This is a genomic window from Tardiphaga sp. GW822-FHT04G09 (genome assembly GCF_058800725.1).
Genome location: NZ_JBXAMO010000002.1, coordinates 170,176 through 226,491, shown reverse-complemented (window position 1 = coordinate 226,491; position 56,316 = coordinate 170,176). Strand labels below are relative to the sequence as shown.

53 protein-coding genes (1 of these 53 only partly in view) are annotated in these 56,316 nt (G+C 62.8%); 28 read left to right on the top strand and 25 right to left on the bottom strand.

Annotated features, from left to right (window positions below):
* Positions 1-207: 207 nt before the first annotated feature.
* Positions 208-807 (top strand): polyhydroxyalkanoate synthesis repressor PhaR, encoded by a 600-nt coding sequence (gene phaR / locus AC1RLZ_RS04805; RefSeq protein WP_493187688.1) that lies wholly within the window; start codon positions 208-210, stop codon positions 805-807.
* An 87-nt stretch (positions 808-894) separates the two neighbouring features.
* On the top strand, positions 895-1,416 hold the full coding sequence (locus AC1RLZ_RS04800) for a methylated-DNA--[protein]-cysteine S-methyltransferase (RefSeq protein WP_493187687.1): 522 nt from the start codon (positions 895-897) through the stop codon (positions 1,414-1,416).
* Here AC1RLZ_RS04800 and AC1RLZ_RS04795 read toward each other — a convergent pair whose 3' ends face one another.
* Entirely contained in the window at positions 1,417-4,212 is a 2,796-nt protein-coding gene (locus AC1RLZ_RS04795; RefSeq protein ID WP_493187686.1) for a [protein-PII] uridylyltransferase, read from the bottom strand.
* 271 nt (positions 4,213-4,483) lie between these two features.
* Between AC1RLZ_RS04795 and AC1RLZ_RS04790 the strand changes: the two genes are divergently transcribed.
* From AC1RLZ_RS04790 to AC1RLZ_RS04770, 5 genes are all read left to right on the top strand, one after another.
* A complete protein-coding gene (locus tag AC1RLZ_RS04790) occupies positions 4,484-5,458 on the top strand; it encodes an aliphatic sulfonate ABC transporter substrate-binding protein (RefSeq protein ID WP_493187685.1) in 975 nt (324 codons plus the stop codon).
* A gap of 101 nt (positions 5,459-5,559) precedes the next feature.
* On the top strand, positions 5,560-6,402 hold the full coding sequence (locus tag AC1RLZ_RS04785) for an ABC transporter permease (protein WP_493187684.1): 843 nt from the start codon (positions 5,560-5,562) through the stop codon (positions 6,400-6,402).
* Positions 6,402-7,181 carry an ABC transporter ATP-binding protein gene (locus tag AC1RLZ_RS04780; protein ID WP_493187683.1) on the top strand — a complete coding sequence of 260 codons (780 nt, stop codon included), beginning with the start codon at positions 6,402-6,404 and terminating at the stop codon, positions 7,179-7,181. The genes AC1RLZ_RS04785 and AC1RLZ_RS04780 overlap by 1 nt, the downstream gene beginning before the upstream one ends.
* A 57-nt stretch (positions 7,182-7,238) precedes the next feature.
* A complete protein-coding gene (locus tag AC1RLZ_RS04775; RefSeq protein WP_439057072.1) occupies positions 7,239-7,748 on the top strand; it encodes an OsmC family protein in 510 nt (169 codons plus the stop codon).
* Positions 7,749-7,807: 59 nt separating this feature from the next.
* Entirely contained in the window at positions 7,808-8,605 is a 798-nt protein-coding gene (locus AC1RLZ_RS04770; RefSeq protein WP_493187682.1) for a hypothetical protein, read from the top strand.
* Here AC1RLZ_RS04770 and mutS read toward each other — a convergent pair.
* A complete protein-coding gene (gene mutS, locus AC1RLZ_RS04765; protein WP_493187681.1) occupies positions 8,602-11,328 on the bottom strand; it encodes a DNA mismatch repair protein MutS in 2,727 nt (908 codons plus the stop codon). The genes AC1RLZ_RS04770 and mutS overlap by 4 nt on opposite strands.
* Before the next feature lie 234 nt (positions 11,329-11,562).
* Between mutS and pcaF the strand changes: the two genes are divergently transcribed.
* From pcaF to pcaG, 3 genes are read left to right on the top strand one after another with little or no spacing between them, the layout of a single operon-like run.
* The gene (gene pcaF, locus AC1RLZ_RS04760; protein WP_371421949.1) at positions 11,563-12,771 is read left to right on the top strand and encodes a 3-oxoadipyl-CoA thiolase; all 1,209 of its coding nucleotides are present in this window, start codon (positions 11,563-11,565) and stop codon (positions 12,769-12,771) included.
* 60 nt (positions 12,772-12,831) lie between these two features.
* Positions 12,832-13,533: a protocatechuate 3,4-dioxygenase subunit beta gene (gene pcaH / locus AC1RLZ_RS04755; protein WP_493187680.1), complete on the top strand. Its 702-nt coding sequence runs from the start codon at positions 12,832-12,834 to the stop codon at positions 13,531-13,533.
* On the top strand, positions 13,533-14,114 hold the full coding sequence (pcaG, locus tag AC1RLZ_RS04750; RefSeq protein ID WP_493187679.1) for a protocatechuate 3,4-dioxygenase subunit alpha: 582 nt from the start codon (positions 13,533-13,535) through the stop codon (positions 14,112-14,114). The genes pcaH and pcaG overlap by 1 nt, the downstream gene beginning before the upstream one ends.
* 44 nt (positions 14,115-14,158) lie before the next feature.
* Here the strand turns inward: pcaG and AC1RLZ_RS04745 are convergent, their stop codons facing one another.
* From AC1RLZ_RS04745 to AC1RLZ_RS04730, 4 genes are all read right to left on the bottom strand, one after another.
* On the bottom strand, positions 14,159-15,724 hold the full coding sequence (locus AC1RLZ_RS04745) for a DHA2 family efflux MFS transporter permease subunit (protein WP_493187994.1): 1,566 nt from the start codon (positions 15,722-15,724) through the stop codon (positions 14,159-14,161).
* Positions 15,725-15,734: 10 nt separating this feature from the next.
* Positions 15,735-16,889 carry an HlyD family secretion protein gene (locus AC1RLZ_RS04740; RefSeq protein ID WP_493187678.1) on the bottom strand — a complete coding sequence of 385 codons (1,155 nt, stop codon included), beginning with the start codon at positions 16,887-16,889 and terminating at the stop codon, positions 15,735-15,737.
* Positions 16,882-17,361: a MarR family winged helix-turn-helix transcriptional regulator gene (locus tag AC1RLZ_RS04735; RefSeq protein ID WP_371421953.1), complete on the bottom strand. Its 480-nt coding sequence runs from the start codon at positions 17,359-17,361 to the stop codon at positions 16,882-16,884. Before AC1RLZ_RS04735 ends, AC1RLZ_RS04740 begins: the two co-directional genes overlap by 8 nt.
* Before the next feature lie 180 nt (positions 17,362-17,541).
* Entirely contained in the window at positions 17,542-18,387 is an 846-nt protein-coding gene (locus tag AC1RLZ_RS04730) for an outer membrane protein (protein WP_493187677.1), read from the bottom strand.
* Between the two features lie 487 nt (positions 18,388-18,874).
* On the opposite strand from AC1RLZ_RS04730, the gene AC1RLZ_RS04725 reads away from it, so the two are divergent.
* The 4 genes from AC1RLZ_RS04725 to ispG all read left to right on the top strand — a co-directional run bounded on the left by AC1RLZ_RS04725 (position 18,875) and on the right by ispG (position 22,571).
* Complete coding sequence (locus AC1RLZ_RS04725; RefSeq protein ID WP_493187676.1) at positions 18,875-19,639, top strand: AraC family transcriptional regulator; 765 nt, start codon at positions 18,875-18,877, stop codon at positions 19,637-19,639.
* Positions 19,640-19,796: 157 nt separating this feature from the next.
* Positions 19,797-20,282, top strand: a complete 486-nt coding sequence (locus AC1RLZ_RS04720) for a Fur family transcriptional regulator (RefSeq protein WP_493187675.1) — start codon at positions 19,797-19,799, stop codon at positions 20,280-20,282.
* Between the two features lie 41 nt (positions 20,283-20,323).
* The gene (locus AC1RLZ_RS04715) at positions 20,324-21,238 is read left to right on the top strand and encodes a DMT family transporter (RefSeq protein ID WP_371421956.1); all 915 of its coding nucleotides are present in this window, start codon (positions 20,324-20,326) and stop codon (positions 21,236-21,238) included.
* 49 nt (positions 21,239-21,287) lie between these two features.
* Positions 21,288-22,571, top strand: a complete 1,284-nt coding sequence (gene ispG / locus AC1RLZ_RS04710) for a flavodoxin-dependent (E)-4-hydroxy-3-methylbut-2-enyl-diphosphate synthase (protein WP_371421957.1) — start codon at positions 21,288-21,290, stop codon at positions 22,569-22,571.
* A 670-nt stretch (positions 22,572-23,241) separates the two neighbouring features.
* On the opposite strand, the gene AC1RLZ_RS04705 is transcribed toward ispG, so the two are convergent.
* The 3 genes from AC1RLZ_RS04705 to AC1RLZ_RS04695 all read right to left on the bottom strand — a co-directional run bounded on the left by AC1RLZ_RS04705 (position 23,242) and on the right by AC1RLZ_RS04695 (position 26,702).
* Positions 23,242-24,846: a Na+/H+ antiporter gene (locus tag AC1RLZ_RS04705; RefSeq protein WP_493187674.1), complete on the bottom strand. Its 1,605-nt coding sequence runs from the start codon at positions 24,844-24,846 to the stop codon at positions 23,242-23,244.
* A 217-nt stretch (positions 24,847-25,063) separates the two neighbouring features.
* Positions 25,064-25,762 carry a DUF1345 domain-containing protein gene (locus AC1RLZ_RS04700; RefSeq protein WP_493187673.1) on the bottom strand — a complete coding sequence of 233 codons (699 nt, stop codon included), beginning with the start codon at positions 25,760-25,762 and terminating at the stop codon, positions 25,064-25,066.
* 13 nt (positions 25,763-25,775) lie between these two features.
* Positions 25,776-26,702, bottom strand: a complete 927-nt coding sequence (locus AC1RLZ_RS04695; RefSeq protein WP_371421960.1) for a polyprenyl synthetase family protein — start codon at positions 26,700-26,702, stop codon at positions 25,776-25,778.
* A gap of 168 nt (positions 26,703-26,870) precedes the next feature.
* Here AC1RLZ_RS04695 and mtgA point away from each other — a divergent pair, with 168 nt between their 5' ends.
* The 3 genes from mtgA (at position 26,871) to AC1RLZ_RS04680 (ending at position 28,937) form a co-directional block, all read left to right on the top strand.
* Positions 26,871-27,533: a monofunctional biosynthetic peptidoglycan transglycosylase gene (gene mtgA, locus AC1RLZ_RS04690; RefSeq protein WP_493187672.1), complete on the top strand. Its 663-nt coding sequence runs from the start codon at positions 26,871-26,873 to the stop codon at positions 27,531-27,533.
* Between the two features lie 287 nt (positions 27,534-27,820).
* Entirely contained in the window at positions 27,821-28,006 is a 186-nt protein-coding gene (gene rpmF, locus AC1RLZ_RS04685) for a 50S ribosomal protein L32 (protein WP_068732923.1), read from the top strand.
* Between the two features lie 274 nt (positions 28,007-28,280).
* Complete coding sequence (locus AC1RLZ_RS04680; RefSeq protein ID WP_493187671.1) at positions 28,281-28,937, top strand: hypothetical protein; 657 nt, start codon at positions 28,281-28,283, stop codon at positions 28,935-28,937.
* Positions 28,938-28,940: 3 nt separating this feature from the next.
* Here AC1RLZ_RS04680 and AC1RLZ_RS04675 read toward each other — a convergent pair whose 3' ends face one another.
* Positions 28,941-29,279: a hypothetical protein gene (locus tag AC1RLZ_RS04675; protein WP_493187670.1), complete on the bottom strand. Its 339-nt coding sequence runs from the start codon at positions 29,277-29,279 to the stop codon at positions 28,941-28,943.
* Positions 29,280-29,473: 194 nt separating this feature from the next.
* Here AC1RLZ_RS04675 and AC1RLZ_RS04670 point away from each other — a divergent pair, with 194 nt between their 5' ends.
* From AC1RLZ_RS04670 to AC1RLZ_RS04655, 4 genes are all read left to right on the top strand, one after another.
* Positions 29,474-31,207, top strand: a complete 1,734-nt coding sequence (locus AC1RLZ_RS04670) for a putative bifunctional diguanylate cyclase/phosphodiesterase (protein ID WP_493187669.1) — start codon at positions 29,474-29,476, stop codon at positions 31,205-31,207.
* 184 nt (positions 31,208-31,391) lie between these two features.
* Positions 31,392-31,757, top strand: a complete 366-nt coding sequence (locus AC1RLZ_RS04665; protein ID WP_493187668.1) for a DUF1304 domain-containing protein — start codon at positions 31,392-31,394, stop codon at positions 31,755-31,757.
* Between the two features lie 414 nt (positions 31,758-32,171).
* Positions 32,172-34,073, top strand: a complete 1,902-nt coding sequence (locus AC1RLZ_RS04660; protein ID WP_493187993.1) for a methyl-accepting chemotaxis protein — start codon at positions 32,172-32,174, stop codon at positions 34,071-34,073.
* A gap of 434 nt (positions 34,074-34,507) precedes the next feature.
* Entirely contained in the window at positions 34,508-35,710 is a 1,203-nt protein-coding gene (locus AC1RLZ_RS04655; protein WP_493187992.1) for an ABC transporter substrate-binding protein, read from the top strand.
* A 141-nt stretch (positions 35,711-35,851) separates the two neighbouring features.
* Here the strand turns inward: AC1RLZ_RS04655 and AC1RLZ_RS04650 are convergent, their stop codons facing one another.
* A complete protein-coding gene (locus tag AC1RLZ_RS04650) occupies positions 35,852-36,214 on the bottom strand; it encodes a hypothetical protein (protein ID WP_493187667.1) in 363 nt (120 codons plus the stop codon).
* A 568-nt stretch (positions 36,215-36,782) separates the two neighbouring features.
* Between AC1RLZ_RS04650 and AC1RLZ_RS04645 the strand changes: the two genes are divergently transcribed.
* Complete coding sequence (locus AC1RLZ_RS04645; protein ID WP_493187666.1) at positions 36,783-39,056, top strand: transglycosylase domain-containing protein; 2,274 nt, start codon at positions 36,783-36,785, stop codon at positions 39,054-39,056.
* A 51-nt stretch (positions 39,057-39,107) separates the two neighbouring features.
* Here AC1RLZ_RS04645 and AC1RLZ_RS04640 read toward each other — a convergent pair whose 3' ends face one another.
* The 4 genes from AC1RLZ_RS04640 to AC1RLZ_RS04625 form a co-directional block, all read right to left on the bottom strand.
* Positions 39,108-39,944 carry a M48 family metallopeptidase gene (locus AC1RLZ_RS04640; protein ID WP_493187665.1) on the bottom strand — a complete coding sequence of 279 codons (837 nt, stop codon included), beginning with the start codon at positions 39,942-39,944 and terminating at the stop codon, positions 39,108-39,110.
* 291 nt (positions 39,945-40,235) lie between these two features.
* Entirely contained in the window at positions 40,236-41,561 is a 1,326-nt protein-coding gene (locus AC1RLZ_RS04635) for a polyhydroxyalkanoate depolymerase (RefSeq protein ID WP_371421969.1), read from the bottom strand.
* 137 nt (positions 41,562-41,698) lie between these two features.
* Positions 41,699-42,517, bottom strand: coding sequence for an ABC transporter permease (locus tag AC1RLZ_RS04630; protein WP_493187664.1), 819 nt, complete (start codon positions 42,515-42,517; stop codon positions 41,699-41,701).
* Entirely contained in the window at positions 42,514-43,308 is a 795-nt protein-coding gene (locus AC1RLZ_RS04625) for an ABC transporter ATP-binding protein (RefSeq protein WP_371421971.1), read from the bottom strand. The genes AC1RLZ_RS04630 and AC1RLZ_RS04625 overlap by 4 nt, the downstream gene beginning before the upstream one ends.
* 109 nt (positions 43,309-43,417) lie before the next feature.
* Between AC1RLZ_RS04625 and AC1RLZ_RS04620 the strand changes: the two genes are divergently transcribed.
* Complete coding sequence (locus tag AC1RLZ_RS04620; RefSeq protein ID WP_493187663.1) at positions 43,418-44,734, top strand: ActS/PrrB/RegB family redox-sensitive histidine kinase; 1,317 nt, start codon at positions 43,418-43,420, stop codon at positions 44,732-44,734.
* Between the two features lie 167 nt (positions 44,735-44,901).
* On the opposite strand, the gene AC1RLZ_RS04615 is transcribed toward AC1RLZ_RS04620, so the two are convergent.
* Together AC1RLZ_RS04615 and AC1RLZ_RS04610 are read right to left on the bottom strand one after the other, a co-directional pair.
* Complete coding sequence (locus tag AC1RLZ_RS04615) at positions 44,902-46,140, bottom strand: MFS transporter (RefSeq protein ID WP_493187662.1); 1,239 nt, start codon at positions 46,138-46,140, stop codon at positions 44,902-44,904.
* Positions 46,141-46,254: 114 nt separating this feature from the next.
* Complete coding sequence (locus AC1RLZ_RS04610; protein WP_493187661.1) at positions 46,255-46,935, bottom strand: DUF938 domain-containing protein; 681 nt, start codon at positions 46,933-46,935, stop codon at positions 46,255-46,257.
* 145 nt (positions 46,936-47,080) lie between these two features.
* Here AC1RLZ_RS04610 and AC1RLZ_RS04605 point away from each other — a divergent pair, with 145 nt between their 5' ends.
* Both AC1RLZ_RS04605 and AC1RLZ_RS04600 read left to right on the top strand, forming a co-directional pair.
* A complete protein-coding gene (locus AC1RLZ_RS04605) occupies positions 47,081-48,121 on the top strand; it encodes an MBL fold metallo-hydrolase (RefSeq protein WP_371421975.1) in 1,041 nt (346 codons plus the stop codon).
* A 50-nt stretch (positions 48,122-48,171) separates the two neighbouring features.
* Positions 48,172-49,002: a class II aldolase/adducin family protein gene (locus AC1RLZ_RS04600; RefSeq protein ID WP_493187660.1), complete on the top strand. Its 831-nt coding sequence runs from the start codon at positions 48,172-48,174 to the stop codon at positions 49,000-49,002.
* Between the two features lie 10 nt (positions 49,003-49,012).
* Here the strand turns inward: AC1RLZ_RS04600 and AC1RLZ_RS04595 are convergent, their stop codons facing one another.
* A complete protein-coding gene (locus AC1RLZ_RS04595) occupies positions 49,013-50,068 on the bottom strand; it encodes a HoxN/HupN/NixA family nickel/cobalt transporter (RefSeq protein WP_493187659.1) in 1,056 nt (351 codons plus the stop codon).
* 180 nt (positions 50,069-50,248) lie between these two features.
* Between AC1RLZ_RS04595 and AC1RLZ_RS04590 the strand changes: the two genes are divergently transcribed.
* Together AC1RLZ_RS04590 and AC1RLZ_RS04585 are read left to right on the top strand one after the other, a co-directional pair.
* Positions 50,249-50,524: a transcriptional regulator gene (locus tag AC1RLZ_RS04590; RefSeq protein WP_371421978.1), complete on the top strand. Its 276-nt coding sequence runs from the start codon at positions 50,249-50,251 to the stop codon at positions 50,522-50,524.
* Entirely contained in the window at positions 50,524-50,781 is a 258-nt protein-coding gene (locus AC1RLZ_RS04585) for a hypothetical protein (protein WP_371421979.1), read from the top strand. Before AC1RLZ_RS04590 ends, AC1RLZ_RS04585 begins: the two co-directional genes overlap by 1 nt.
* A 6-nt stretch (positions 50,782-50,787) precedes the next feature.
* Here the strand turns inward: AC1RLZ_RS04585 and AC1RLZ_RS04580 are convergent, their stop codons facing one another.
* On the bottom strand, positions 50,788-51,036 hold the full coding sequence (locus tag AC1RLZ_RS04580) for a hypothetical protein (RefSeq protein ID WP_092139892.1): 249 nt from the start codon (positions 51,034-51,036) through the stop codon (positions 50,788-50,790).
* Between the two features lie 161 nt (positions 51,037-51,197).
* Between AC1RLZ_RS04580 and AC1RLZ_RS04575 the strand changes: the two genes are divergently transcribed.
* On the top strand, positions 51,198-51,347 hold the full coding sequence (locus tag AC1RLZ_RS04575) for a hypothetical protein (RefSeq protein ID WP_493187658.1): 150 nt from the start codon (positions 51,198-51,200) through the stop codon (positions 51,345-51,347).
* Between the two features lie 142 nt (positions 51,348-51,489).
* On the opposite strand, the gene AC1RLZ_RS04570 is transcribed toward AC1RLZ_RS04575, so the two are convergent.
* From AC1RLZ_RS04570 to AC1RLZ_RS04545, 6 genes are all read right to left on the bottom strand, one after another.
* Positions 51,490-52,671, bottom strand: a complete 1,182-nt coding sequence (locus AC1RLZ_RS04570; protein WP_493187657.1) for a M20 aminoacylase family protein — start codon at positions 52,669-52,671, stop codon at positions 51,490-51,492.
* Between the two features lie 118 nt (positions 52,672-52,789).
* On the bottom strand, positions 52,790-53,533 hold the full coding sequence (locus AC1RLZ_RS04565) for an SDR family NAD(P)-dependent oxidoreductase (protein ID WP_493187656.1): 744 nt from the start codon (positions 53,531-53,533) through the stop codon (positions 52,790-52,792).
* 83 nt (positions 53,534-53,616) lie between these two features.
* Positions 53,617-54,402: an SDR family NAD(P)-dependent oxidoreductase gene (locus tag AC1RLZ_RS04560; protein WP_493187655.1), complete on the bottom strand. Its 786-nt coding sequence runs from the start codon at positions 54,400-54,402 to the stop codon at positions 53,617-53,619.
* Between the two features lie 75 nt (positions 54,403-54,477).
* Complete coding sequence (locus tag AC1RLZ_RS04555; protein ID WP_493187654.1) at positions 54,478-55,191, bottom strand: ABC transporter ATP-binding protein; 714 nt, start codon at positions 55,189-55,191, stop codon at positions 54,478-54,480.
* Positions 55,191-55,958 (bottom strand): ABC transporter ATP-binding protein, encoded by a 768-nt coding sequence (locus AC1RLZ_RS04550; protein ID WP_493187653.1) that lies wholly within the window; start codon positions 55,956-55,958, stop codon positions 55,191-55,193. The genes AC1RLZ_RS04555 and AC1RLZ_RS04550 overlap by 1 nt, the downstream gene beginning before the upstream one ends.
* Positions 55,958-56,316: the end of a branched-chain amino acid ABC transporter permease gene (locus AC1RLZ_RS04545; RefSeq protein WP_493187652.1), read on the bottom strand. It continues 646 nt past the right edge of the window; the window shows 359 of its 1,005 coding nt (coding positions 647-1,005); its start codon lies off the right edge, out of view; the stop codon is at positions 55,958-55,960. The genes AC1RLZ_RS04550 and AC1RLZ_RS04545 overlap by 1 nt, the downstream gene beginning before the upstream one ends.

The following is a 56,316-nucleotide window of genomic DNA, read 5'->3' as shown; positions in this document are numbered from 1 at the left end:
GCCAGAGGCCAAATTACGGCCGCAACGCACGCAAAATGGCACGGATGTCGCTTTGCATAGCACAATACTGCTGCCATTTTAACCGTGACGCACAAAACGGTAGCCGAGACCCTTTGAAAGTGCTTACTTTATTGCATTGCGTTGTTCGACAACCTTATGGCGCGCTGCCGTAAGGTTCCCTGTCCTCGGTCCGTATGTGTGAGCCCCATGGCGAAATCAGATCAACCCACGACAATCAAAAAATACGCGAACCGCCGGCTTTATAATACCGGAACAAGCACTTACGTGACGCTTGAGGATCTCGCTGCGATGGTGAAGGACGGCGAGGATTTTCTCGTCTATGACGCCAAGACCGGCGACGATATCACCCGCTCGGTGCTGGCCCAGATCATCTTCGAACAGGAAAACAAGGCTGGCCAGAATCTCCTGCCAACCACTTTCCTGCGCCAGTTGATCCGCTTCTATGGCGACAGCATGCAGATGGTCGTGCCGAAGTATCTCGAGCAGTCCATCGACAGCCTGACGCGTGAGCAGGAGAAATTCCGCAAGCAGATGACGAACACGTTCAGCATGACGCCGTTCGCGCCACTTGAGGAAACCGTCCGCCGCAACATGGAGCTCTTTCAGCAGACCTTCGCGATGTTCAAGCCGTTCGTGCCGCCGCGCGGCGGCGCTGCCGCACCGGAGCCGGAAAAGGCATCGGAGCCGACTTCTGAGGCTGCCGACACCATGGACGACCTGCGTCGCCAGATGAAGGAAATGCAGGAACGCCTCGAGCGCATGTCGCACGAGCCGAAGCCAGAATAATTCGGGCTCACTTATCGGAAATCGGGACGACGCCGACCGTGGCTACGCTTACGGTCGGCGTTTCCATTTGATGAGTGCAACACCACGATGGCGAAGTCACCCACCCCACTCACTCTCGACCGGCTTGACACCCCGATCGGCATCGCGCTGCTGGTGACGAACCACGGCGGCGCACTCTGCGCCCTCGACTGGATCGATTACGAGACACGTTTGCGGACTTTGCTGCGTCGTTACTATGGCGCGGTTGAACTCACGAACAACGCAGCGCCGTCCGAAATCCGTACAGCCCTCTCGCGCTATTTCGACGGCGATCTCGACCAACTCGATGGCATCACCTGCCATATCCCCGGCACGCCATTTCAGCACAATGTCTGGGCCGCGCTACGCAAGATCCCTGCGGGCAGTACACTCAGCTACGGCACGCTGGCGGCACAACTCAGCGTGCCCACAGCGACCCGCGCCGTCGGCCATGCCAATGGTGCCAATCCCCTGAGTGTCGTCGTGCCTTGCCACCGCCTGATCGGTGCCAATGGTTCCCTCACCGGCTATGGCGGCGGCATCGCGCGCAAGCGATGGCTGCTGCAGCATGAGGGCGTCGAGGTGAAGTAATTACGCCGCCGGCTTCTCCGCTGCATCGCCATGCGCGAGCAGATGGATCAGCGCGCGCTTGATCGCAGCCTGACGTGTCGGAGCATTGATCTGCGCCCCGAGCAAATCGGTGACGTAGAACACGTCTCGTGCACGCTCGCCGAAGGTCGCCACATGCGCGGAGGCGATGTTCAGATTGAGCTTCGAGATCGCCGTGGTCAGCTGATACAGCAGACCGGGCCGGTCGAGGCCGGAGACCTCGATCACCGTGTAGCGATCCGACCACTGGTTGTTGACGATGACTTCCGGCTCCACCGTGAAGGCCCTGATCTTGCCTTTCGTCGTGGCGCGCTTCGCCACCGTTTCCGGCAACCGCACCTTACCTTCGAGCACGTCCTCGATCATGTCGCCGATCCGTGTCGCACGGCGGCCTTCGTCGTCATCTCGATCGTATTCCCGGGAGATCGCGATGGTGTCGAGCGCGCGGCCATCGGTCGTCGTGTAGATCTGCGCGTCGACGATATTGGCACCTGCCGCAGCGCATGCGCCAGCGATGATCGACAGCAACCAGGGATGGTCGACGGCCAGAATCGTGAGCTCGGTGACGCCGCGGGCTTCATCGAACCCGACATTGATCGCCAGCTTGTGCCCTGCCTCTTCCGAGGCGCGCAGGAAACGAGCATGGCGAATCTTGCGTTCGAGCTCGACCTTGAGCCAGTAGGCCGGATAGTGCCGCAAAATATAGGCGTTGAGATCCTGCTCGGGCCACTCGGTGAAGGCACGACGGAATTCGGCCTGCGCCGACGCGATGCGCTGGGCGCGATTGACTTCCGAGAAACCACCGGTCAGCACCGGCTCGGTTTCGTAATACAGGGTTCGGATCAGCTGCGCCTTCCAGCCGTTCCAGACGCCGGGACCGACGCCGCGAATATCGGCGGTGGTGAGAATCGTCAGCAGCTTCATCTGCTCGACCGACTGCACCACGGCGGCGAAATTCTCGATGGTCTTGCTATCCGACAGGTCGCGCGATTGCGCCACCGTGGACATGGTCAGATGCTCCTCGATCAGCCAAGCGACGAGATCGGTGTCGGCGGCGTTGAAGCCGAGCCGCGGACATAGCCGCCGCGCGACCTTGGCGCCGGCGATCGAGTGATCTTCCGGGCGTCCCTTGGCGATGTCATGCAACAACACAGTGATATAGATCACCGCACGATGTTCCGGGCGGATCTTACGCATCAGGTCGCTAGCGACAACGAACTCGTCATTCCCGCCGCGCTCGATCTCCTGAAGGATGCCGACACACCGCAGCAGATGCTCGTCCACCGTGTAGTGGTGATACATGTTGAACTGCATCATCGAGACGATGCGGCCGAAGGCCCGAATGAAATGACCGAGCACACCGGTCTCGTTCATCCGCCGCAGCACGATCTCGGCATTATCCGAAGTCAGGATCTCCATGAACAGCGCGTTGGCTTCGGGATTCTCGCGTATCTCCGGCGTGATCAGCCGAAGCGACCGCGTTGCTGTCCGCATGGCATCAGGATGGAAGGCCAGATTGTGCTTCTGTGCCAGCCGGAAGAACCGCATCAGATTGATCGGGTCTTCCTTGAACACGTCGGGCGCAGCAAGGTTGATACGGTTGTTGTCGATGATGAAGGCGTCGCTGTCCGGCAGCCGGCGGCGATGCATCTCGGGACGCAGCTTGGCCATCATGCGCGTCAGCGCCGGCGCCGGCTTGGCCTGCTGGTCTTCGAGCTTGGCGCACAGGATTGCGGTGAGATCGCCGACTTCCTTGGCAATCAGGAAGTAGTGCTTCATGAAGCGCTCGACGTCCTGCATGCCGGGATGCGACGTATAGCCGAGGCGAACCGCGATCTCGCGCTGCAGGTCGAAGGACAGCCGCTCTTCAGGACGTTTGGTCAGGAAGTGGATATTGCAGCGGACCGACCACAGGAAGTCTTCGCAACGCTTGAAGGTGCGGTATTCCTGCGGATCGAACACGCCGCGCGCCACCAGCTCCTTGCTGTCGCGCACCCGATAGACGTATTTCGCGATCCAGAACACGGTATGCAGATCGCGCAACCCGCCCTTGCCGTCCTTGACGTTGGGCTCGACCAGATAGCGCGACTGGCCGCCACGGCGATGGCGCTCCTCGCGTTCGGCGAGCTTGGCGGTGACGAATTCGGCGGCGGTGCCCTGCACCACTTCGGTATCGAAGCGCGTGACCAGTTCGTCGTAGAGAGCCTGATCGCCGGTGAGGAAGCGCGTTTCCAGGATCGCGGTGCGGATCGTCATGTCGCCGCGCGCCTGGCGAATCGATTCATCCACCGAACGCGTGGCGTGGCCGACCTTCAGGCCCATGTCCCACAGGCAATACAGAATGACCTCGGCGACCTGCTCGCCCCAGGCGGTCTGCTTGTAGGGCAGGATGAACAACAGATCGATGTCAGATTCCGGCGCCATCAGCCCGCGGCCATAGCCGCCGGTAGAGACCACCGCCATGCGTTCGGCACCGGACGGGATTGGCGAATGATACAGATGCTTCGTCGCCGCAGCGAACAGCATGCGGATGATCTCATCCTGCACGTGGCAGAGCTGCTCAGCGCAGCGCCGGCCGTGCCGGTCTTTCAGCAGCACGGCCTCGGCGGCTTCACTGGCCTTGAGCAGTTCAGCCTTCAGCAGCTTGGCGACCGCGGCGCGAAACAAATCGTTCTTGCCGCGATGCTGCGCTGCAAGCGCGTCGATCTCGGCGGTGATCCGCGGCGTATCGAACTCGGTTTCGGTCGTGAGTTTGGCTTGTGTAGCAACGCTGTCCATGAACAACCCGGATATCGGACGGCGCAAGCGCTGTCACGGTGATTGTAGCCCCACAGCTAGTCCATGCTGCCTTTTGCGCAATCCGGGCAACAACGTTCTCGCGGCGGTGTCTTTGACGCATCATATCTTCTCGTTGACGAAACGCCATAACCAATTGAAATTAAAGCACGTTTTCGCACGCAGAGCGACCCGGACGTGATGCCATGACGCCCGCCGGATGCAAGTGGCTTTCGAACCTCACGTTTCGTCATTCCATCAGGGAGAGACCAGAATGTTCACGATGTCACGGCGCGCTGTTGCCGGTCTGATTGCTGCGGCTGCACTGCTGCCCGGAGCTGCCTTCGCCGCCGAGCCGCTCAAGGAAATCCGGCTCGATTGGGCGACCTACAATCCGGTCTCGATCATCCTCAAGCAGAACGGCCTGCTGGAGAAGGAATTCGCCAAGGACGGCGTGAAGATCACCTGGGTGCAGTCGGCCGGCTCCAACAAGGCGCTCGAATTCCTCAATGCCGGCTCCATCGACTTCGGCTCGACCGCGGGCTCCGCTGCGCTGGTGGCCAGGATCAACGGCAATCCGATCAAGTCGGTCTATGTCTATTCGCGTCCGGAATGGACCGCGCTGGTGACCGGCAAGGACTCCAAGATCGCCTCCGTCGCCGACCTCAAGGGCAAGCGGGTCGCGGTGACCCGCGGCACCGATCCCCACATTTTCCTGGTCCGCGCTTTGCTTGGCGCCGGGCTCACCGACAAGGACATCACCCCGGTGCTGCTGCAGCATGCCGACGGCAAGGCCGCGCTGATCCGCGGCGACGTCGATGCATGGGCCGGACTCGATCCCATGATGGCGCAGGCCGAGGTCGAGGACGGCGCCAAGCTGTTCTTCCGCAAGCCGGACGCCAACACCTGGGGCATCCTCAATGTGCGCGAACAGTTCTTGAAGGACTATCCGGATGCGGCGCGCCGCGTCCTCGCCGTCTATGAAGACGCGCGGAAATATTCGCTGGAGAACTATCCCGAGCTGAAGAAGGCCTTCATCGGCGTCACCAAGCTACCCGACGCGGTTGTCGACAAACAGCTCAAGGAGCGCACCGAGCTGACCCACAGCCGCATCGGCGCACCCCAGCGCGAGTCGATCCTCGCCGCAGGCCTCGCTCTGCAGCAGGCCGGCGTGATCGACGCTAAGGTCGATGTGAAGGCGACGGTGGATGCGCTGATCGACGATCAGGTGCCGCTGCCGAAGAGCTGACGCTCTTGCACCTGCGAAACCACCCTTCACCCTCCCCGCAAGGGGAGGGTGAAGCTTTTGACCACCTTGTAAACCAGATCGAGACGCGCTTCAGCTATGCCATGACGCTCGACACGACTGCGCTCGACACAACAGACACGCGTGCAAAAGCCGCGACCGATAAGCGCTGGCACCGTTATGCGCGGCCGGCGCTGGGCGTCGTACTGCCGCTGACACTCGCTTTGGCATGGGAGCTTGCAGTGTGGTCCGGCTGGTCGAACGGCCGGCTGGTGCCGCCACCGTCGCGCGTCTTCGCCACCATCATGGAGCTTGCGCAAACCGGTGAGCTCACGCGTCACATTGCCACAACACTCATGCGCGTGGGCGCAGGCTTCGGCCTCGGCGTCATCGCCGGCACGCTGTTTGGCGCCATCTCCGGCTATTGGGGCGTCGCACGGCGACTGCTCGACCCCACCGTTCAGGCGCTGCGCGCCATTCCGTCGATCGCCTGGGTGCCGCTGTTCATCCTGTGGCTTGGCATTTTCGAGACCTCGAAGGTCGCGCTGATTGCCGTTGGCGTGTTCTTCCCAGTCTATCTCGGCGTGATGGGCGCAATCCTCTCGGTCGATCGCAAGATCGTCGAAGTCGGTCGCACCTTCCGCCTCTCCGGCCCCGCCATGATCCGCCGCATCCTGCTGCCCGCCGTGCTGCCGGCTTACGTTGTCGCGCTGCGCGTCGGTCTCGGGCTCGGCTGGATGTTCGTGGTTGCCGCCGAATTCATGGGCGCCTCCGAAGGGCTCGGCTATCTCCTGATCGACGGCCAGCAGCTCGGCAAGCCCGCGCAGATCCTCGCCGCGATCACCATTTTCGCGCTGCTTGGCAAGACCACCGACTGGCTGATCGAATTGATCACCACGCCATTGCTGCGCTGGCAGGATGCGTTCCGTCCGGGCGGAGAGACCTGATGCTCGCCCTCGACAAGGTCGGCAAGACCTATCCCAACGGCGTCCACGCGCTGGAGCGCTTCACCGCGCAAATCCCTCAGGGCGAGATCGTGGCCATCATCGGCGGCTCCGGCTGCGGAAAGTCGACGCTGTTGCGCGCCGTGGCCGGGCTCGATCGCGCCTCGACCGGGAGTATCCGCATCGACGATATCGATATCAGCGCCCCACACGAGAAGATCGGCATCATCTTCCAGGAGCCGCGGCTGCTGCCGTGGCTCAGCGTCGCCGACAATATCGGCTTCGGACTGTCCGAGCTTCCTGTCGCCGCACGCCGCGAGAAAGTCGCGCAGGCCCTGGCACGCGTCCGCCTGTCGGATAAAGCGAAGGCATGGCCGCGCGAATTGTCCGGCGGGCAGGCGCAGCGCGTGGCGATTGCCCGTGCCTTGGTGCCGCAGCCGGAAGTGCTGCTGCTCGACGAACCGTTCTCCGCACTCGACGCTTTCACGCGCCGCGACCTGCAGGATCATCTGCTGGATCTCTGGGCCGATACGCGGCCGACATTGATCCTCGTCACCCATGACGTGGATGAAGCCGTCGTGCTCGCCGATCGCGTGCTGGTGATGCGGCCACGACCCGGCCGGCTGTTCGCTGAGATACAAGTCAATCTCGCGCGTCCGCGCGATCGGTCTTCGCCGCTGTTCGAAGCGGTGAAGCGTCGCGTGCTCACCGCACTGGATCGCTCTCTCGATCGCGACGTGCCCGATAGCGCACCTGCCGAGGCGGTCGGCGCGTGGTGGTGACAACATCGCCGCACGCGAATAGAATCTGCAACTAACAAAATCTCAGGGAGAGATATCATGGACGCCGCCGCGCTTCGCGCCACCCAAGCCCCCATCAAGGAGCTCTACAAGACTGATCCCAAGGCGGCCTTCATCACGCTGAAGGCAAAAGGCTCGATCGACAATGAGGGCATCGCCTGCAAGGTCGAGACCGGTCGCCAGATCGCCGCCGCCGGCCTGCATCCGGCGACTGGCGGCTCCGGGCTCGAACTCTGCTCGGGCGACATGCTGCTGGAAGCACTGGTCGCCTGCGCTGGCGTCACGCTGAAATCGGTGGCGACCGCCGTCGAAATTCCGCTGAAGTCTGGTAATGTGACGGCTGAGGGCGATCTCGATTTCCGCGGCACGCTCGGCGTCGACAAGGAAGCTCCGGTCGGCTTCGCCGAAATCCGCCTGCGCTTCGACGTCGATACCGACGCCCCGCAGGACAAGCTCGATCTGCTGCTGAAGCTGACCGAGCGTTATTGCGTAGTCTACCAGACCATCAAGCATGGCCCGAAGGTTTCGGTGTCCCTCAACAGGGTGTAAGCAGGCGGGACTGTCCACCAAGAAAGAGGAGGCCAAGCACCTCCTCTCATCAGGCTTCCATGTCCCCCGAACTTGCCTTTCTCCTGACACTCACGCTGCGCATGGCGATCACCGCCGCTTTCGTGATCACCGCCGCCATCATTACCGAACGTTCCGGCCCGGTGATCGGCGCCCTGGTGGCGACGCTGCCAATCTCAGCGGGCCCGTCCTACGTTTTTCTCGCCATCGATCACGATGCCGCCTTCATCGCGCAGGGCGCGCTGACGAGCCTGCCGATCAACGCCGTAACAATGTTCTTCGGATTGACTTACATCTACCTGGCCCGGCGCCATAACGTCGTTGTCAGTCTCGGCACGGCGATGGTGGTGTGGTTCGGCCTTGCCATACTGGTCCGGCAATTCGAATGGTCATTGCCGGGGGGTCTCCTCGCCAATGCGGTGGCCTTCAGCATCTGCCTGCCGCTGATGGCGCAGTTTCGCCACGCGAAGATGCCGCTCATCACACGGCGCTGGTACGACATACTGCTGCGCGCGGCACTGGTATCCTCGTTGGTCGGCACAGTCGTCACGCTATCCGCGACCATCGGCCCGGCCGGTAGCGGCATCCTTGCGCTCTATCCCGTGGTGTTCACCAGCCTGTTGCTGATCCTGCATCCGCGCATCGGCGGCCTGCCGACCGCCGCGGTCATGGCCAATGGCGGCTGGGGCCTCATGGGCTTCGGCATCGCCGTCGCTACCCTGCCCCTGACCGCACCACGCTTCGGCTCGGCGATCGCGCTCGGCATCGCGTTGGCAACTTGCGTGGTGTGGAATCTCGGCCTGTGGTCGTTGGGCCGCAGGAAGATTCGCAGCGTTTAGCCTTTGGGCAACTTGGCCTTCAGCGCATAGAGTGCATCCAGCGCCTCGCGCGGCGACATCTCGTCGGGATGCAGCGCCTTCACGGCATCCATCAGCAACTCCGCCTCCGACGGCGGAGCTGCTTCGGCCGGCGCGCGCGCGGTGATGGCGAATAGCGGCAGGTCATCCATCAGCGCCTTGGCGCTTTGACCGCGATCCTGCGCTTCCAGCTTGGCCAGCACTGACTTTGCCCGCGCGATCACCGCCGGAGGCAGGCCCGCGAGTTTCGCCACCTGAATGCCGTAGGAGCGATCCGCCGAGCCCGGCAGTACCTCATGCAGGAACACCACGTCTCCGTGCCATTCCTTGACGCGCACCGTCGCATTGAACAGCCGCGGCAGTTTGGCTGAGAGTGCGGTGAGTTCGTGATAATGCGTTGCGAATAGCGCGCGGCAGCGATTGCTCTCGTGCAGATGCTCGATCGCAGCCCAGGCGATCGACAGACCGTCGAAGGTCGCCGTACCACGGCCGATTTCGTCGAGGATCACCAGCGCGCGTTCGGTGGCCTGATTGAGGATCACCGCGGTCTCGACCATCTCGACCATGAAGGTCGAGCGTCCCCTTGCCAGATCGTCCGCGGCGCCGACGCGCGAGAACAGACGATCGACGATGCCGATGCGGGCGCGCGATGCCGGCACGAAGCTGCCTATCTGCGCCAGCAGCGCGATCAACGCGTTCTGGCGCAGGAAGGTCGATTTACCCGCCATGTTCGGACCGGTGATCAGCCAGATCTGCCCGGACTTCTGCCCCGGCCCCGGCGAGAGATCGCTGGCATTGGCGATGAATGGCTGACCGTCGCGCTTCAGCGCCTGTTCAACGACGGGATGCCGGCCGCCTTCTATGGCGAACAGCAGCGAGTTGTCGACTTCGGGGCGCACATAGTTGTCATCGACCGCCAGCTTCGCCAGCGCCGTTGCCACATCCAGCAGCGCAAAGGCATGCGCCGCGGCGCGGAGATCTTCCGACGCCTCAGCCACCATACCCGAAAGCCGCTCGAAGATTTCAAGCTCGAGACCCAGCGCACGGTCGCCGGCATTGGCGATCTTGGCCTCGATCTCGCCGAGTTCGGACGTGGTGAAGCGCACCTGCCCAGCCAGCGTCTGGCGATGGATGAAGGTCGCATTCAGCGGCGGCTGCATCAGCTTGTCACCGTGCTGCGCGGTAACCTCGACGAAATAGCCGAGCACGTTGTTGTGGCGGATCTTCAGACCCTTGACGCCGGTGTCATCGGCATAGCGCGCCTGCATCGCAGCAACCACAAGGCGCGAGGCGTCGCGCAGATTGCGGGTCTCGTCGAGTGCGGCTTCAAAGCCCTCGCGCACGAAACCGCCATCGCGCTTCAGCAGCGGCAGGTCGTCGGCCAGTGCGTGGGCGAACGTGCTGGCGAGCTCCCGGGACGGGCGCTGCAACGCGGCCATCGCAGCAGTGATATCCGCCGGCAGATTGTCTATGGCGCCGAGCCGCGCCAGCACCTGATCGGCGGCGAATACGCCATCGCGCAATGACGCCAGATCGCGCGGGCCGCCGCGACCGACCGACAGACGGGCCAGCGCGCGCGACAAATCCGGCGCGGCGCGCAGAGCGACGCGGAGATCGTCCCGTAAACCGCTGTCAGCGACGAAGGTGGAGATCGCGTCCAGCCTGCGGCCGATGGCCACTTCATCGGTCAGCGGCGCAGCCAGTCGCTGCGCCAGCAGGCGCGAACCGGCAGCCGTCACCGTGCAATCGATGGCATCGAGCAACGAGCCCTTGCGCTCACCGGCGAGCGTGCGAGTCAGTTCGAGATTGGCGCGGGTGGCGGGGTCGATCGCCATGGTGGTGCCGACCGCCTCGCGGGTGGGCGGCGACAGCGGCACACGTTTGCCGACCTGGGTGCGCTCCACATAGGTGACGCAGGCGGCGGCCGCCGTGGCTTCCGGCCGCGACATGGCGCTGAGGCCATCCATGGTGGCGACGGCAAAATAATCGCATAGCCGGCGCTCGGCGGTGGCGCCGTCGAACACGTCGCGGGTGAGCGGCGTCACCGCCGACAACTCACGCAGCAACTGGCTGAGGTCGGGATCGCTATAGAGCGCATCCGTGACGATCACTTCATTCGGATTGATCCGCGCCAGCGTGGCGCCGAGTTCGCTAGTCGCACATTCGGTGACGATGAATTCCGCGGTGGAGATATCGATCCAGGCGAGACCAATGCGATCCGCACCGCTTGAGCCCTTGCTGCGCGCGATCGCCAGTAAATAATTATTGGCCCGGGCGTCGAGCAAATTCTCTTCGGTCAGCGTGCCCGGCGTGACCACGCGCACGACATCGCGGCGGACCACGCTCTTGTTGCCGCGCTTACGCGCCTCGGCGGGATTTTCCATCTGTTCGCAGACGGCGACACGGATGCCGAGCGCGATCAGGCGATGCAGATAATCATCGGAGCGCTCCACCGGAACGCCGCACATCGGGATGTCCATACCCTGATGCTTGCCGCGCTTGGTCAGCACGATGCCCAGCGCCCGCGACGCGACCTCCGCATCCTCGAAGAAAATCTCGTAGAAATCGCCCATCCGGTAGAACAGCAGCAGGCCGGGATTGGCGGCCTTGATCTCAAGGTACTGTTCCATCATCGGAGACACTTTTGCGGTGTCTTCCACGCGGGGAGCGGGTTCGGTGGCGGTAATGGGCTGCTGGATTGTCATGGCGGCGGACGCTAGCAAATTTTGCGGGGCCGATCCCACCCGCGGCAGTCGCAAACCGTAGTTTTCCCCATCGCGGCGAGGCGGTTGACAAGTCAACTGCGATCTCATATCCGCAATTCCCAGGGACAACGCTGCCATCCAGCAGCGGCATTTGACCGGGTCGGCGGGGCTTCCTAAAAACACCGCGAAAATCCGGCAATCGAGCGCGGATGCAGTCCCCCAGGGAGAGAATTGATGAGCGATGTCTTTATCTGCGACGCCGTCCGCACCCCCATCGGCCGTTTCGGCGGCTCCCTTGCCAAAGTCCGCGCCGACGACCTCGCCGCAGCTCCCATTAAGGCCCTGATGGACCGCAATCCCGGCGTGGATTGGACTGCCGTTGAGGAAGTCTATTTCGGCTGCGCCAACCAAGCCGGTGAAGACAACCGCAACGTCGCCCGCATGGCGTCCCTGCTCGCGGGCCTGCCCGATTCAGTTCCCGGCGCAACCCTGAACCGTCTCTGTGCGTCAGGCCTCGATGCCGTTGGTGCCGGCGCCCGCGCCATCCGCGCCGGCGAAATCGATTTCGCCATTGCCGGCGGCGTTGAATCCATGACCCGCGCACCGTTCGTGCAGGGCAAGGCCACCGAAGCCTTCTCCCGCTCGGCGGAAATCTTTGACACCACCATCGGCTGGCGCTTCATCAATCCGCTGATGCGCGAGAAGTACGGCGTCGATGCCATGCCGGAGACCGGCGAGAACGTCGCGCAGGATTTCCAGATCTCCCGCGCCGACCAGGACGCCTTCGCGATCCGCTCGCAGCAGAACGCCGGCAAGGCGATCGCAGCGGGTTACTTTGCGGAAGAAATCATCCCGGTGATGGTGCCCGGCGGCAAGGCCGGTCCGACCGCCGTCGATAAGGACGAGCATCCGCGCCCCGAAACCACGCTGGAAGGCCTCGCCAAGCTGCGCCCGATCGTCCGCAAGGACGGCACGGTCACCGCCGGCAACGCCTCGGGCGTCAATGACGGCGCCTGCGCCATGATCCTCGCCTCGGGTGCCGCGGTTGAGAAGCACGGCCTCAAGGCCCGCGCGCGCATCCTCGGCCTCGCCTCGGGCGGCGTCGCGCCGCGCATCATGGGTATCGGCCCGGTGCCTGCGACCAAGAAGCTGATGGAGCGTCTCGGCCTCAAGATCAGCGACTTCGACCTGATCGAACTCAACGAAGCCTTCGCCTCGCAGGGCATTGCCGTGCTGCGCCAGCTCGGCGTCAAGGAAGATGCTGATTTCGTCAACCCGCATGGCGGCGCCATCGCGCTCGGCCATCCGCTCGGCATGAGCGGCGCGCGCCTCGCGATGACCGCCGTGCACGGCATGGAAAAGCGCGGCGGCAAGCTGGCGCTCGCCACCATGTGCGTCGGCGTCGGCCAGGGCGTCGCCATGGCGATCGAGAAACTCAACTAACAAAGACGTTTTCAAGATTGCCGCCGCGGGATCCGCGGCGGCCAAAAAGGGAAAACCAGCATGACGCTAATCTATCCCGTCGAGAGCAATGCGGCCCACGCGCCGCGGCTGTCACCCGGCTACAAGAGCACCATCAAGCGTGCCCCGCAGAAGCAGCGCATCCTGATGCCGCACACGCTGTCGGAGACGACGGGACCGGTCTACGGCCACGAGACAGTACGCCCTGGCGATCATGACCTCACCACCATGCATGCCGGCGAGCCGCTCGGCGAACGCATCATCGTCCACGGCACGGTGATGGACGAGGACGGCCGCGGGGTGCCGAACACGCTGGTCGAGCTGTGGCAGGCCAATGCCTGCGGCCGCTATGTGCATGTCTGGGACCAGCATCCCGCGCCGCTCGATCCGAACTTCACCGGCGCTGGCCGCACCGTCACCGACTCGCAGGGCAACTACAAGTTCATCACCATCAAGCCCGGCGCCTATCCGTGGGGCAATCACCACAATGCCTGGCGCCCCGCTCATATCCATTTCTCGGTGTTCGGCCATTCCTTCATCTCGCGCCTCGTGACGCAGATGTATTTCCCGAACGATCCGCTGTTCCCATTCGACCCGATCTTCAATTCGGTCACCGACGAAAAGGCGCGCCTGCGCATGGTGTCGGATTTCGACCTCGACACCACCGAGCCCGGCTGGGCGCTGGCCTATCGTTTCAACATCGTGCTGCGCGGCCGCAACGCCACCCCGACGGAGAATCACTGATGCCCGGAATTACCCCGTCGCAGACCGTCGGTCCGTTCTATGCCTATGGCCTGACGCCGAATGGCAAATATGCCTGGAACGACGCCTTCACCAACAACCTGCTGACGCCCGACGTCACCGGCGACAAGATCCACATCGAAGGCGTGATCTATGACGGCGACGGCAAGGTCGTGCCTGACGCCGTGCTGGAAATCTGGCAGGCCGACGCGCAGGGCCGTTTTGCAGATCCGCAGGACACGCGCGGGCTGCCGAATTCGAGCTTTCGGGGCTTCGGCCGCTCCGGCACCACCGACGCCGGCGAATATTCGTTCGACACCGTCAAACCCGGCGCTGTGCCCGGCATCGACGGCAAGCCGCAGGCCCCGCATATCGTGATGGCCGTGTTCGGCCGCGGCATGACCATGCAGTCGATGACGCGCATCTATTTCGACGATGAAGCCGCGACGGCGAGCGATGAAGTGATGAACCTCGTCCCGGCCGACCGCCGCGCGACGATTATCGCGAAGAAGACGGCGCCGGGTGTGTACCGGTTCGATATTCACCTGCAGGGCGACAACGAAACGGTGTTCTTCGACGTGTGATGCTCATCCGATCGAAACGAAAAAGCGGCCTGCGGGTCGCTTTTTTATTCCATCACCGCCGGATGCTCGTCCGCACCCGGCTTGGCGGCCTGCGCACGCAAGGTCGCCTTGGACGAGCCGATGATCAGTGCCATCGGGATCGCGCAGAGCGTCACCAGCATCACCATCTGATAATCGAGGCCGAAGGCGATGATCGTTGCCTGCAGCGTGACGATGGCGTCCATCATGGCGCGACCAGAGTCGGTGGCGAGGTTGATCGCGCTGGTCACGTTGGGCATCTGCAGCGCGTTGTTGAACGGCGTGATATGCTCGACCAGCACCGCATGGGCCATGCGGGTGCCGGAAGTGAGCTGCGCGATCACGATGGAAATGCCGATCGAGCTCGCGACATTGCGCAGCAGCGTCAGCATCGAAGTGCCATCCGTGCGCAGATGATTGGGCAGCGTCAGGAACGCCACCGTGGACAGCGGCACGAAGACGAGACCGAGGCCAAATCCCTGCGCGATGGAGACGATCACGATCTCCGGCACGCCGGTCTGGTCGGTCCACATCGAGGTGAAGAACAGCGACACCGACATCAGCGCCATTCCCACCATGATCAGTGTGCGCGCCTCGATATATTTCATGATGCGCCCGACCAGCATCATCGCCACGAAGGTGCCGGAGCCGCGCGTCGCCAGCAATAGACCTGCCGTGAGGATCGGATAGCCGATCACGTTCTGCAGATAGGGCGACGACAGTGCCATGGTCGAATACAGCACAAGCCCCATGACGGCCATGAACACGCAGCCGCCGACGAAATTCTTGTCCTTGAAGATCGCGAACTGGATGAACGGCTTCGAGGTCGTGAAGGAATGCGCGAAGAAATAATAGAAGCCGATGACCGAGACGATCGCCTCGATGACGATTTCGTTGGATTCGAGCCAGCCGAGCTGCTCGCCGCGGTCGAGCGCGAGTTGCATCGCACCGATGCCGACGGCCAGCGCCCCGAAACCGAACCAGTCGAATTTCAGTTCGGCATTGGTCTTGGTCTCGTCCATGAAGGCCAGCAGGCCGAACACCGTGACGATGCCGAACGGCAGATTGACGAAGAACACCCAGTGCCAGGAATAGGTCTCCGTCAGCCAGGCGCCCAATGAAGGCCCCATGATCGGCCCGAGCATCACGCCCATGCCCCAGATCGACATCGCCTTGGCGCGCTCATGCAGCGCGTAGCTGTCGAGCATCACCGCCTGCGACAGCGGTACGAGTGCCGCGCCGAACACGCCCTGCAAGAGGCGAAAGCCGACCATCTGGTTGATGTCCTGCGCGAGGCCACACAACACCGAGGCGACAGTGAAACCCGCCGAACAGATGATGAAGATCTTCTTGCGGCCGAACCGGTTGGCAATCCAGCCGACCGGCGCGGTCATGATGGCCGCAGCCACGATATAGGAGGTCAGCACCCAGTTGACCTGATCCTGCGACGCCGACAGCGTGCCCTGCATATAGGGCAACGCGACATTGGCAATCGTAGTGTCGAGCGCCTGCATGATGGTCGCGGTCATGGCGCAGATCGTCACCATGTTCCGGCGAAAGCCGGGGACCGCGCTGGGAGATGGCGCCGACATGCTCATGGGATCAGTCCTGAGCAGCCTTGGCCGATGACAGCCCGAGCAGGCCGGCCAGCGAGCGATGATGCTTGGTATCGATTGTCGTGTAAGTGCTCATGCCGGCCTTCAGTCGCTTCACAAAGGGGTCGGCATAATCGAGATAGATCCGCACCGGCACACGCTGTACGACTTTGACGAAATTGCCGGTGGCATTCTGCGGCGGCAGGATCGCGAATTGCGCGCCGGTGCCGGGGCTCAGCGAACCGACAGTGCCCTTGAAGGCATGGTTCGGGAACGCATCGACATCGATCTCCACGGTCTGGCCGACAGCGATGTAAGTGAAATCGGATTCCTTCAGATTGGCATCGACCCACGGCCGGTTGTCGTCGATCACCGTGAGGATCGGCGTGCCGGCCATCGCGAAGCGGCCGAGCTGGATGTTATCGACCTGCGTCGCGACGCCGGAGATCGGCGCCTTCAGCACGGTGTGGTCGAGATTGCGCTGCGCCTGATCGAGCGCCGACTGCGCCTGCGCGTAAGGCGGGAACTGGGCCAGCGGCAGGTCGGGATTGCCGAGCAACTGGTTCATCGAGGTCGCGAGCTGCTGCTTCAGGAGTTCGAGCTGTGCTTTCGCGGTCACCGCCGCGGTCGCCGCGTTGTCCAGATCGAGCTGCGAGCCGAAGTTGCTCTTGACCAGCGTCGACTTGCGTTCGACGTCGCGCTGCTTGAAGTCGACGCCCTGCTGCGCCAGATCCTGCATCTGGCCGTAGATCTTCACATTGCTGACGAGGTTATCATAGGTGGTCTTGGCCTGGGCCAGCTTGGCCTTGGCATCGTCGAGCGCCAGGCGGAACGGCACCGGATCGATCTCGAACAGCACGTCGCCTTCCTTCACGTGTTGGCCTTCGCGCACCACGACCTTGTCGACCTTGCCGGAGATGTCCGGCGTGATCAGCACCTTCTGCGCCCCGACATAGGCATCGTCAGTGCCGACATAGCGACCGCCCGACAGATAGAAGGCGACGCCGCCAACAAGAACGATGGCCGGCAGCACCACCAGCAGCAGCAGCCGCCGATAGCGCTTCAGAAAACCTTTCACACCCTGACGCTGCGTAGTCGCAGCGCCGCCGGATGGGCCGTCGGGCGCATCCTTGTCGGGAAATTTCAGCACGGGCTCAGCCATAGACGTGTTCCTTGGTCTTGACGGCTGCAGGCGAGAGCGCAGCGCGGATGTTGGATTTGATGGTCTCGAGATAATCGACGAGCTGATGGGTTTCCTGCTCGCTCATGCGATCGAGCGCGACCTGCATCAGTTCGTTCCTGAGAACGGCGAGCTTGCCCATCAGCGGTCGCGCAGCCTCGGTGAGATAGAGCCGCTTGATCCGCCGGTCCGCGTCGTCGCTGCGCCGCTCGAGCAGGCCGCTGTCGCAGAGCTTGTCGATCAGCCGCGTCAGGCTGATCGGCGCCATCTCCATGGCATCGGCAAGGTCGGCCTGTTTCTGCCCTTCATTGCGCTCGACCTTGGCCAGCACCGCCCATTGGGCGCGGGTCATGCCGAGATGCCGCGCTTCCTTGTCGGCCAGTTGCCGCAACATGCGCTGGGTTTCGAACAGGGCCGACAGGAAATCGATTCCGGTACCCACGGACGGGGACATTGAGGCACTCCATTAGCGTAGCTTATTGTAAGCAAGCTTATGAATAACACATCGGAGATAAAGACGGCGCTGCCCTGCGATGGCGACATGGCTGGATCTTCCAGGCATCCGCAGCGCGCAGCACAGCAAAAAGCCCGGCACGAGGCCGGGCTTGAGAAGCATGTAAGATACTGAATATGTTCAGTATTTGGCGACGACGGCGGGGCTGAATGCGTAATTGATGCCGGCGCGGAAGACATGGTCGTGGAAGCCGACCGAGGTCTGGCTGGCTGTGCCCCCGAAATAGGTCGCCGAGCCCAGATCGAGATACAGATATTCGAGCTTGGCCGACCAGTTGGTGCCGAACTTCTTTTCCAGGCCGGCGCCCAGGGTCCAGCCGACGCGGGTCTGCGATTCTGACAGCAGCGTGCCGGGAATGGTCACGGCGGCGCCGGCGGGTGTGGTGCCCTGCGATCCCGGCCCGAATAACTGACCGGTCACGGTCGTCTGCGTCGAATACTTGACCTCGCCGACAGCGAGACCGCCGGTGCCGTAAAGCAGCAGGTCCGGCGTTGCCAGCAGGCCTACCCGCCCGCGGAAGGTCGCAAACCATGGGAAGCTCCACGAGCTGGTAGCCGATGTCTGCGTCAGCAGATTGAAGTCGCCGCCCAGCACCGTCGTCCGCAGCGAACTCACCGGCGACGTGGCGCTGCCACGTTCACCGGTCCCCTGGATATCGGCTTCGAGACCAACGACCCATGTGCGGTCGAGCTGCCAGTTGTAGCCGATCTGGCCGCCACCGAGGCCACCATTGACGTCCTGCTTGACCGGCGACGCAAAGGCTGTGCCCCGCAGGAAGGTGGCGTCGCCCTTGCCCCAGCTGTAGCCGCCATTGAGGCCGACATAGAAGCCGGTCCAGTTGATGCCGGGATCCACCAGAACCGGCGCCTTGGCATATATGCGGGGCGACAGATCGGCAGCGCCTGCTGTGGACGAAAGCGCCATGACGGCGAGGCCTGCAGCGGCCAATACGGTGCGTCTCACCATCAGTCTCCCCAACAACAGATCAACGAAGGCAGGCCGAAGGCTCTGCTTCGATGATGTGTAGTTGAATGAGACATCAGCGACTTGGAACGGACGCGACGCGACAGGACTGGGCGCGACTGGCACCGCAATTCATTCTGCTTGTTGCGTTCAGGCAACATGGCATATCGCGAACTATCAAAAGAGAAGCCGCCCAAAGGCGCAGTAACCACGACGTATATGAACGCGATCGGCATTGGCACGACCAAGATATAGTTCAATGCTTGCAGGACGGATCCTCGTGACTTCAAGGCCCGGTCCCGAAGCGCCCGATTCGTTAATCGAAGCCATTTCCGAAAATCTGCCGACGGCGCAGCTCCAATTCGGGCGCCTGACGTTCAACGTCGAATCCCCTCTTCCGACAGACACCCCGTTTTCAACCGATACTGCATTGCACAGGTTGCCCGGCGCGATTGTTTTTATCGGCACGGGATTTCCTGCGAACGATCGCATGCCGGATGCTGCGACTGCGTCATCGCCCGACAATGTCGTCTTTGCAGTCGTTCTGAAAGGGAGTGCGCGCGCATCGCAGCATGGCCGCGAGGAGATCATCGAGCAGGACCATGCGATCTTGATGACAACCAGGGACCCCGGTCGGCATACGTCATCTCGTGAGACGCAGCATCTGATCGTTCAGATCGAGCGGGCTGCGCTGTCGATCAAGGTGCCGCACCTCAACACCTGGCTCATGCGACCTCTCCGCCTGGAGATTCAGACCTTGCGGCTACTAATGGCGCATTGTCAGGCAGCGATCGACCTCGACGGATCCGCGCCCACTGATCTTCAGCACCATGTCGCCGCCGATCTGTGTAGCCTGATCGCACTTCTGACAATCGGCAGGGAAAACCACCCCGAGACATCGCGACCTTCGAGCACCCGCATGCTGCGCTTGCAGGCGATCCAGGCAGCGATCGAAGCAGGGCTCGGAAGTCACGACCTCTCAGCCGAGACGCTGGCGGTGACTGAGAGGATATCGCCAGACTATGTCCGCAAGCTGTTTCGCGAACATGGCCTGAGCCTGTCGGAATATCTGCTTGAGAGGCGTTTGGCGCTCGCTCATGCACGGCTACTCGATCCGCTTCGGGCCAATGAGCGAATCGGGAAGATCGCCGACGAGGCCGGCTTCAGCGATTTGTCGTATTTCAACCGGACGTTCCGGCGCCGATATGCCACCTCGCCATCGGATCTGCGCCGCGAGCGCAAAAACGCGACCTGATCTGGCACGGTCTGCCCGTTCAACCTTTGCAATCGCCCGGCTGTCCCCCATCTGGAGTGAATGTTCGTTATTTGGCTGCGCTGGATTTGGTGCAAGACTGAAGTTCAACGCCAAAAAGACGGGCACAATCACACCTAACGGGTTAAGCTCCCTCCAAATGGCAGTTCCGAAACCAACTTTCCCGGCTCCTGGCCACGATCACGACCGCTGTACGGCGGATGCGATGCATCATGCCGAGAATGTCTGCGCGGCCCGGTCGCAAAAGCTGACCCCGATCCGCCGGCAGGTGCTTGAAGCGCTGCTCGCCAGCCATCGGCCGCTTGGGGCCTATGAGATCATCGACGAGCTCGCCAAAACCATTTCGCGCCCGGCACCCATCACCGTGTATCGCGCGCTCGATTTTCTGATGGAGAACAGTCTCGTTCACCGTATCGAGAGCCGCAACGCCTTCCTCGCTTGCGCGCACGACCACGGCACAGCCTCGATGGTCGCATTCCTGATCTGCGACCAATGCGGGTCAGTCGGCGAAGTACCCGCGACGAAGGTCGCGCAAAGCCTGAACGATGCCGCACGTACGACTGGCTTCATCCCGAAACTGTCTGTTGTCGAAATCACCGGAACCTGCGCTCACTGTCAGGCCTGAAGATCCCATAACAACACGGCGACAAGCCGGCCCGAGGCTTCATGTCTGCAGAAACCATCATCAGCCCATCCGGCGGACGCGCACTCACCGCCGGGGCCATCGCCCTTGTGCTGATGCTGTGCCTGACCTGGGGCTTCAACCAGATCGCCATCAAACTGGTGCTGCACGATATTCCACCCTACACGCAGGCGATGCTGCGCTCCGCCGGTGCTCTGCTCGTCATCCTGACCATCGCGCGGGTGCGCGGCGTCAAGCTGTTCGAGCGCGACGGGACGCTGAAAGCGGGCCTGTTTGCCGGCGTGCTGTTCGGCGTCGAATTCGTGCTGATCTTTCACGGGCTGCAATTCACCACCGCGAGCCGCGCCGCGGTTTTCCTCTATACGATGCCGTTCTTCGTGGCCTTCGGCTCCTATCAGTTCCTCGGCGAACGCCTGCGCCCGGTGCAATGGGCCGGGCTGGCCGTAAGCTTCGCCGGCGTCGCCGTGGCCATCGGCGTGCCGCAACCCGATGTCACAACCGACGTGCTGATCGGGGATCTGATGATCGTCGCCGGTGCCGGCCTATGGGCAGCGACCACGCTAGTGGTCAAGATGACCCCCCTCCTTTACGTCCCGCCTGAGAAGGCATTGGGTTACCAGGTCGGGCTTTCGGTCCCGATTCTGGGCCTGGCTGCACTGCTGGCGGGCGAAACCGTGACCCGGGTTCCCGGCCCGCTGGCGCTGTCCCTGCTCTCTTTTCAGGCCTTTTGGGTGGTGGGATTCACGTTTTTGCTGTGGTTCGGGCTAATCAAGACCTATTCGGCCAGCAAATTGTCGGCTTTTACCTTCATCACCCCTTTGTTTGGCGTCGCGGCGGGCTATCTCATCATGGGCGACCATCTGACTCCCGCCTTTGGCGTCGCCGCGCTATTGGTCATCGCGGGACTATTTCTCGTTAACCGACCGGCCAAGGCCTAGGCCACTGATCCATTGCTGGATGTCATCTAAATCTGATATTCGAGACCCCATGAACAAGATTGAAATTCCGTCTGATATCGCCGGTCCGGCGCCCCGGCACCTCACCACTCAGGTCATGGTCGGTAATGTCGCCGTTGGCGGCGGCGCGCCGATCGTCGTGCAGTCGATGACCAACACCGACACCGCCGACATCCAGGGCACCATCGAGCAGGTCGCAGCGCTGTCGCGCGCGGGCTCGGAAATGGTCCGCATCACTGTCGACCGCGACGAAGCCGCAGCCGCCGTCCCGCACATCCGCGAAGCGCTCGACAAGCAGGGCATCACCACGCCGCTGATCGGCGACTTCCACTATATCGGCCACAAGCTGCTTGCTGAATTCCCGGCCTGCGCCGCGGCGCTCGACAAATACCGCATCAATCCCGGCAATGTCGGCTTCAAGAACAAGCGCGACTCGCAGTTCGCCGACATCATCGAGATCGCCAACAAGAACAACAAGGCCGTCCGCATCGGCGCGAACTGGGGTTCGCTCGATCAGGAACTGCTGACCAAGCTGATGGACGAGAACGCGCTGTCTGCGAATCCGAAGGATGTTCGCGCGGTGACGCGCGAAGCCATGGTGCAGTCGGCGTTGCTGTCGGCCGCCCGCGCGCAAGAACTCGGCATGCCGAAGAACAAGATGATCCTCTCCGCCAAGGTCTCGGCGGTGCAGGACCTCATCGCTGTGTACCAGACGCTGGCCTCGCGCTCCGACTATGCGATCCATCTCGGTCTGACCGAAGCCGGCATGGGCTCGAAGGGCATCGTCGCTTCCTCGGCCGCGCTCGGCATCCTGCTGCAGCAGGGCATCGGCGACACCATCCGCATTTCGCTCACCCCGGAGCCCGGCGGCGACCGCACGCTGGAAGTTCAGGTCGCGCAAGAACTGCTGCAGACCATGGGCTTCCGCACCTTCGTGCCGCTGGTCGCTGCGTGCCCCGGTTGCGGCCGCACCACCTCGACCACGTTCCAGGAACTGGCGCGCTCGATCCAGGACTTCATCCGCGACTCGATGCCAGGCTGGAAGACGCAGTATCCTGGTGTCGAGAACCTCAACGTTGCGGTCATGGGCTGCATCGTCAACGGACCCGGCGAATCCAAGCACGCCAATATCGGCATCTCGCTGCCCGGCACCGGCGAAAGCCCGGCCGCGCCGGTGTTCGTCGACGGCGAGAAATTCCGTACCCTGCGCGGCCCGAGCATTGCGGCTGACTTCAAGGCGCTGGTGATCGACTATATCGACCAGCGCTACGGCGCCAACGCCAAGGCGCCGGAAGTCGTGAGCGCGGCGGAGTAAGCTGCGTACGTCATCCGTTTAGAAATCAGCCGGCGAGCGGATCATCCGCCGCCGGCTTTTTCGTGCCGTGTGACGGGGCTTCAGGATCGATATTTTTGGACGACATTATTTGAGTGTTACGTCTTCACTTTCAATCTATAGTTTATATGCTCGATAAGGCATCTTAGGGGCGAATAGTGATCGGGGGCGTCCGTCTTTCTGCAGCGCTGTTCGCGGCGGTTATCGCCGCGTCGTTCGCCGTGGTCTCATCGAGTCCCTGCAAAGCGCAAGCCTTTGGCCTGCCAGGCCGAGTGACGCGAGATAGTTCCGGCCCGCCTCCACAAGCGCCTACTGCGATAGCTCCGGTTCCCACAACGCAAAGCCGAAGCAATGTCGATACCTGGGGGCGTCGATTCGTCTCCCAGGTCCGTCGGTGCTGGCGGCAGCCCTTCAACTACGATCGGGAACCGGTGCGGGCGATTTTCGAGATCAAACTCACAAGGGCCGGGCAGCTCGACGGAGCGCCGAAGTTATTGCGCCCGGCGCGGACGGACTATGAAAAGAGATATCACGCTAGCGGACTCGCAGCGATCATCACCTGTCAGCCTTACGATCTCCCGCAAGACCACTACGACGAATGGCGACATTTCGAGCCTATCTTTCAAGACAGGTTTCAGTAGACGCAGTCGTGCTACAACGGGCTTCGCCGAAACTCGCGATTACTCAGCCCCGCTTCTTCCAGATCCAGATCACGCTCGATCCGCCGCCTGCTTTCGTCGGTAATCTTGCCGTCGCGCAGCTGCGCGTGGATGAATTTGCGCTCGGACTTGATCAGTTCGCGTACCAGATCGATCCCCACCGCCGAAACGTCGACGTCGGGATCGAGTTCGCCCGGCAACTGGTTCGAGCGGCTTTCATGGCGTGCGCGGAGCAGCTTCACGACCTCATCGGACAGTTCGCGGTCGTCGGTCATGGCGTCGAGCTGTGCCAGTGCCGTAGCCAGCGCCTCGCGGCGCGTGGCGAGTTCAGCCTCGTGTTCGGCGATATATTCCTCGCGGCCGATCCTGGTGACGCCGAGCCATTTCACCACGATGGGCAGGCACAGGCCAAAGCCGACCAGCGTAATGAGAATGATGTTGAAGGAGACGAACAGGATCAGGTCCCGCGCCGGGAAGGCCTCGTTCGAGACCATCGTGAACGGCAGCGCCAGCGCAGCGGCCAGTGAGACCGCACCACGCACACCCGTAAAGGCGATCACGAAGGTCCATTGCCAGTTCGGCGCCGGATCGCGCTTGCGTAGATCCGCGCTCAGCCAGCGCGGCACGTAGATCGCAGCATAGACCCAGACGAAACGCGCGACGATGATCACGGCGGAGACCAGCGCCGTGGCCCACACGATCTCCGCGAATGGAAAGGCCTTCGATTTCTCGATCAGCGCCCGCATCTGGAAGCCGGTCAGCAGGAACAGCAGGCCCTCGACCAGATAGATCACCAAATCCCAGAAGAAGATGCCCTGCAGACGCGTCGCCGCCGAGATCAGCAGCGGGCCGTTCCAGGAGATGTAGAGACCGCAAGCCACAGTGGCGATGATGCCGGAGCCGCCGAAATGTTCGGGGATCAGATAGGCGACATAGGGCGTCAGCAGCGACAGCGTAATTTCGACCTGCGGATCGCGCGCGCGATGACGCATGCGCAGGCTGATCCAGCCGATGGCAAGGCCGAAGACCAATTCGCAGGCGAGGATGGCGACGAAGGTGCCGGCCGCCTTCGGCAACGAGAATGCCCCGGTGGTGATCGCCACCACCGCAAAGCGATACAGGATCAGCGTCGTCGCATCATTGGCGAGGCCTTCACCTTCCAGCACAACCAGCATCCGGCGCGGCAGGCCGATTTTTCGCGCAATCGCCAGCGGCGCCACCACATCCGGCGGCGCCACGATGGCGCCGAGCAGGAAGCCGACCGACCATGGCAGGCCGATGAGCATGTGCGTCGCGGTGGCAACAAGACATGCCGTGAAGATCACGCAGCCCACCGCCAGCAGCGTGATGATGCGCAGATTGGCGCGAAACTCGCGCCAGCTCATGGCAACGGAGGCCGAATAGATCAGCGGCGGCAGCACGCCGAGCAACACCACATCCGGCGGCAGTTCGATCGAGGGCATGCCCGGCACGAAGGCCAGCGCAATGCCGGCCAGCAGCAGCAGGATCGCCGGGGCGATGCTGATGCGCTTCGCCAGCCACGCCGTGCCTGCGAGGGCCGCGATCAGGACCAGGAAAATTTGAAACTTGGCTTCCACGCGCTTTCCTTCCTTCCCTCTCCCCCGCGCGAAGCGGAGCTTCGCCAGGTGGGCGAGGGTGGATCGACCGCTCTCGCGAAGCTTTGCTTCGCACGGGCGGTCGAGACGGGTGAGGGGTAGCCACAAGCACCGCGCTTCGAGACTCCCCCTCACCCGTCGCGGGCTTCGTCCGTGCCACCTTCTCCCACGGGGGGAGAAGGGAAAGAAAGTCCAAAAGTTAAATCGCGCTTGCCGCGATATTGACCATCAGCGCCACCAGCGCGGTGTTGAAGATGAAGGAGACGATGCCATGGGCCGTAGCCGTGCGACGGATGGTCTTCACGGTGATGCCGACGTCGGACACCTGCGCGGTCATACCGATGACGAAGGAGAAATACACGAAGTCCCAATAATCCGGCTGTTCCTTCGTGTCGTCATCGCCAGACGGAAATGCCAGCCCGCCGGGTTTGGCTCCGCGATAGAACTGATGGGCATAGTGCAGCGAGAAGGTCGTGTGCACAGCGGCCCAGGACGAGGCGATGGTGACGATCGCCAGCATCAATTCCCAGGCCGTGCGATGGCCTTCGCCGAGTTCGAACACGATGGCCGCGATGCTGGCAAAGGCACCCAAGGCTGCCACCAGCAGGATGATGAAGCTGCCATCGTCCTGCAAGGCGGCGTTGCGGCGAATGTGCTTCTGGCTGCCACTCCGCAGCATCATGCCGTAGACCAGCACGAGATAGAACGCGATGAATACGTCCCAGCCGATCAGCAGGCGCGTCACCAGCCGCAGCGAGGATGGCAACAAGAAGAAGGCGATGACGCCGATCAGAAGCGCCAGAAACGTGCGCGGGCGGCCGTAAACGACGCGGATCGGCGCCGGCATCTTGCGAAAACGGACAAGGAGCTCGTCGAGATCCTTGCCCGCCTCTGACATGATCAGGTCTTCCTTAGTTCTTGCGCTCGGCCACGAAGCGCGCGGCGGCGCGCAGCACGTCACCCTTGCTACCGAAGATCGACAGCGAGGCATCGGCCGTTGCGATGAGATCGGCGACGCGCTTCTTGGCACCATCGACGCCGAGCTGGGTGACGAATGTGGTCTTGTTGAGCGCGGCATCGGCGCCTGCGGGCTTGCCGAGCGTCGCCGCATCAGCTTCGACGTCGAGCAGGTCGTCGGCGATCTGGAAGGCTTCGCCGAGCGCGCGGCCGTAATCGTCGAGCGCCTTGTATTCCTTTGGCGTGGCCTGGCCGAGCAGCGCGCCGGCGATGACGCCGTAACGCAGCAGCGCGCCGGTCTTCATCTGCTGCACGCGGGCAACATCCACCGGCCCCTTGTCGCCGAAGCGGCCTTCGCCGGCGAGATCGAGCATCTGGCCACCGACCATGCCGCCCAAACCGGCACAGCGCGCCAGCGCGCGGGTCAGCAGCAGGCGCACCGTCGCATCGGAATGGATTTCATCGCGGGTGACGATGTCGAAGGCCAGCGTCAGCAGCGCATCGCCGGCGAGGATTGCGGTGGCATCGTCGGTCGCCTTGTGCAGGGTCGGACGGCCGCGGCGCAGGTCACTGTTGTCCATGGCCGGCAGGTCGTCATGGATCAGCGAATAACAGTGAATGCATTCGAGGGCGGCGCCGACCAGCAGCGCCTGCTCGCGATGCACGCCGAATACCGCAGCGCTCTCCACCACCAGGAACGGGCGCAGGCGCTTGCCGCCACCGAGCGAGGAGTAACGCATCGCATCCATCAGCCGCTTCGGCCGGGCGATCTCGTCGGGCAGCACGCCATCGCCGAGCACACGGGTCAGCACGGCTTCGGTATCGTCCGCGGTCTGGTCCAGGCGCGAGGCGAAATCTTTGGTGGAAGCACCGGTCGACATTAAGAATAGCTCCAGAACAATTTGGCCGGACAATCCTCTATGGCAAAGGCCACGTCAATTGCGCCTGCGGCGTCCCGCCGCGATTGGTCGCGGCAAGCTTAACCGGCTTGAAAAGAGCGGGGAAACCTCGCTTTATCAGCGGCATAGCTCCGACCGGGAACGCTCCCCTTGCGCCTCATCCGCCGCCTCATCCTGATCGGAATCCTGCTTCTCGCGCTGCCCTATCTGCTGACGCCGCTTTATGCCGTCGGCCAGCCGATTTCGGCGCTGATGGCGTGGCGCTGGATCACCGGTTCCCCCGTGGAGCGAAGCTGGGTCGATCTCAAGGCCATGTCGCTGGCCCTGCCGCGCAGCGTGGTGGCGTCCGAAGACGCCAAATTCTGCAGCCACCGTGGCATCGACTGGAACTCGCTGCAAAACGCCATCGAGGACGCCCAGGACGGTGAAGTCTCCGGCGGCGGGTCCACCATCACCCAGCAGGTGGCGAAAAACCTGTTCCTGTGGAACGGCCGCAGCGTGATCCGCAAGGGCCTCGAAATTCCGCTGGCAATGTGGGTCGATCTGGTCCTGTCCAAGCAGCGGATCCTGGAAATCTACCTGAATATCGCCGAAATGGGCCCATCCGGGCAGTTTGGCGCCCAGGCCGGGGCCGAATATGCCTTCAAACGGCCGGCCTCGAGCCTATCGGCCCGGGAAGCCGCGCTTTTGGCAGCCATTTTGCCAAATCCGGTCACCCGGAGCGCCCGGACGCCGGGACCGGGAGTGCGGCGGTTAGCGGGAACCTATATGGCTAGGGCGCAGGCCGCGGAGCTGCAGAGGTGCTGGAACTAGGCTGTCATTCCGGGTCGCGGCCGGCCGTTGCCGGACGCGCGCCCGGAATCCCGACATGTTCAAAACACTTCTGGATTCCGGGTCCCTGCCCGCCGGCTCCGCCGCCCGGTCCGTCCTGCAATGACGGGCTTCGGGGTAAAATTCCCGCGGCTGCGCCCTAGCCATCGCGTCGTCATTCCGTTATAAGCCCGGCCTTATCAGCGATTTTGCCCGCGCGTTCTGTGCTGGCCGCCTGTCACCGGGCGCCGATCGAAACCATCTGCCAAGAACCTGCAAGGACTTTTCCTATGGCCGTTCCGAGAAGAAAAACATCGCCGTCGCGGCGTGGCATGCGTCGTTCGGCTGACGCGCTCAAGACCCCGACCTATGTCGAGGACAAGGACTCCGGCGAACTGCGCCGTCCGCACCACCTCGATCTGAAGACCGGCATGTACAAGGGTCGCCAGGTTCTGAAGGTGAAGAAAGAATCCTGACCACTGGATGGAGGGCTGCGTCACGTCAGGTGGCGCCGCCCTCGCTCGTCCATGTAAGGTCCGGGTCAAGCGGGTCGAAGCGCCAGCGGGCAAGTCGAGAAAGCTGTTCAGACAATAATTCTGAACTGGTCTTCCGCCCGAATTCGCTCCAACTCTGGAGCTAATGCGTTGTCCCGGTGATGCCTTCGCGTCACCTCGGTGATGTCGTCACCTTGGCGATGTCCTGCATCACCTACATGCGTTCTGGTTCTCTCGCTCGCAAAGAAGGCCTTCGATGGCGTCGATCGGTTTCCCGCTGCTGCTGATTCCGGTGGCGATCTGCAACATCATCGCCTTCCTGATGCCCGACCTCGCGCTGTCGGGCCCCATTCCCCTCTTTCCAATCACGCTGATGTCCAAGGACATCTGGATGGTGACGCTCAACGACCTGCTCGTTGCGCTCAGCATCCTGTTGCTGTGGCTGGAAGTGATGCGCGCCGCACGCCCGGCGCCGAAATATTTCACCGACCATTTCCTGTCGCTGCTGGTGTTCGGCGCTGCCGCCGCCGAGTTCGTGATGTTGCCGAAATTCGGCAATGCGACCTTCTTCCTGATCACACTGACGGCGATGGTGGATTTCCTCGCCGGCATCTCGCTGCGCGCTCGCCGTCCGCGTCGCGTCGCCGCTCCGGTCTATGCACCCGAACCGGCACCGCGTTATGAGCCCGCGCCAGCGCCAGTCGCTCCGACGCCTCCGCCCGCGCCCGCTCCGGCCGCAGCGCCCGTCGCCGCACCCGTGCTGACCGATCGTCCGGAGCCAAAGGTCGAGAAGGTCGAACGGATCGAACCGAAACTGGAATCGACCCCGATCCCGCCGGAAGTCGTGGCGCATACGTCGCCGGATTTGCAGCCCGGTGGCGTCGCCTCGCCTGACGACAAGCCGAAGAGCTAGGTTTCAGATTACCCGCTGCGTGCGGTTGATCACCGATCCCGCAACATTCGTCATCGCCACCGCCCGATAGGCCGCCTCGACATCGGCGACAGCTGCACGACGCAGCTCGCGGGTCTGCGGTGCCTGATCGGCGGTCGCAATCAGATGTGCAATGAAGGATGCGTCGGGCCGTGCCACGCGCGACGACACCGGCGCACTATGTTGGACCGGCTCGGTCCGCGTCAGCGCGACGGCCTCCACGATGACCGGATCTTTCTCGACCACGAAATCGCCGGCGCGCCGCATCGGATGCGGCGTCGTGACGTAGGCTCGGGTCGCGGAAATCGACATCGTTAACAGCACTCACGTCTCAATTCGGGACGAGGGTTGCCCCTCCCCTCTCTGCGTCGCAAGGGTCGTGCCGCGGCTCTCCACAACTGAGATCAGGGCCTGATCAGGTCTGCGAAGGCCTGCCGGGCTACACTTTCTTAAGTCTTTAGGAACTTTGACTAACGATTGTGGCGATCTGAGCCGTATTGTCGGGGGCGAATCACCCGATGGCGTCCCAAAACGAGGCGACTTTGACATCCGCTGTTTCCCAGAGCGCCGCAGGCGCTTCCGAGCCGCAGGCAGCAGAGATTCTGGCCGCACTTGGTCAGGCCGCCTTCATCTGGGACATCGCCAGCGACCGGATCGCCTGGACCGGCCAGGCCGCCGCCATCTTCACCGACATCCCCCCTGCGACCATCGCCAGCGGCGCCGGGCTCGCGACACTGATCGAGCCCCAGCGCGGCATTCGCACCGAGGCACTGGCCCGGGCGTTGGCATCCGGCGGCACTTACCGGATCGAATACGGACTGCGCGCCTCGACCACCGCCGCCGTGCTGTGGATCGAAGAGAGCGGCAGTTGCCACGCCGATACCGCGGGCAAGGCGGAGCGTGTCGAAGGCGTCGTCCGCATCAACAGCGAACGCCATGCCCGCGACGAACAACTGCTGAAACTGGCCCAGCACGATCCCGTCACCGGCGAACTCAATCGCGCGCATCTTCTGGCATCCCTCGCCGAAGCCATCGAGGAAGCAACGCGCTATCGCTCATCCTTTGCCTTCATGCTGATCGGCATCGACCATCTGGCGCGAATCAACGACGCCTTCGGCTTCGATATCGCCGACGAGGTCATCGCCGAGATTGCCAAGCGGATTCGCACGCGGCTGCGCGGCGGCGACGTGATGGGCCGCTTCTCCGGCAACAAGTTCGGCCTGATCCTGAAGAACTGCACCGTAGACGATGCCACGATCGCCGCCGAGCGCTTCCTGGCGGGCATTCGCGATGAGGTGATCCCGACCCAGTCGGGCCCGGTCTCGGCGACCGCCACCATCGGCGCAGTCAACGTTCCCCGTTATGCGCAGAACGTCAACGAAGCCGTCAACCGCGCGCAGGAAACCCTGGACGGCGCCAAGCGCCGCCGCCACGGCAGCTTTGCCCTGTGGCGGCCGAATGTGGAGCGCGATGCGCAGCGCCGCGTCAATATCCGCGTCACCGACGAGATCGTCACCGCGCTGAACGAACGTCGTATCGTCACGGCCTTCGAGCCCGTGATGCATGCCGACAGCCGCACCCCCGCTTTCTATGAAGCGCTGGTGCGCATGAAGCAGGATGACGGGCAATTGCTGCTGGCGCCGGATATCGTGCCGGTGGCCGAGAAGCTCGGCCTGATCAGGCTGGTGGATCACCGTGTGCTCGAACTCGTCGTCGCCGAGCTGGCCGCCGCACCGGACGTGCAACTCTCGCTGAACATCTCGCCCGACACCACGATGGATCCGGACTGGTGGACCTCCATCGAGTCGATGATGGCGGCGCATCCCGGCGTCGCGCAGCGGCTGATCGTCGAGATCACCGAGACCGTAGCCATCCGGGATCTCGACGACGTCCGCGGCTTCGTCACGCGGCTGAAGAATTTCGGCAGCCGCATCGCCATCGACGATTTCGGCGCCGGCTACACGTCTTTCCGGAACCTGCGCAAGCTCGGCGTGGACATCGTCAAGATCGACGGCGCCTTCGTGCAGAACATCGCGCATTCCGCCGACGACCGCGCCTTCGTGCAGACCCTGATCGATCTGTGTCACCGGCTCGGCATCAAGACCGTCGCCGAATGGGTGCAGGACGAGGAGTCCGGCCTGATGCTGCGCGACTGGGGCTGCGACTACATCCAGGGCCGCCTCACCGGCCTCGCGTCCCCCGCGCGTCCGTGGCTCAACAAGACGCCGGTGGCGAAGCCGGCGATGGGGTGACCTTTTCTTACCTCGCCCCGCTTGCGGGGAGAGGTCGACTTCCAGATGCGTAGCATGTGGAAGGCGGGTGAGGGGGAGCCTGAGAGCAAAACTCTGTCTCCCCCTCACCCGTCGCGACGAGCTACGCTCGTCACGCCACCCTCTCCCCGCAAGCGGGAAGAGGGAATGAACACGGGGGGCTCTCATGAACTTCATCGGCAATCTTCTCACCGCACTGGTCGCTGTGCTGCACATCTATTTTCTCGTGCTGGAAATGTTTCTCTGGCAGAAGCCGCAGGGGCTGAAGACGTTCAAAAACACGCCGGAGAAGGCCGAGATCACCGCTGTGCTCGCCGCCAATCAGGGCCTCTATAACGGCTTCCTCGCCGCCGGGCTGATCTGGGGCCTGCTTCATCCAGCACCCGCCTTCGCTTTCCAGATCAAGGCGTTCTTTTTGCTGTGCGTGATCGTCGCCGGTGTTTACGGCGCGATGAGCGTGAGCAAGCGCATTCTGTATGTGCAGGCCGTGCCGGCGGCGCTGGCGCTGATCGTGTTGTGGCTGGCGACGTAATGCACCCATTCATTGTCGTCGCGGCGAAAGCCGGGATGACAATGAGAGTTACGCCTCACGATTGGTTTGCTGACTAAGCCAACCAAATTCGGCAACATCTTTTCATAAAAACGTCGCCATCACTGCTGCGTCATCGCGCTGACATCTCATATGCGCGTTGCGCTGCGCATGCATCCATTGTGACATACACATGTCAGAGTCGGTGCGACTCTCGTAACCATCTTACGCGCGTTTTGTAAAAGCGATGCAGAGCTGAGATATCTAGACAGTCGTTAGGTGCACCGCGCAACGCGGTCACGGCATCAACGAGGATCAGCTCTCTTGTTCAAGCTCTCTCTGCGCCCTCCCGCGATCCGACGCTATTTTCCGCGCATCAGATTCGGCCTGCGTATCCAGATCGCATTGATCGGCATCATGGCTGTCGTGCTCACCGGAACGATCTGTCTCATCGGTCTCGCATATGAAGCGGACGCGCAGCGCCAATCGGATGAAACCGTCAAGCTGCGCCAGCACGTCGTGGGTCTGGCGGCGAACTATCTGGAAGCCGGACAGATCGCCAATGAATTTCTGCGCAAGCATGACGAGAAGCTGATCGCTGCCCATGGCGAGATCATCACAACAGCACTGGCGAATCTGTCGGATATCGACGCCATCGTCGACAAGCGCCCCGAGGGCGATGCGCTGAAACAGGGCTCGGCACTGCGCGCGGGCCTCAATGTCTATCAGACCCGTTTCAACAACATCGCCTCGATCCAGAAATCGCTGGGGCTCAACGAGACGCTGGGCCTGCAGGGCCGGCTGCGCGCTGCGGTTCACGACGTCGAAACGCGACTGGCGCAGTTCGACCAGGTCCGCCTGGCCAATCTGATGCTGATGATGCGGCGGCATGAGAAGGACTTCATGCTGCGCGGCGAGGAAAAATATGGCGACCAGTTCGACAAGAGGCGGGACGAATTTTCCGACGCGCTGAAGGCCGCGGAACTGCCCGACGTGGTGCGCGATGAGCTGGCCGCACTGATGAAGGCCTATGGCGAGAGTTTCCTGGCCTATTCGGTGACGCAGACCACGCTGAATGACGAAGTGGCCGACTTCGCCACAGTGTTTCAGCGCAACCGGCCGACACTGGATGGCCTCGTGGCGGCAGCCCAGGCCGAATACGCTGCCGCCGAGGCGCGCGCCCTGCAGACGCGGCGGATACTGGCCTGGACCATCGCACTGGCCACAATCCTGATCGGCCTCGCCGCGGTCTATTTCGGCCAGCGCATCGCACGCGCGATCGCCGATATGACGCAGGCGATGCAGACGCTGGCATCGGGCGATTTCGCCGTTGTGCTGCCGGGCCTCGGCCGCGCTGACGAGATCGGTGACATGGCGCAGGCAGTCGAGACCTTCAAACAGCGCGCGCAGCAGAAGGCGGCGGATGAGCTCGACGCCAAGCTTCGCGAGGAGCAGCGCGCCGCCGAAGCGCGCAAGGCCGACATGAACAGGCTCGCCGGGGATTTCGAAAGTGCGGTCGGCCGCATCGTCGAGACGGTATCGTCCGCCTCGGCCGAACTGGAGACGGCGGCGGGCACGCTGACCTCGACCGCCGCGCGGTCACAGCAACTGACCGAGGTGGTCGCCGCGGCATCCGATGAAGCCTCCGCCAATGTGCAGTCGGTGGCCTCCGCCACCGAACAGATGTCGTCATCGGTCAACGAGATCGGCCGTCAGGTGCAGGCCTCGGCGCAGATTGCCGGCGAGGCTGTCGCGCAGGCCGAGACGACCAACCGCCAGATCGGCGAGTTGCTGAGCGCGGCCGACAAGATCGGCGAGGTGGTCCAGCTGATCAGCACCATTGCGCGGCAGACCAACCTGCTGGCGCTCAATGCCACCATCGAGGCGGCGCGCGCCGGCACCGCCGGACGCGGCTTCTCCGTGGTCGCCGCCGAGGTCAAGGCACTGGCCGAACAGACGGCGAGCGCCACCGGCGAGATCGGCCAGCAGGTGTCAGGCATTCAGCAGGCGACGAAGAACTCGGTGGCGGCGATCAAGGGCATCGGCAGCACCATCGGCCGGATGTCCGAGATCGCCTCGACCATCGCCGCAGCTGTTGAGCAACAGGGCGCCGCCACGGCGGAGATCGCTCGCAATGTGCAGCGCGCCGCGCAAGGCACCTCCGATGTCAGCGCCAATATCGCCGACGTCAAACGCGGCGCCAGCGACACCGGTCTCGCCTCGTCCCATGTGTTCTCGGCCGCCCGCTCGCTGTCCGGCGACAGCGCCCGGCTGAAGGCGGATGTGGCGAGCTTCCTGGCGTCGGTCCGCAGCGCGTGAGGGTGGGCTGCACAGGCTTCAGCAAAGCGACGCAGCTCCCCCACAAACACCGCGGCGCTCCTTCTCCCCGCTTGCGGGGAGAAGGGTGGGATGAGGGGCATGGCACGCGGCCGGCGACAAACACTCGCCCTCGGATCGCACTGATCGTCCGAACCGCGCCTACCGAATTGGCATCAACATCGGCGCTCCGCCCCTCACCCGCCGCGAAGACGCGGCGACCTCTCCCCCCAGCGAAGCGTCGCTTCGCCGGAAGCGGGAGAGGTTAGGGAAAGTGCCCATCTCCTCGCCTTGCCAACCTCAAATCCTTGCCTCACACTCCCCGGTAACGATGGCGCCCGCACGGGAACGACCGTCGAAGACATATCATCAGGGAAGGCAACGACATGAGAGCTTCGCTTCTTCATCGCTTCGCCACGACGACCAGATTTGTCGGAATGGCAGCGATTGCGCTGACAGCCACATCGGCCGCGATCAATCCGGCAGCCGCGCAGAAGAAATACGATCCCGGCGCCACCGACACCGAAATCAAGATCGGCCAGACCGTGCCCTTCTCGGGCCCGGCCTCGGCCTATTCCTCGATCGCCAAGACGCAGCTCGCTTATTTCAAGATGATCAACGAGCAGGGCGGCATCAATGGCCGCAAGATCAATCTCATCCAGTATGACGATGCCTATTCGCCGCCGAAGGCCGTCGAGCAGGTGCGCAAGCTGGTCGAGAGCGACGAGGTGCTGCTGACCTTCCAGATCATCGGCACGCCGTCCAATGCCGGCGTGCAGAAATATCTCAATCAGAAGCAGGTGCCGCAGCTGTTCGCCGCCACCGGCGCCAGCCGCTTCACCGATCCCAAGAACTTCCCCTGGACCATGGGCTACAATCCCAACTACCAGAGCGAAGGTCGAATCTACGCCAAATACATCCTGAAGAACCATCCCAACGCCAAGATCGCCATCCTGTGGCAGAACGACGACCTCGGCCGCGACTATCTCACCGGCATGAAGGCCGGCCTCGGCGACAAGGCCGCGTCGATGATCGTTTCGGAGGCGTCCTATGAGCTCACCGACCCGACCATCGACTCGCAGATCGTCAAGCTGAAGTCCTCCGGCGCCGACCTGCTGTTCAACGCCTCGACGCCGAAATTCGCCGCGCAGGCGATCAAGAAGGTCGCCGATCTCGGCTGGAAGCCCACCCATATCGTCGATATCAATGCGACATCGGTGGGCGCGGTGCTGGTGCCCGCCGGGCTCGAGAATTCCAAGGGCCTGATCTCGACCAATTACGGCAAGGACCCGCTGGACCCGCAGTGGAAGGACGATGCCGGCATGAAGCGCTATTTCACCTTCATGGAGAAATACTATCCCGAGGGCGACAAGAACTCGAACTTCAACACGTATGGCTACGGCAATGCGCAGCTGATGGTGGAAGTGCTCAAGCGCTGCGGCGACGACCTCACCCGTGCCAATGTGATGAAGCAGGCGTCGTCGCTGTCCAACATCTCGAGCGACATCCTCCTGCCCGGCATGAGCGTCTCCACCTCCCCCACCGACTACCGCGTCAACAAGCAACTGCAGATGCAGCGCTTCAACGGCGAGCGTTGGGAACTGTTCGGCCCGATCATCGAGGATGATGCGGCGGGTTAGGCTCCACACGACAAAGCCACGCGCGGGTGTCACCTGCGCGTGGCTTTTTCGTAGGGCGGATCAGCGAAGCGTCATCCGCCACCTCAATGCCGCAACGGCGGATGACGCTTCCCGCTAATCCGCCTTACACGCTAATGCCGCCTACGCTGTCTTCGCAAACATCGTCAGCACGCCATCGGCGATATTGATCGCCACCACATGCGCCGAACTCATGCCCTTTTCCTTGAGTGCATTGGCGGCGGCAGGAGAGGCATCGATCGAGGCGCGCAACGCCTTCAGATCCTCCTCGCTGGACTTCGACACGACCTCCTCGACCTGCGCCTTCACCGCATCCGGCAATTGCTTCACATCCACCACCTGAATGCTGGAGATCCTGGCGCTGGTGCGCTCGCCGGATTTGGCCGGCGCATTTTCAGCGGGTGTCGCAGCTCCCTGTGCGAGCACGAAACCCGGCGTGCCGAGCGAGAGAATGGCCGCGAGGGCCGCCGCTGTCATGATGCGCATGGTCGTTCCTTTCCGGTTGGGAAGGAGCGAAGCATTAGCGGGGAAGTGTGCAGAAGGTCTGGAATGGGTGTGGTAGTTTGGTGAGATCAATGCGGCGACAAGATGGGACGGATGCATGACGAAATACGCTGTTGCGTCTAACCTCAGCAGAAAGCTTTAGAGGCGCGACAGCTAAAGCGCGCAAACAACCCGATCAATAGCATGGTGTCCACGCGAGTATCCTTCACGTGGCGCATCCGATACTTCCTCCAGTATCCGGACGTGCGCGGTTCCGGGTGAGGGGCGTGGCACAAGGTCTCAGCACGTGGCCGCTCCCGGATCGGCAACGCTCGTCACGCGATACGACTCTTAGAGGTCGCGCATATGTCGCGCATCGTGCACGGCCCTTCACCCGGAACCTTTCGCTGCGCGAAGCTTTCGACCTCTCCCCGCCTAGCGAAGCTTCGCTTCGCCCGGGCACGGGGAGAGGTCAGAATGGAACCGCGTTTCCCTTGCGTTAACTTCTGCGTAACGGCGCCTTAAACCGCGCCCGCTAGGCTCCGCGGCATCGGTGGCGTGGTGTTTGCGTATGGCGTGGGGCAAGAAAAAGAGCGGGCGCAAGGAGCCGACCTTCGGGATCGGCGCCGCGTTGTCCGATCTGCGCCTCACGGCAGACGATCGCGTGCCCGGCGGCGGCGACGATCGGCCGAAGAAAACGCCCAAACAGGCGCCGAAGCGCGAATCCAATAGTGGCGGCGGCGACAAGCCGCGCAAATCCCGGACATCCAGCAAGGCACGCAGCTCGGGCGGCATCGCGCGCGGCATCAAGCGGCTGGTCTACTGGGGCGCAGTCCTCGGATTATGGGCGGCGATCGCCATTGTCGGCGTCGTGATCTATGTGGGCGCGCATCTGCCGCCGATTCAATCTCTGGAAATTCCCAAGCGCCCGCCGACCATCCAGATCGTGGGCATGGACGGCACGGTGCTGGCGACGCGCGGCGAACAAGCCGGCGCCAATGTATCGCTGAAGGATCTGCCGCCCTATCTGCCGAAGGCCTTCATCGCCATCGAGGACCGGCGGTTCTATTCGCATTACGGCGTCGACCCGATCGGCATCGCGCGTGCCGCGGCGGCTAACCTGATGCATCGCGGCGTGTCGCAGGGCGGCTCGACGCTGACGCAGCAGCTCGCCAAGAACCTGTTCCTGACGCAGGAGCGCACCATGGCGCGCAAGCTGCAGGAAGTGGAGCTGGCGTTCTGGCTGGAGCGCAAGCATTCCAAGGCCGAGATCCTCGAACTCTATCTCAACCGCGTCTATTTCGGCTCCGGCGCCTACGGCGTGGAAGCGGCGGCGCAGAAATATTTCGGCAAGCCCGCCAAGAACGTCACCGTGGCGGAAGCGGCGATGCTGGCGGGGCTCGTGAAGTCGCCGTCGCGTCTTGCGCCGAACCGCAATCCGGAAGGCGCCGAGGCGCGCGCCAAGGTGGTGCTGGCGGCGATGCAGGACGCCGAGTTCATTACGGCCGCGCAGGCCAAGGGCGCGACCGGCGTGCCGCAATACAACGTCAAACCGGTGGGCGCCGGCACGGTGAATTATGTCGCCGACTGGATCGGCGAAGTGCTGGACGATCTCGTCGGCCAGGTCGACGAGAGCATCATTGTCGAGACCACCATCGATCCCAAGCTGCAGAGCGTCGCCGAAGCCGCGATCATCGATGAGCTTGCGGCCAAGAGCGTGAAATTCAATGTGACGCAGGGCGCGCTGGTGGCGATGACGCCGGACGGTTCGGTGCGCGCCATGGTCGGCGGCCGGAACTATTCGGAGAGCCAGTTCAACCGCGCGGTGACCGCCAAGCGCCAACCGGGCTCGAGCTTCAAGCCGTTCGTCTATCTCACCGCCATCGAGGCGGGGCTGACGCCGGAGACGATCCGCACCGACGCGCCCATCGACATCAAGGGCTGGAAGCCCGAGAACTACACCCATGAATATTTCGGCTCGGTGACGCTGACCCAGGCGCTGGCGATGTCGCTGAACACGGTGGCCGTGCGGCTCGGCATCGAGGTCGGCCCGGCCAGCGTGGTGCGCACCGCGCATCGCATGGGGATCGCCTCAAAGCTGGAAGCCAATGCTTCGATCGCGCTCGGCACGTCCGAAGTGTCGATGACTGAACTGGTCGGCGCCTATGCGCCCTTCGCCAATGGCGGCCTCGGCGTGTCGCCCCATGTGGTGACACGGATCCGCACTGTGGAAGGCAAGAAGACGCTGTATACGCGCCCGGCCGAAACCGCGAGCCAGGTGATCGACGGCCGCGCCGTGGCAATGATGAACACGATGATGCAGCAGACGATCCTGTCCGGCAGCGCCAAGAAGGCCGAACTGCCGGGCTGGCAGGCCGCGGGCAAGACCGGCACCAGCCAGGATTTCCGCGACGCCTGGTTCATCGGTTACACGTCGCAGCTCGTCACCGGCGTCTGGCTCGGCAATGACGACAATTCGCCGACCAAGAAGGCGACCGGCGGCGGACTGCCGGTGGAGATCTGGTCGCGCTTCATGAAGACGGCGCATCAGGGCCTGCAGCCGCAGCCGGTGCCGGGATTGGCGCCGTCGAATTCGTTCAGCACCAATCCGATCGGCCAGGCACTGTCGAGCCTGCTGCCCGGATCGAGCGCACCGTCGCCATCAGCGCCACCGGAACGCGGCTATGTGCCAAGTGCACCGGTCTATAACGGCTATCGCCCGCAGCCGCCCGCACCGACCCAGACCGCCTATCCCGCCGCGCGTCAGCAGCCGCAGCAGAACGTGCGGCCGGAAGCCGCGAGCGGACTGGATGGCTGGCTGACGGAGCGGTTGTTCGGGAGATAGAGAGCGAGTGTCCCGGACAGCGATGCGCACATCGCGGCCGGGACAGAGAGCTCAGTCCTGCACGCCGTAACGATGCAGGTCGTTGCCATGAGTATCGAGCCAGGCCTTGGCGCGTTCAGTCGCCGGGCAGATCCGCCCGACCACGCGCCAGAACTTCACCGAATGGTTCATCTCGACGAGATGCCCGACTTCATGGGCCGCGAGATAATCCAGCACGAAGGGCGGTGCGAGGATCAGCCGCCACGAGAACGACAGCGATCCCTCGGTGGTGCATGACCCCCAGCGGCTCGACTGATCGCGGATCGAGATCCGCTTCACCTTGACGTTCAGCTGCGCCGCATAGCGGTTCGATGACTTGACGAGATCGGCCCTGGCTTCGCGCTTGAGGAAATCGTGGATACGACGATCGATATGCTCGACACCGCCGGCGACACAGATGATCTTCTCGCCGCTGTCGCGGGTCTCGGTCCATACCGTCCCCCGCCCTGCCCGATGCACGATCCTGTGCGGAGTTCCCCGCAGCGGAACCGTTGTGCCGTGTTCGAATGGTGCTGCCTTCGGCAAACGACCGAGACGCGCGGCGATCCAGGCCCCATGACGCTGTGCGAAGTCCTTCGCATCGGCCAATGACCCGCGCGGCGGCATGGTCAGGATGGCTTCCCGCTCGCTCGGATGAATGCGCAGCGTATAACGCGTCGCACGGCGGTGCCTGCGCAGGCGTATGGCGAACATTTGCGAGCCGTGTTTGACGGCAAGCGTGTCCGGTTCGGTGGGGCGGCGATAGAGAAGTGCGCGGAAGGCCATGTCAGTAGTCCCGGTCGTCAGTAGATCGACCGGATTCTGCCATAACCGCCGCCACGGGAATTGCTCGGCGCAAAAACAAATCATTTGCCCAATATACGGGGTCAAAAGGCGATTTGTCCCCTAGCAGATGGGGTCTGGAACAGGAATCTCGATTCAGATTCGGGGCGGAACCCTGAATCTAGAATTGAATCGCGCACCACCTCTACAAATAGGCGGAAAATCCGTTTTCTTGACCTGTTTTCAAGGGCTTAGAAAGCCCGCCGCCACAACTCGCACGCGATGATCGCGCATTTCAACGATGTTGTTTTCGATTCATCTATGTTGATCGCGCGCATGCGATGACGATGCATCATCATCGCATCCGCGCGTGTTGAATCACTCCGCAGCAGCGGCGCGTTGTCGTGGACTTGCTGCGCTCAGCATGAAGTCGGACACGCGCGGCACGATTTCAGATTTGAATCGCGATCCATTGAACACGCCGTAGTGTCCCACGCCCTTCTGAACATAATGCACACGACGATCATCGGGGATCGAACTGCACAACATATGCGTCGCTTCGGTCTGACCGAGGCCGGAGATGTCGTCTTTCTCACCTTCGACGGTCATCAGCGCGACGTTGACGACCTTCGAGGGATCGACAGGCTTGCCGCGATGGGTCATCTCGCCCTTCGGCAGCGCATGCTTGACGAACACCGTGTCGACGGTCTGCAGGTAATACTCTGCAGTCAGATCCATCACCGCCAGATATTCGTCGTAGAAGTCGCGATGCTTGTCGACGAGATCGCCGTCGCCCTTCACGAGGTTCTGGAACAGCCTCTTGTGCGCATCCATGTGGCGGTCGAGATTCATGCTGATGAAGCCGTTCAACTGCAAGAATCCCGGATAAACGTCGCGCATCACGCCCGGATGCGGAAACGGCACCTTGGTGATGACGTTGTTGCGGAACCAGTCGATGCCCTTTTCGGCCGCAAGATTGTTGACGGCGGTCGGATTGCGGCGCGTATCGATCGGGCCGCCCATCAGCGTCATCGACAGCGGCACATAGGGATCGTTCTCGGCTTCCATCAACGACACGGCTGCGAGCACCGGCACGGCAGGCTGACAGACGGCGAGAACATGGACATTGCCACCGAGCACGTGGAACATCTCGATGACGTAGTCGATATAGTCTTCGAGATCGAAGCGCCCCGCAGCCAAAGGGACCTGACGCGCATCCGACCAGTCGGTGATGTAAACCTCATGGGTCGGCAGGAAGGCTTCGACGGTACCGCGCAGCAAGGTCGCGTAGTGGCCGGACATCGGTGCCACGATGAGCACGCGCGGCTGCGGCACACGCAGCGGGCGCGGATGCTTGCGATCGAAATAGAGAAGACGGCAGAACGGCTTTTCCCACACCGAGCGGATCTCGATCGGCGTGCGCACGCCGTTCACGTCGGTATCGTGAAGGCCCCATTCCGGCTTGCCGTAGCGGCGCGTGGTGCGCTCGAACAATTCGCAGCCCGCCGTCACCGACTTGCCGAATTCAGTCTGCGAGAACGGGTTCAGCGGATTCTGAAACAGCATCTTGGTAGCGTCTGTGATCGCGCGTGCCGGATTGAGCGACGCGTAGGCCATCTCATACATCCAGTACATCGGCGTGGTCAGAGCCGGGCTTGTCTCGGACGGCAAGGCTGGCGGCCTGCCAAATTCACCTATCGGCATCTGTCCTCACTGGTTTAGCGTCTGCTTTTGCGCTGCAGTAATATACTGGTGTCTGCGTAAGAAAGCGTCAATGCGCCGTACGCATGGCTTTGGGGCCATTGGCGGTAAAAACGGCGCTTATCCCTTGATAAATGGTCTTATTCGCCGCCGGAGATCAGCGATCCCGCGCGCCTGGCGCTGTTCAAAAGCCCAAGAAATATCGCGAATGAACCAATAAGCAGCACGGTGTTGATAGCGAGCGCAGTGAACATCAGATCGGCGCGAAAGGTATGATCGAACAACAGCGCCCGCATGCCTTCGAATACATAGGTTGGTGGCAAGGCCCAGGCGATGACTTGCAGCCAGCTCGGCAACACCGAGACGGGATAGTAGACGCAGGCCAGCGGCATCAGCCCGAACATCAGCGTCCAGACGATGCTCTCGGCGCCGAGACCGTTTCGCAGCACCAGGCCGGAGACGAAGATACCGAGCGACCAGCTGGTGAAAATCAGATTGCAGAAGAACGCGATCAGCGGCAGCCCGAAGGCGAACAGGTTGAATTTGAAGAACACGATCGCGAGGATCAACATCGGGATGATGCCAATGGCAAGGCGGATCAGGCTCATAACCATCAGCGAGAGCAGAAATTCGATCGGCTTCAGCGGGCTCATCATCAGGTTACCGAGATTGCGCGCCCACATTTCCTCGAGGAAGGAGATGGAGAAGCCGAGCTGGCCGCGAAACAGGATGTCCCACAGGATCACCGCGCCGATCAGCGTGCCGCCCGCCTGGGCGAAGAACCCGGCATTCTGCGAAATGTAATTCTGCAGGAAGCCCCAGGTGATGATTTGCAGCGCCGGCCAGTAAACCAGCTCCAGCATCCGCGGCCACGACGACACCAGGACATACCAGTAGCGCAGCACCATCGCATTGATGCGATGCATGGCAATGCCGCGTGAGCGCTCCACAAGGCTCATGGCGCCTGCTCCCGGTCGCGACCGCGCGCGACGTCGAGAAACACGTCTTCCAGCGTCGTGCGGTTATAGCGCAGCAAAATCTGCTCGGGGCTATCATCGTCCTCGACGCGGCCCTTCTTCAGGATGATGACGCGGTCGCACAGCCGCTCGACTTCCAGCATGTTGTGCGACGCCAGAAGGATCGTCGCATTGTGGCTCCGGCGATATGTCTCGATATGCTGTCTGATCCAGTCCGCCGTATCCGGATCGAGCGAGGCGGTCGGCTCATCGAGCAGCAACAGCTCCGGCTCGTTGATCAGCGCCTTGGCCAGCGCGACACGCGTTTTCTGGCCTGCCGACAGCTTCCCGCTGGCGCGGTCGAGAAAATCGGTGAGGTCCAGATCGGAGGCCAGTTGCGCGATACGCCCCTTCAAGTCAGGCACCGCATAGAGCTTGCCGAACACCGTCAGGTTCTGCCGCACCGTGAGGCGCATCGGCATGTCAACGTAAGGGCTTTCGAAATTCATCCGGCCGAGCACCTCGGCTGATTGCGCCGGCATCGCGCAGCCGAGCACCGAGACCTTTCCCGAGGTCGGCAGCGTCAGCCCCATGATCATGGCAATGGTGGTGGTCTTGCCGGCGCCGTTGCCGCCCAGGAGGCCGGTGATGCTGCCACGCGCGATCCTGAAGGAGATGTCGTCGACAGCGCGGTTCGTCTTGTAGAGTTTGACGAGATGCGCGACGTCGATCGCCGCCGAAGCATTGCGATCAACCGTCGCCGCATGACCTGACTTGATGTCTTCAATCGCCATTGGGGCCGTTCCATGCGGCATTGTGGCGGCGAAGGCAAGCTTGGGCGCTTCAAGTGGCCGCAGCCCGCATGGGTTTGTGGTCATCGCCTGAGCCGTCTAATGTCCTGATATGACCGATATTTCCGCCTCCGACTTTCGCCAGCCGCGCCGCCATGTTCGCCTCGACACGATCCTGCGGTTGCGCTGGCTCGCTGCGCTCGGCCAGTTGGCGGCGATCTTCGTCGTGGTGCAGGGGCTCGAATATGACGTCGCCATCATTCCCTGCGTAACGATCATTGGTCTGTCGGCGACCCTCAATCTCGTTCTGCAGACGCTGTTCAATCCGGTTCACCGGCTGGAACCGCGCTTCGCAGCTGCCCTGCTCGCGCTCAATATCATTGAGCTGGCGGGCCTGCTCTATTGCACTGGCGGATTGCAAAATCCGTTCTCGTTCCTGTTCCTGGCACCGGTGCTGATCTCGGCGACGGCACTGCCGACGCGGTTCACCATCGCGCTCGGCGTTCTCGCGGCAGTCTCTGCCACCGTGCTGGCCTTCTTCCACCTGCCGCTACCGTGGGACTCCGCAGAACCGCTGGTGCTGCCGCAAATCTATCTGCTCGGCGTCTGGTTCTCGATCCTGACCGCCATCGGCGTGACCAGCCTCTATGCGTTTCAGGTCACCGAGGAAGCTCGCAAGCTATCGGACGCGCTCGCCGCCACCGAACTGGTGCTGACGCGCGAGCAGCATTTGACCCAGATCGACGGTCTCGCGGCCGCTGCCGCGCATGAATTGGGAACGCCGCTCTCGACCATCTTTCTGATCTCCCGCGAGCTGGAAAAGAACATCCACAACAATCCGGAACTCGCCGACGACCTGAAGACCGTCCGTGAACAGGCGCAGCGTTGCCGCGAGATTCTTTCCAAGATCACGCAGCTGAATTCGAGCGGCGCACCATTCGACCGCATGCCGCTCTCGCAGTTGATCGAGGAAGCGGTGGCGCCGCATCGCGACTTTGGCATTGCCATCAAGATACGTATCGCCGTCGCCAACGCCCCCGAACCGGCCGGCATGCGCAATCCGGCGATCCTCTACGGCGTCGGCAACATTCTGGAGAATGCGGTCGATTTCGCCCGCGAGCAGGTCGAAGTGAACGCTTGGTGGAATGCGGAAAGTATCGTGATCTCGATCTCTGACGATGGCCCGGGCATTCCACCGGACCTGCTGAAGCGGATCGGCGAACCCTATCTGTCGCGCCGGCGCCCCGCCGAGGAGGGCGAACATCGCGGCCTCGGCCTCGGCGTGTTCATCGCGCGCACGCTGCTCGAGCGCACCGGCGCCAGGGTGACCTTCAGCAATCGCATTTTTCCGGACCACGGCGCGGTGGTGCAGATCTCATGGCCGCGCGACGCGTTCGAGACTGCGGACCAATTGGCCGATGTCGACTGACGCAAGTCTCACTTGTCACGCGAACGCAGCCGACAGTTGCACCGGCCTCGATCACTGGAAACACTGGATCAGTCTGACGACGTTTAAACGTCTCTTGGAGTATCGTTCACAAATGCCGGCTTGGGGCGATGTTGATCGCCCAGCCGGCAAGTGTGCGATGCGCCTCGTCAGACTGCAGGATCGGGAAACGCCGCAGCCTGCTGCATCGCGCGGCGCCTGACAAAGCCCGCCATGATCAGCGCCACCAGGCCGAGAATGACCGGCGGGAAGACCACGGCGTTCACGGTGGGCCAGCCATAATTCGCCAGCAACTGGCCGGACGAGAACGAGCCGACAGCCATCAGGCCGAACACCAGGAAGTCGTTGAAGGCCTGCACTTTGTTGCGTTCCTGCGGCCGATGGGTCTCCAGCACGAGCGCGGACGCGCCGATGAAGCCGAAATTCCAGCCGAGGCCGAGCACGACGAGGCAGACCCAGAAATGCATCGCGCTGATTCCGGCGATGCCGATCACCGCGGCGATCGCCTCCAGCACCAGGCCTGCGGCCACGACCTTTGAGGCGCCGAAGCGTGTGATCAGCGATCCCGTGAAGAAGCTCGGCCCGTACATCGCCACGATGTGCCACTGCAGGCCGAAATTGGAGTCGCTCAGTGTCAGCCCGCAGAGCTTCATCGCCAGCGGCGCTGACGTCATCACGAGGTTCATCATGGAATAGGACACCACGCCGCAAATCGCGGCCGCGATGAAGCGCGGTTGCCGCACGATCTCCAGCAGCGGTCTGCCACCATGCATGTCGGCGGGCGCAGGCTTCGGCGCGTCCACGGTGGAGAGCAAGGCCATCGCGATCAGGGCAACGACCGCCTGCGCTGCGAAGCTGGCAGCAAACAGATAGGGCGACCAGATATTCATGGTCCACTGCACAAGCTGCGGGCCAAGCACGCCGGCGAATACACCGCCGGCCATCACCCACGACACGGCCTTCGGGCGATAGGACGCGCTGGCGCCATCGGCCGCCGCAAAGCGATAGGATTGCGCGACCGCGCCGTAGAAGCCGCCGAAGAAGGTCGCGCAACAGAACAGCGCAAAGGACGCTTTCAGGATCGCTATGGCGCCGAGCAGGCCACAGATCGCGCCTGCGCCGCTACCGATGATGAAGGCGACGCGGCGACCATAGGCGCGGGAGATCATGCCGACCGGCAACGTTCCGCAGGCAAGGCCGACGACATAGACCGAGATCGGCACCGTCGCGAGCGACACACTCGGCGCCAGCGTGGCGCCGACAATGGCGCCGGTGGCGAAAATGACCGCCGAGTTGGCGCCGCCAAGTGCCTGTGCCGCAGCCAGCCGCAACACGTTGGAACGTGCGCGTGCGTCATCGTGAATCTCTGGGGTAGCCACGTCGATCATGGGGAAATCCGCCCGGATGTGACCCGGTTCGTCCCGGGGCCTTTATTCGTCGCGACTATGCCGACCGCCCTGCGGCAGATCAACACACGCCAGCGCGCACGCACCATGCGCTGATCATCCGGGCGACCGGGCAAATACCAGGATCAGATTGTTGGCAGGCATCTCGATGACCTCCGCCAGCCGAAGGCCGACGCCCTGCGCGACGTGCTCCAGATCCTCGACATCGCGCACGCCCCATTCAGGATTACCGTCGCGCAGGCTGGTGTCGAACACCGCATTGCTCACGGCCGTATGTTTGCCGCCGCGCTTGAACGGGCCATAGATAAAGAGACGTCCATCCGGGCGCAGATATTTTGCTGCGCCGGCAATCAACCCTTCGGCGACGGGCCATGGCGCAATGTGGACGACATTGGCACAGAACACAGCAAGCAGCGCGCCCGGGCCGTTGCCGCTCGCCATCTCCGGGCACCAAGCGGGATCGGTCAGATCGATCCGCAGCGGCGGCCTGATATTGGTCAATTGCGCCTGGGCGCACCACGCCGCGATACTTTTCAGATGTGCGTCGTTGAGATCACTCGGCCACCAGGTGATGTCGGGCGTTTGTCCAGCGAAGTGAATGACATGCTGGCCGGTGCCGCTGCCGACTTCCACAACATCGCCGCAAGCCTGACGCAGGAAAGGCGCAAGCGCGCGCCAGATCGCCTCGTGGTTGCGATGGAAAGCTGCGGCATCGAGCCGGCCGTCATCTTCCACGCGCCGGCCATCCCGACCGAACTCGACCACATATTCCGCCATCAGGCCCTCACTGCTGCGGGCAGTATCCCGAACTTGCGATCACGAACAAGAGAAGAAAGAGGTCGTCCAACCACAGAAAAATGGGTTAATATTCTGACGAATATCCGATCTGAAGAAGGATCGACCACGCAGAATTGGTGCGCCTATGATCTTCCGTCAGCTGTTCGACAGTGTGTCTGGCACATATAGCTACCTGCTTGCCAGCCGCCACGGCGGCGAGGCGCTGATCCTCGATCCCGTCCTGGAAAAGGTCGATCGCTATTGCCAGTTGCTGCGCGAGCTCGACCTGAAGCTCGTGAAGGCGGTCGATACGCATCTCCATGCGGACCACGTCACCGGCCTCGCCGAACTGCGCGATCGCACCCATTGCGTCACCATCATGGGCGATCAGAGCAAAGCCGATGTTGTTGCCATGCGTGTCAGCGACGGCGACAAGGTAACGATCGAAGGGGTCGAGCTCGACGTGATGTATACGCCCGGCCACACCGATGACTCCTACAGCTATCTGATGGGCGACCGCGTCTTCACCGGCGACACGCTGCTGATCCGCGGCACCGGCCGCACCGATTTCCAGAACGGCAGCGCGCGAGCGCAGTATGATTCACTGTTCAACCGCCTGCTCAAGTTGCCGGACGAGACGATGGTGTTCCCTGCACACGACTACAAGGGCGACACCGTCAGCACCATCGGCGAAGAGAAGCGCTACAATCCGCGCCTGCAGGTGAAGTCCGTCGAGGACTACATCGAGCTGATGGGCAAGCTCAACCTGCCGAATCCGAAGCTGATGGATGTGGTAATCCCGGCCAATATGAAGGTCGGGCTGAAGCCGGACGCGCTGAAGAAACAAGGCCTGGCGCTGTCTCCGCGGGAGGCCATTGCCCATCTCGGCGATCCCGCCATCCTGCTGGTGGACCTGCGCGAGAGCGGCGAGCGCGCCAAGCACGGTGTGCTCGCGGGCGCGCTGCATGCCCCCTACCCGTCGATATCGGACAGCCTCAAGCCCGGCGGCATGTTGCGCGAGGTCGCCACAGCCACCAAGCGCCGCATCGTGTTCTTCTGCGCCTTCGGCGAACGCTCGGCCATGGCCGTCACTGCGGCGAAGGAGGCGGGGATCGACAACGCCGCGCATCTCGATGGCGGCATCGATGCGTGGAAGAAAGCTGGCGGCCCGGTGCTGGCCGCATGACATAGCGAGCAAGGCGGACCAACCCGCCACTCGACAGGGGGAGGACTACAATGGCGTCGATACGATCGACTGTGCCAATGCTGCTGGCAATGGTGTTCGCACTCTCCCTGCAACCGGCCTCCGCACAGACCGCAGCCCAGCCCCCCGCGCCAGCATCTGCCGGCCCCGTCGATCCGGCGTTGATGCAGGACCTCGTGGTGGCGAACCGCGTCCTCACCGATCTCAATGTGATCGACGGTTTCGGCCATGTCAGCATGCGCCACCCGACCGCCCCCAACCGTTACCTGATGGGGCGCTCCGTGGCCCCGGCACTCGTCACCGCCGACGACATCATGGAATACGACCTCGATTCCAATCCTGTCGATGCGAAGGGACGCGCCAGTTTCCTCGAACGCTTCATCCATGGCGAAATCTACAAGGCGCGGCCGGACGTCAAAGCCATCGTCCATACGCATTCGCCCGGGATCATTCCCTTCAGCGTCAGCAGCACGCCGCTGCGGCCGGTGTTTCACCTTGGCGCCTTCCTTTTCCCTGACGTACCGGTGTTCGAGATTCGCGACAGCGCCGGCATGAGCAACATGCTCGTGAGCAACGCGCAGCTGGGCAAGGCGCTGGCCGCGACGCTCGGCGACCGCAGCGTTGCGCTGATGCGGGGCCATGGCAGCGTCGTGGTCGCCGCCACCATTCCGATGGCGGTGTTCCGCGCCCATTACAGCAACGTCAATGCACAGCTGCAGTCACAGGCGCTCGCGCTGGGCGGATCGGTGAGCTATCTGCTGGGCGAGGAAAGCCAGAAAACGCTCGGGGTGATCGACCAGATCCATGGCCGGGCCTGGGATCTGTGGAAGCGCGCGGCGCTGGAGAAGATGGCGTCCAAATAGCGAGGCGGCCTCAGGCTTCGTGAACCCGAACCTCGATGTCGTCATAGCCTTTGACGCGATAGACGATCACCGAGATCATCCAGCTCAGGATGAAGATCGCAATGATGAGATAGCCGAGCGCACCGAAATTCTCGTTCAGCGCCTCGATGCCATCCCAGAAGCTGCCTGACAGGTCGAGCTTGCGGCCGATCAGGCCAAGCGCCTCGACGCCGCCAATCACCAGCGCCACGATCACCGACACCAGCGTGATGATCATGTTGTAATAGAGCTTGCGGATCGGCTTGACGAAGGCCCAGCCATAGGCGCGCACCATCAGCACCGAGTCCGTCGCATCGACCAGTGACATTCCCGCCGTGAACAGTGCGGGGAATACGAGGATCGACCACATCGACATGCCGTCGGCGCTTTGCGAGGCCGAGATGCCCAGCAGCGCGATCTCGGTCGCCGTGTCGAAACCGAGCCCGAACAGGATGCCGAGTGGGTACATGTGCCAGCTCTTCGAGATCACGTCGAAGACCGACCGCAGCATGCGACCGATGACGCCGCGCTGCGCGAGCAGAATATTGAGGTCCTCGTCGATGAAGCGCTCACCACGCTTCACCGCCTTGAACAGGCGATACACCGATACGAGAATGAAGATATTCGCCACTGCCACGATCAGCAGGAAGAAAGCCGAGACGCCGGTGCCGATCAGGCCGCCGATTTCCTTGAAGTCCGCGAATTTCTCCTGCAGTGCCGACACCGCCAGCGCCACGAAGATGGATGCCACGACGACCACAGTGGAGTGACCGAGCGAAAAAAACAGGCCCACGGACAGCGGACGCTTGCCGGACTGCATGAGCTTGCGCGTGACATTGTCGATGGCCGCAATGTGGTCGGCATCCACGGCGTGGCGCAGACCGAAAGTGTAGGCAAGCAGCGCGGTTCCCAGCAGAACCGGCTGGTCGCGGAAGGCGATCAGGGCCCATATCCAGGCCAGCACATTGGCCGGGATCAGAATGGCGTAGATGGCGATGATGCGGCCGCGCAGGTTGTCGGCGCCATCGTTGAACAGTGTGCGGATCATGGAGATTCTTGCAGTCCGGATTACCACCGGATTGTCTCAGGAAGGCCCGACGGACGCAACCTCGCCTCATTCGCGTCGAATTCGCCGCATTTCCGGCACAAAGGGATCAACTGCAGCGGCCAGTTAGGTGGCAGCGGGGGTGCCGCTTCCTATATCTACGTGATAAGAATGACACAGAATTTGCTGCGCACCGATCGCGTGGCCCAACCCGAGGCGTTGATGGACACCGAACAGGAACAGAAGACACCCGCAGAACTGAAGGAAATCCGACTTGCACGCAGGGCGGCGCAGGAAGCCGAAGGCGTGAAGGCCATGGCCGAGATTGCAGCGGCCGATGTCGCCATCCGCAAGCGGACCGAGGAATTGCGCGCGCTTCGCCTCGCCAGGGAAGCCGACGAACTGGCCAACCCGCCCGAGCCCAAACCGAAAGCTACCCGAAAAAAGAAAACGAGCTGATGCCAACTGACGACACCAAAGCAACGAAATCCGAACGCGAGGCCGCGGCCAAAGCCGTTCTCGATAACATGGCCCGACTGAAGGCCATGCGCCTTGCCCGCGAAGCGGTATCGCCCCCTGCTCCGGCCAAGAAGAAAGCCGCCGCGAAATCGGGCAAGACGTCTTCGAGCAAGACGTCTTCAAGCAAATCGACAGAAAAGGCCCAGGCCCTGGCGGCGTGGCTCGCCGATCAACGCAGCGGCGGCCGCAGGACCTGATCTATCTCAGGCCGCGCTCGGCGCCGGCCATTCGATCATGGTACGGGTCTTGGTCGCAGAATCGTAGACCTGGATCTGAAGCATCTGAAACTGGTTCTTCAGCTTCATGCCGGCTTCTTCTGCGGCTTCGACCGTATCGTGATGCGATTTGAAATGGCCATCCACCACCAGTGAATAACCTTCGGTCGGCGCCCTGTCGGCACGAACGAATTTGCGCGCCTGCGGTTCGTCAATCTCTAACTTGGGCTTTTTCATCGTCACTCCAGAACAGGATTTGCCAGATTTCAAATCGGGCAGGATTCGCCCCCGTTTACACGGTCATGCGGAAAAGCACAGGGTAATTGCGGGATTGCGGCAATATCTGCTTCAATCACGGTCAGAATGAGGTCAACGCGAGTGATCCGGCGGGGGAAAAGATGAGCGGACGAGTGGGCAGCCCCGGCAACGACAAGCCGGCCAAGGACAATCCAAAGAAGCCTGAGCCCACGCCGCCGCGGCCCGACGACGACGAGGAAGACGGCGATATCGCCACGCCGAAACGCGATCGCGACGACGAAGATATTTAGCCTCTCAAAGAGGTCACCGCATAAGAGATCGGCGGACCATGACTGGCGCCCCGATGGATTTTGAAGAGCGAAGACCTGTCAGGCCGCCTTGAGGCCGACATCCGGCGCGGCCTAGATAGACCGCGCCAACACACCGGCCCGTTTATGCGAGCTCCTGCTCCACCAATCCGGCGAGATAGCTCGCACCGATCGGCAGCAGATCGTCATTGAAATCATAGCCGGGATTGTGGACCGGCACGCCGCCCTTATTGTCGGCACCGCGCTGGCCGAACATCAGATAGGCACCGCGGTTGCGCTCCAGCATGAAGGCGAAATCCTCGCCGGCGAGAATCGGATTGCCTTCGCGAAGCACTTCGGTCACGCCCGGCACTGCCCCCGCAGCGTCTGCGGCACGCGCCGTCTCATCGGCCGTATTGATCGTGGCCGGATAGGCGTGACGATACTCGATCTCCGCCGTGCCGCCGCAGGCCTGCGCGGTCAACGTCACCGCGCGCATAAACAATTCCTCAACGCGCTCGCGCACCTCGGGCTTCAGCGTACGCACCGAGCCTCGCAACTCCACCGTCTCGGGAAGCACGATGTCCGAGGTGCCGCCATGAATCTGGCCAATACTGATAATGGCAGATTCCAGCGCATCGACCTGACGGGACGGGATCGCATTCAGCGCATTCACCACCTGCGCGGCCATGGCCACCGTATCGATACCCTGATGCGGGTGCGCGCCATGGGACGAGCGGCCACGCAGCGTCACCTTGAAATAATCGATTGCTGCCAGCGCCGTACCGGTCAGCGCCTTGACGGTGCCGAGCGGCATATCCGGGCTGTTGTGAATCGCATAAATGGAATCGCACGGGAAACGCTCGAACAACCCGTCGTCCATCATCGCCTTGGCGCCGGCGAGGCCTTCTTCGGCCGGCTGAAAGATCAGATGCACGGTGCCGGCGAAATTGCGCGTCTCGGCGAGATACTTGGCCGCGCCGAGCAACATGGTGGTGTGACCGTCATGGCCGCACGCATGCATGCGTCCGGGATTCTGCGAGCGATGGGCAAAACCATTACCTTCCTCCATTGGCAGCGCGTCCATATCGGCGCGCAGGCCGATGGCCCGATTGCTGCCGGCCGCCTGATGACGGCCACGGATCACCCCCACCACACCGGTGCCGCCAAATCCGCGATGCACCTCGATGCCCCATTCCGATAATCTTTCCGCCACCAGCGCGCTGGTGCGCTCTTCCTCGAAGCCAATCTCCGGATGCGCATGGAAATCCCGGCGACATGCAGTCATTTCCGGGTGCAATTGATCGAGATGTTCGCGCGGGCTCATGGGTACTCTCATCGTGGTGGTTGCTGTGCCTGTTAGCCTAGCGGGGTGTCGATACTCTCGCAACCGAACCAGGTGACATTCGCCTCGCGCAAGGGGCGGACATCTGTGTGAATCGCGATCAGTGAAAGTGGGTCGCCCCGTTGATATCGAAAATCGCGCCGGATGCGTAACCGCTGCCGGCGCCGCACAGGAACACCGCGGTGGCAGCGATCTCTTCCGCCTTGGCCATGCGCTTCAGCGGGTAGAGCGAGGTGTCGTAGCCCTTGCCCTCGGTCATCGCGGTCTCGACCGGTCCCGGCGCGATGCCGTTGACGAGCACATTGCCCGGCGCGGCCTGTCGCGCGAGCCAACGCACAAATGCGTGGATGCCGCCCTTGGCAAAGGCATAGTGCGGCCCCGTCCGCAGGCCGCCCATCCAGCCGGCCACCGAGCCACACAGCACGATGCGCCCATCGCCCGCTTCCATCATGCCCGGCAGGAATGCACGCGTCAGGTTGATCGGGCCTTTGACATTGGCGCGGATGACGCGGTCGAGCGACTCCTCCCAATCGTCGGCCATCCAGTCGCCATGCGGCGCGATCGCAGCGGTATCGATCAGTCCGTAGACCGGACCGGTCTGCTTCGCGAGTGCCGTCACGTCCGGACGCGAACCGGTATCAAGGCTGTGGATCTCGGACCGATCAGCAAGCTCGGCGCCGACGCGATCGCGGATGCTATCCTTGTCGACGATATCGACCAGCACGAGCTGCGCGCCTTGCCGCGCGCACAACTTCGCCGTCGCGCTACCAATGCCGCCGGCCGCGCCCGCGATCACAATGCGCCGGCCGGTGAGGTCGAATGGCGATGTCTCTGGAGATGTCATGATGCAGTTCCCGTTTGTGGCGGCGTGTCCCGGCGAGCCCTGAAGGCTTGCAGGCCGTGTTCAATTCGATTGCGGTAATGACCTCAGCGCGCGGGCGGCACGCCGCCATAGGTCGTGAGATGCGAGCTCGCGAGCCAGCCCGCATCGATCGGAAGATTGATCCCGGTGACCGCCGACGCATCATCAGACAGCAGGAACGCGACGCCGCGTCCGATTTCCTCGGGATCGACCATGCGCCCGAGCGCCGAGCCTTCGACGAGCAGTTTGGGATCGCGCGTCCCACGCTCGATATTGGCGAGCACCGGCGGCGTTCCCACATAGCCCGGCGACACCGCATTGACGCGCACACCCGAGCGGCCCCAGTCGGCTGCGAGACACGCCGCCATGTGAACGGCCGCAGCCTTCGACGGCGCATAGGCGTGCAGTGGCGCCGTGCGCGACGCGGTGACCGAACCCGTGATCACGATGCCGCCGCGCCCACGCTTGGTCATGCGCTTGCCGGCGGCAAGGCAGGACACATAGACGCCGCGCAGATTGGCGGCGATCACCTTATCGAATTCCGCGAGCGGCAGGTTCTCCGCCCGGCCGCCCGACTGGATCACGCCGGCATTGGCGAACAGCGCCTCGACCGGCCCCAGTCGCGCCTCGATATCCGCAAACGCCGCCTCGGTCGCGTTCTCATCGGTCACGTCGAACGGGACCGAAGCCGCACCAATATTGGCGGCGGCCTCCTGATTGGCCTGTGCATTGATGTCGGAAATGACGACGCGCCATCCGCGCTCGATCAGCACGCCGGCAGTCGCCAGACCAATCCCGCTCGCGCCGCCCGTCACGAGGGCAACGCGGCCGCGTCCTTCGTCTCGTTTCATCGTTGCACTCCCGTTGTCAGTTTCTTCTTTGCGTGCAGCATCATCGCGCATTCGCGATGTGATGGCGTCGAGATGCTAGACCGCGAGATAGCGTTGCTTGATTTCTTCGTTGTGCCGGAGCTCATCGATGGTCGCGCGATAGACGATCTGGCCCTTGTCGATCACTGTCGCATGGGTCGCAATGCCGAGACAGAAATGCATGTTCTGCTCGGCCAGCAGGATGGTAACGCCCATGCCGCGCAGCGTCTTGATGAGCTCTCCGATGGCCTGGACGATGATCGGCGCGAGGCCTTCGCTCGGCTCATCGAGCAGGAGGACGTCGGGGTTGCCCATCAGCGTTCGCGCGATGGTCAGCATCTGCTGCTCGCCGCCGGACAACCGGCCGGCCATGCGTTCCTTCATCGAAGCGAGGATCGGAAACACCTCATAGATGCGCTCGCGATTCCAGTGCTGGTCGCCGCGCGGCCCCTTCTTGGCGGCGACGATGAGGTTGTCATCGACCGTGTGGTCCGGGAAGACCTGCCGGTTCTCCGGCACATAGCCGATGCCCGAGCGGGCGATCCTGTAGGACGGGCGGCCCGCAAGCTCCTGTCCTGCAAGAGCAACCTTGCCGCGACGTGGCGGCGCGAGGCCGGCGATCATCTTGAACGTGGTCGACTTGCCGGCGCCGTTACGGCCGAGCAGCGCCATGGTTTGCCCCTGCTCGACGGCGAGATCGACGCCGAACAGGATCTGGCTGGCCCCGTAAAAGACGTCGGCGGCTTCGACATGGAGAAACGGGTCGGTCATCATGCCTCTCCCACTGCTGCGGAGAGATGGTGATCGGCACCGAGATAGGCGTCGATGACATCCTGATTGCGACGGATCTCGTCGGCCGTGCCCTGCGCCAGCACGGCGCCGTATTTGAGAACGTGAATCTTCTGGGCGATCTTGAAGACGATATCCATGTCATGCTCGATGAACAGCACCGTCATCTTCTTGACCTGCCACAGATGCTGCACCTTGCCGATCATGCGCCAGCGCTCGTCCGGCCCCATGCCCGCGGTCGGCTCGTCAAGCAGCAGCACCTTCGGCTCCATGGCAAGCGCGAGACCGATATCGAGCAGCTTCTGGTCGCCATGTGACAGATTTCGGGAGAGCGTCCCGGCTTTATCCGCGAGCCCGAGCAGTTCGATGATCTCTTCGGTCCGCGCCTTTGCTTCCGCGACAGGAAACCGCCGCAGGAAGGTCCATGACTTGCGCAAGTGGGAGATGACCGTCGCCATGATCGCCTCGGTGACAGTCAGGCTGGGGAAGATCTCGGCGACCTGAAACGCCCGCGTCATCCCGAGCCGCACGACCTCTAGGCTCGATTTACCAACGATATCCTGACCGTCGAAAATGACCTTCCCCGAATTCGGCCGGAACGCGCCCGAGATCAGGTTGAAGAAGGTGGTCTTGCCGGCGCCATTCGGTCCGATGATCGCCGTGAGCGAGCCTTCGGGGAAATCGATCGAGACGTTGCGCGTGGCGTGGACGCCGCCGAAGCGTTTGTCGAGGTTCTGAACCGAGAGCATCAGGCGACCCTCTCCTTGACGAAGGCGGCCTCTTTGGCGGCGGGGGCCTTGGCTTCTTTGCGTCGTTGCAGAAATTCGACGACGTAGTCCGCAACGCCCTGACGCAGACCAAGCACGATGGCCAGAATAACGACGCCAAGCACCAGGCCATGATACTCGGTGTAGATGGATACGAAGTGTTCGAGCAGGCGCAGCAGGATGGCGCCAATGATAGGTCCGACGAAGAGCTGCGAACCACCGAGCATGATCATGAAGATGGCCTCGCCCGACGTCGTCCAGAAGCCGAATTCCGGGTAGGCCCCAGAGACGAACAGCGACAGCAGGATGCCGGCCACGCTGGCCATCGCACCGGCCAGGA

What these genes read in the sequence shown, in the direction of transcription:
- phaR (WP_493187688.1), top strand. Translation starts at nt 208, where the DNA reads ATGGCGAAATCAGATCAACCCACGACAATCAAAAAATACGCGAACCGC.
- AC1RLZ_RS04800 (WP_493187687.1), top strand. Translation starts at nt 895, where the DNA reads ATGGCGAAGTCACCCACCCCACTCACTCTCGACCGGCTTGACACCCCG.
- AC1RLZ_RS04795 (WP_493187686.1), bottom strand. Translation starts at nt 4,212, where the DNA reads ATGGACAGCGTTGCTACACAAGCCAAACTCACGACCGAAACCGAGTTC.
- AC1RLZ_RS04790 (WP_493187685.1), top strand. Translation starts at nt 4,484, where the DNA reads ATGTTCACGATGTCACGGCGCGCTGTTGCCGGTCTGATTGCTGCGGCT.
- AC1RLZ_RS04785 (WP_493187684.1), top strand. Translation starts at nt 5,560, where the DNA reads ATGACGCTCGACACGACTGCGCTCGACACAACAGACACGCGTGCAAAA.
- AC1RLZ_RS04780 (WP_493187683.1), top strand. Translation starts at nt 6,402, where the DNA reads ATGCTCGCCCTCGACAAGGTCGGCAAGACCTATCCCAACGGCGTCCAC.
- AC1RLZ_RS04775 (WP_439057072.1), top strand. Translation starts at nt 7,239, where the DNA reads ATGGACGCCGCCGCGCTTCGCGCCACCCAAGCCCCCATCAAGGAGCTC.
- AC1RLZ_RS04770 (WP_493187682.1), top strand. Translation starts at nt 7,808, where the DNA reads ATGTCCCCCGAACTTGCCTTTCTCCTGACACTCACGCTGCGCATGGCG.
- mutS (WP_493187681.1), bottom strand. Translation starts at nt 11,328, where the DNA reads ATGACAATCCAGCAGCCCATTACCGCCACCGAACCCGCTCCCCGCGTG.
- pcaF (WP_371421949.1), top strand. Translation starts at nt 11,563, where the DNA reads ATGAGCGATGTCTTTATCTGCGACGCCGTCCGCACCCCCATCGGCCGT.
- pcaH (WP_493187680.1), top strand. Translation starts at nt 12,832, where the DNA reads ATGACGCTAATCTATCCCGTCGAGAGCAATGCGGCCCACGCGCCGCGG.
- pcaG (WP_493187679.1), top strand. Translation starts at nt 13,533, where the DNA reads ATGCCCGGAATTACCCCGTCGCAGACCGTCGGTCCGTTCTATGCCTAT.
- AC1RLZ_RS04745 (WP_493187994.1), bottom strand. Translation starts at nt 15,724, where the DNA reads ATGTCGGCGCCATCTCCCAGCGCGGTCCCCGGCTTTCGCCGGAACATG.
- AC1RLZ_RS04740 (WP_493187678.1), bottom strand. Translation starts at nt 16,889, where the DNA reads ATGGCTGAGCCCGTGCTGAAATTTCCCGACAAGGATGCGCCCGACGGC.
- AC1RLZ_RS04735 (WP_371421953.1), bottom strand. Translation starts at nt 17,361, where the DNA reads ATGTCCCCGTCCGTGGGTACCGGAATCGATTTCCTGTCGGCCCTGTTC.
- AC1RLZ_RS04730 (WP_493187677.1), bottom strand. Translation starts at nt 18,387, where the DNA reads ATGGTGAGACGCACCGTATTGGCCGCTGCAGGCCTCGCCGTCATGGCG.
- AC1RLZ_RS04725 (WP_493187676.1), top strand. Translation starts at nt 18,875, where the DNA reads ATGCCGGATGCTGCGACTGCGTCATCGCCCGACAATGTCGTCTTTGCA.
- AC1RLZ_RS04720 (WP_493187675.1), top strand. Translation starts at nt 19,797, where the DNA reads ATGGCAGTTCCGAAACCAACTTTCCCGGCTCCTGGCCACGATCACGAC.
- AC1RLZ_RS04715 (WP_371421956.1), top strand. Translation starts at nt 20,324, where the DNA reads ATGTCTGCAGAAACCATCATCAGCCCATCCGGCGGACGCGCACTCACC.
- ispG (WP_371421957.1), top strand. Translation starts at nt 21,288, where the DNA reads ATGAACAAGATTGAAATTCCGTCTGATATCGCCGGTCCGGCGCCCCGG.
- AC1RLZ_RS04700 (WP_493187673.1), bottom strand. Translation starts at nt 25,762, where the DNA reads ATGTCAGAGGCGGGCAAGGATCTCGACGAGCTCCTTGTCCGTTTTCGC.
- AC1RLZ_RS04695 (WP_371421960.1), bottom strand. Translation starts at nt 26,702, where the DNA reads ATGTCGACCGGTGCTTCCACCAAAGATTTCGCCTCGCGCCTGGACCAG.
- rpmF (WP_068732923.1), top strand. Translation starts at nt 27,821, where the DNA reads ATGGCCGTTCCGAGAAGAAAAACATCGCCGTCGCGGCGTGGCATGCGT.
- AC1RLZ_RS04680 (WP_493187671.1), top strand. Translation starts at nt 28,281, where the DNA reads ATGGCGTCGATCGGTTTCCCGCTGCTGCTGATTCCGGTGGCGATCTGC.
- AC1RLZ_RS04670 (WP_493187669.1), top strand. Translation starts at nt 29,474, where the DNA reads ATGGCGTCCCAAAACGAGGCGACTTTGACATCCGCTGTTTCCCAGAGC.
- AC1RLZ_RS04665 (WP_493187668.1), top strand. Translation starts at nt 31,392, where the DNA reads ATGAACTTCATCGGCAATCTTCTCACCGCACTGGTCGCTGTGCTGCAC.
- AC1RLZ_RS04660 (WP_493187993.1), top strand. Translation starts at nt 32,172, where the DNA reads ATGGCTGTCGTGCTCACCGGAACGATCTGTCTCATCGGTCTCGCATAT.
- AC1RLZ_RS04655 (WP_493187992.1), top strand. Translation starts at nt 34,508, where the DNA reads ATGGCAGCGATTGCGCTGACAGCCACATCGGCCGCGATCAATCCGGCA.
- AC1RLZ_RS04650 (WP_493187667.1), bottom strand. Translation starts at nt 36,214, where the DNA reads ATGCGCATCATGACAGCGGCGGCCCTCGCGGCCATTCTCTCGCTCGGC.
- AC1RLZ_RS04645 (WP_493187666.1), top strand. Translation starts at nt 36,783, where the DNA reads ATGGCGTGGGGCAAGAAAAAGAGCGGGCGCAAGGAGCCGACCTTCGGG.
- AC1RLZ_RS04640 (WP_493187665.1), bottom strand. Translation starts at nt 39,944, where the DNA reads ATGATTTGTTTTTGCGCCGAGCAATTCCCGTGGCGGCGGTTATGGCAG.
- AC1RLZ_RS04635 (WP_371421969.1), bottom strand. Translation starts at nt 41,561, where the DNA reads ATGCCGATAGGTGAATTTGGCAGGCCGCCAGCCTTGCCGTCCGAGACA.
- AC1RLZ_RS04630 (WP_493187664.1), bottom strand. Translation starts at nt 42,517, where the DNA reads ATGAGCCTTGTGGAGCGCTCACGCGGCATTGCCATGCATCGCATCAAT.
- AC1RLZ_RS04625 (WP_371421971.1), bottom strand. Translation starts at nt 43,308, where the DNA reads ATGGCGATTGAAGACATCAAGTCAGGTCATGCGGCGACGGTTGATCGC.
- AC1RLZ_RS04620 (WP_493187663.1), top strand. Translation starts at nt 43,418, where the DNA reads ATGACCGATATTTCCGCCTCCGACTTTCGCCAGCCGCGCCGCCATGTT.
- AC1RLZ_RS04615 (WP_493187662.1), bottom strand. Translation starts at nt 46,140, where the DNA reads ATGATCGACGTGGCTACCCCAGAGATTCACGATGACGCACGCGCACGT.
- AC1RLZ_RS04610 (WP_493187661.1), bottom strand. Translation starts at nt 46,935, where the DNA reads ATGGCGGAATATGTGGTCGAGTTCGGTCGGGATGGCCGGCGCGTGGAA.
- AC1RLZ_RS04605 (WP_371421975.1), top strand. Translation starts at nt 47,081, where the DNA reads ATGATCTTCCGTCAGCTGTTCGACAGTGTGTCTGGCACATATAGCTAC.
- AC1RLZ_RS04600 (WP_493187660.1), top strand. Translation starts at nt 48,172, where the DNA reads ATGGCGTCGATACGATCGACTGTGCCAATGCTGCTGGCAATGGTGTTC.
- AC1RLZ_RS04595 (WP_493187659.1), bottom strand. Translation starts at nt 50,068, where the DNA reads ATGATCCGCACACTGTTCAACGATGGCGCCGACAACCTGCGCGGCCGC.
- AC1RLZ_RS04585 (WP_371421979.1), top strand. Translation starts at nt 50,524, where the DNA reads ATGCCAACTGACGACACCAAAGCAACGAAATCCGAACGCGAGGCCGCG.
- AC1RLZ_RS04580 (WP_092139892.1), bottom strand. Translation starts at nt 51,036, where the DNA reads ATGAAAAAGCCCAAGTTAGAGATTGACGAACCGCAGGCGCGCAAATTC.
- AC1RLZ_RS04575 (WP_493187658.1), top strand. Translation starts at nt 51,198, where the DNA reads ATGAGCGGACGAGTGGGCAGCCCCGGCAACGACAAGCCGGCCAAGGAC.
- AC1RLZ_RS04570 (WP_493187657.1), bottom strand. Translation starts at nt 52,671, where the DNA reads ATGAGCCCGCGCGAACATCTCGATCAATTGCACCCGGAAATGACTGCA.
- AC1RLZ_RS04565 (WP_493187656.1), bottom strand. Translation starts at nt 53,533, where the DNA reads ATGACATCTCCAGAGACATCGCCATTCGACCTCACCGGCCGGCGCATT.
- AC1RLZ_RS04560 (WP_493187655.1), bottom strand. Translation starts at nt 54,402, where the DNA reads ATGAAACGAGACGAAGGACGCGGCCGCGTTGCCCTCGTGACGGGCGGC.
- AC1RLZ_RS04555 (WP_493187654.1), bottom strand. Translation starts at nt 55,191, where the DNA reads ATGACCGACCCGTTTCTCCATGTCGAAGCCGCCGACGTCTTTTACGGG.
- AC1RLZ_RS04550 (WP_493187653.1), bottom strand. Translation starts at nt 55,958, where the DNA reads ATGCTCTCGGTTCAGAACCTCGACAAACGCTTCGGCGGCGTCCACGCC.